Raw genomic sequence first — 56703 nt, 5'->3', positions numbered from 1 at the left:
TACATTCCCACGTGTTACTCACCCGTGCGCCACTCACCTTGCGGTGCGTTCGACTTGCATGTGTTAGGCCTGCCGCCAGCGTTCGTTCTGAGCCAGGATCAAACTCTCAGGTTTTATGCGACCAGCCGATCACCAAAGTGACCAACCAATCTCAAAGACGGGTATCGTACTAAACAACACCTTACCTAAGCATTCATCCGGCCATCCACTGTCACCAGTGGACAGCGTTCAGAGCATGCTTGCTTGCAAGATGCACATTCAACGATACCCGAAAAACGAGCCTGACTTCCGCTCATCCCCCGGACACGCCGCCTGCGCATCCCTTCTCTCAATCGATTTACTTGTCCAAGAACCCGGCCCAAAAGCCGACAAACCCTTCGCCCCGACCGGAAAACCAGTCGACACCGGCACCCACAAAAGCAGGAGGTTCATGCCACGCAGTCCAAAAGCCATCAGCTCAGAGACTGCAAATCCATCGTCGGCAGCGGCGCCGCCGTCGTTGGTGGAGCGCTTTCTAAACACCTCCAACCAACCCGTCAACCGTTTTTTTTCACCGTCCTGAACTTTTTTCTCCGCAGCGCCCAAGCGCTACAAAAAGTACAGAACCAATCCGGTCAACGGACCATCAAGCAAAATACCCACCAGAACCAAGTCTGGCGAACACCTCACCCAACAGCACGATAGATCATTCCACTTGTCCGAAGGCCGAAGCCTTCAAAGAACCATGGATGATACTGGCCAAAACCACCACCACCCAACCCCGCAACTGCCAAACCATCCGGCCCGTCGTCGTGGGAGGCGCTGTATAGGCGTACATAAAAACAGATGCAATAGGTTTTTTTGGCCAGTAGCGATTTTTCAACCACCCAACATCGGTAGGGCAATCGTGGTTTGTGGATAACGCGTGCGCGCACGCGTGAACGGGTCGGCAAGAAGCATGATCCCTGCGACTTCCCGGATCATGGCGAGATTATGAAAGCCAGTATTTTTTTTGCTGTAAACGCGTTCTTTTTGCTCGCATTCACGGCACCAGATGCGGATTATCGAGCCCGCACCCAGAAGCCGGAAGCACGGGACCAATGCAGTTACCACAAAAGTGGTGCGCAATGTTCCCGTTGACAGTGATTATCCGGCCACGTGCAGGAGGTTAGCGAGGCACGGCTGCACCGGCTCGTGCGACATGAATTGAACCTGAAAACGGTTCACACCAGGAAGGGGCATAAGGATGGAGGCTCATCCGTGCTGAGGCGTCTGGCAGTTGCGGCCATTGCATTGGCCGCTGTGGGTGGTGGGGGCATCGCCACTTACCTCAACAGTTCCTCCAAGCCGCTTCCTGTTGCTGCCGATCCGGGCGTAGCACCAGCAGCACCGCTGAACGATCTGGCCGCGGTTTCCATCGATTCCAGCCAGGGCATGGCCGTGCTGGATGATGGTTGGGGGGATAGTGAGCAGGCTGCTGATCCGGTGGAACGCCGCATGGTCAATCTGGGCCGGGGCGAGACGCTGATGCAGGTGCTGCTGGATGCCAATGTGCCCCAGCCTAATGCCCATGAAGCCATTACCGCCCTGCGGGCCGTTTACGACCCGCGCCGGATGAGGACAGGTCAGCCGATTGAAGTGCTGTTCGACCGGACTGAGGGGAATGGCAAATTTATCGGCTTCGCTTTTCAGCCGGCCGTTGAACGCTCCGTCGCGGTGAATTTCGACGGTGTGCGCTATCAGGCAGCCGAGACTGCCAAGAAGCTGCAACGCCGCGCCATCGCGGTGCGCACTAATATCGATTCATCGCTGTTCGAGTCCGGCCGCAAGGCCGGTGTGCCGATGAATGTGCTGACCAATCTGATTCGCAATTACTCCTATGATGTCGACTTCCAGCGCGACATTCAGCCGGGCGATGGGTTTGAGGTTCTGTACGAACAGTTGGTGACAGAAGATGGCGACGTGGCCAATGGCGCCGGCGAGATCATCTATGCTGCACTGACCCTGTCGGGGAAGAAGCGCGCCATCTATCGTTATGAAGATGGTGAGGGCATCGTCGAATATTTCAGCGCCAAGGGCGAATCGGTCCGCAAGGCGCTGCTGCGCACCCCGATTGACGGGGCACGCCTGTCTTCCGGCTTCGGGATGCGCAAGCACCCGGTGCTGGGTTTCACCAAGATGCATAAGGGCATCGATTTCGCCGCCCCCACCGGCACCCCGATCTATGCTGCCGGTGCCGGCACGGTGGATGAGGTGGGGCCCAAGGGCAGCTATGGCAATTACATCCGTATCCGCCATAACAAGGAAATCGCCACCGCCTATGCCCATATGTCCCGATTCGGCAATGGGATGCGCCGGGGTGCGCGGGTGGCCCAGGGCGAGGTGATCGGCTATGTCGGCACTACTGGCCGTTCCACCGGTGCCCATCTGCATTATGAGATTGTGAAGAATGGCCAGCAGGTGAACCCGCTGTCAGTGGAAATGCCGACCGGGCGTAATCTGGACGGCAAGGAACTGAACCGTTTCAAGGGTCTGGTCGCCAACATCGACAACCAGTTCGAGCAGGGGCTGACCCAGCCTGAAGGCATCGCCATGGTCTCCGCCCCGGCGTCGGCAGCGGTGAAGCCCAGGGCCCGGGGATGTGACAAGAAGCACGGCTGCTGATCAGCCGTGCTGACAAAAGCAGAAGGCCCTGGCCGGATCGCCCCGGCCAGGGCCTTCTGCTTTTCAGGAAGAACAGAGTGGGGGAGAGGCTTGCCCCCTCCCCCATCACGGCTTCAATGCAGCATCGGACGGCTGCCACCCCAAGCGGATTCTTCCGGCGGCGGCACGACGCCATGGACCGCCTGACCATTGATGGTCAGCCCATCGGCCACCGCATCAATGGCGATGTTCTCGCCATCCAGAATGCTGCCTTCCAGCAGCTTGGTGGCCAGCGGGTTCTGCAACTCCCGCTGGATCACCCGCTTCAGCGGCCGCGCGCCATAGACCGGATCATAGCCCTTATCAGCCAGCCATTGCAGGGCAGCCGGCGTCAGTTCCAGATGCAGGTCGCGGTCGGCCAGCATTTTCTTCAGCCGGCCCAACTGGATATCGACAATGCCGGTCATATTGTGGCGCGACAGCCGGTGGAACATCAGCACCTCATCCAGCCGGTTGAGGAATTCCGGCCGGAAGGAGGCGCGCACCACCTCCATCACCTGGGTGCGGGCCTGGTTGCTATCCTCCCCATCCGGCAGGTTGGCCAGGAATTCCGAACCAAGGTTGGAGGTCATGATGATCAGCGTGTTGCGGAAATCCACGGTGCGGCCCTGGCCATCGGTCAGGCGGCCATCATCCAGCACCTGCAGCAACACGTTGAACACGTCCGGATGGGCCTTTTCCACCTCATCAAACAAAACCACCTGATAGGGCCGGCGGCGCACCGCCTCCGTCAGCGCCCCGCCTTCGTCGTAACCGACATAGCCCGGCGGGGCACCGATCATGCGGGAAACGGCGTGCTTTTCCATATATTCGGACATGTCGAGCCGGACCATCGCCGTCTCGTCATCGAACAGGAATTCCGCCAAAGCCTTGGTCAGTTCCGTCTTGCCCACGCCGGTGGGGCCGAGGAAGAGGAAACTGCCAATGGGGCGGTTGGGATCCTGCAAGCCGGCGCGGGCCCGGCGGACGGCGTTGGAGACGGCGATCACCGCCTCCTCCTGACCGATCACCCGGCTGCGCAGCTTGTCTTCCATCCGCAACAGCTTTTCCCGTTCCCCCGTCAGCATCTTGTCGACGGGGATGCCGGTCCAGCGGCTGACCACGGCGGCGATATCCTGGTCGCGCACGGCCTCGTTCAGCATCCGGTGCTGGCTGGCCTCCTGCGCGGTCACCAGTTTCTTTTCCAGTTCCGGAATGATGCCATAGGTGATCTGGCCCGCCTTGGCCCAGTCACCAGCCCGCTGCGCCTGTTCCAGTTCCGCCCGCGCCCGGTCCAGATCCTCCTTCAGCTTCTGAGCGGAGGTCAGCGTTTCCTTCTCCGCCTGCCACTGCGCCGTCAACTCACCAGAGCGCTGCTCCAGATCGGCCAACTCCACCTCCAGCTTTTCCAGCCGGTCACGGGAGGCCTGATCGGTTTCGCGCTTCAACGCCTCCCGCTCGATCTTCAGCTGGATGATGCGGCGATCCAGTTCGTCAATCGCTTCCGGCTTGCTGTCCACGATCATGCGCAGGCGCGAGGCCGCCTCGTCGATCAGGTCGATGGCCTTGTCGGGCAGGAAACGGTCGGTGATATAGCGGTTGGACAAGGTGGCGGCGGAAACGATGGCGCTGTCGGTGATGCGCACGCCATGGTGCAGCTCATACTTCTCCTTCAGGCCGCGCAGGATGGAGATGGTGTCCTCCACCGTCGGTTCCGGCACGAAAACGGGCTGGAAACGGCGAGCCAGGGCGGCATCCTTCTCAATATATTTACGGTATTCATCCAGCGTGGTGGCGCCGACGCAATGCAACTCACCCCGCGCCAGGGCGGGCTTCAGCATGTTCGACGCGTCCATCGCGCCATCGGCCTTGCCGGCACCAACCAGCGTGTGCAGCTCATCGATGAAAACGATGATCTCCCCGGCGGCGGACTGGATTTCCGACAGCACGGCCTTCAACCGTTCCTCAAACTCACCCCGGAACTTGGCGCCGGCCACCAGGCTGCCCAGGTCAAGCGAGAGCAGCTTCTTGGATTTCAGCCCCTCCGGCACATCGCCATTGACGATGCGGAGCGCCAGCCCTTCGACAATGGCGGTCTTGCCCACGCCGGGTTCACCGATCAGCACGGGATTGTTCTTGGTGCGCCGGGCCAGCACCTGGATGGTGCGGCGGATTTCCTCATCCCGGCCGATCACCGGGTCCAGCTTACCGTCACGCGCGGCCTGGGTCAGGTCACGGGCATATTTCTTCAGCGCGTCATAGCCCTGTTCGGCGGACGCGGTATCGGCCGTGCGCCCCTTGCGCAGGGCGTTGATGGCCTCGTTCAGCTTTTGCGGCGGGGCACCGGCATCGGCCAGGATCTTGGCCGACGGCGTGCCCGTGGTCAGGGCGAGCGCCAGCAACACCCGCTCAGCGGTGACGAAACTGTCGCCGGCCTTCTTCGCCGCCTCGTTAGCGGTTTCGAACACGCGCGCCAGTTCGCGGGTCAGATAGACCTGGGCGCCACCGCCACCTTCCACCTTGGGCAGCTTGCGCAACTCCGCCTCCACGGCGGACAGCGCCTTGGCCGGGTCACCACCGCTATTGCGGATCAGGTTGGCGGCCAGCCCTTCACTGTCATCCAACAGCACCTTCAACAGATGCTCCGGCGTCAGTTGCTGGTTACCGTCGCGCAGCGCCATGTTCTGGGCTGCCTGGATGAAGCCTTGGGCGCGTTCAGTATAGTTCTTGAAGTCCATGATAGGCACTCATGCTCCCCATTGCTGCCGCATCGTCCCCGCTGGGCCCGATATTGGCGATGATCCACGTCAATGTGCGATCCGGGAGGGATCGCCTTGAATGTGGGCAGATCGGGTGGCCACCGCAAGACCCACCCGACGCCAGGGCGCGCAGAAATGCATGGTTTTTCACTTTCGGTAAAGAAGGTACGGCTTTTGCAAAGCTTTGCGGTGGGGCCGGACCAGGATAGGCTTGGGATGGACGGCCAGGGCCACGGCAAAAGAGGGCGGACCCATGGGTTTCAGCGCGACATTGGGCCAGACGCTTTATCGTTTTGATGATCTGGGCAGCCTGCTGGCCCGCGCCAGCCCGGCCCGGTCGGGCGACCGGCTGGCCGGTGTAGCCGCTGGCAGCGATGCGGAACGGGTGGCCGCCCGGCTGGCGCTGGCCGACCTGCCGCTGCGCACCTTCCTCACCACCGATCTGGTGCCCTATGAGGCGGATGAGGTGACACGGCTGATCATGGACAGCCATGATGGCGCCGCCTTCGCGCCTGTCGCCCATATGACGGTGGGGCAGTTCCGCGACTGGCTGTTATCCGATGCGGCGGATGGGGCTGCACTGGCGGCGCTCGCCCCCGGGCTGACGCCGGAGATGGTGGCCGCCACCTCCAAACTGATGCGCAATCAGGATCTGATCGCGGTGGCGCGCAAATGCCAGGTGGTCACGCGCTTTCGCACCAGTATCGGCCTGCCGGGCAGGCTGTCGGTGCGTTTGCAGCCCAACCACCCGACCGACGATCCCGCCGCCATTGCCGCGTCCATATTGGATGGGTTGATGTATGGCTGCGGCGATGCGGTGATCGGCATCAACCCCGCCACCGACAGCGTGGGCCGCACCACCGAATTACTGTCGATGATCGACGATCTGCGCCGCCGCTGGGATGTGCCGCTGCAATCCTGCGTGCTGGCGCATGTGACGACGCTGATCCAGGTGATGGAACGCGGCGGCCCCGCCGATCTGGTGTTCCAATCCATCGCCGGGTCGGAGGCGGCGAACCGTTCCTTCGGTGTCAATCTGGCCATTTTGAAGGAAGCGCATGAGGCGGCCCTGGCCCTGAAGCGCGGCACCATCGGCGATAATGTGATGTATTTCGAAACCGGCCAGGGCAGCGCCCTTTCCGCCGAGGCGCATCACGGGCTGGACCAGCAGACGATGGAGGTGCGGGCCTATGCGGTGGCGCGTGCCTTCCGCCCGCTGCTGGTCAATACGGTGGTGGGCTTCATCGGGCCGGAATATCTCTATGACGGCAAGCAGATCATCCGCGCCGGGCTGGAAGATCATTGCACGGCCAAGCTGCTGGGCCTGCCGATGGGGGTGGATGTCTGTTACACCAACCATGCCGAGGCCGATCAGGATGATATGGACAACCTGCTGACCCTGCTGGGGGTGGCCGGCTGTTCCTTTGTCATGGGCGTGCCGGGGGCGGATGACATCATGCTGTCCTATCAGAGCACGTCTTTCCATGATGCGCTCTATGTCCGCTCCACCCTGGGCCTGAAGCCGGCCCCGGAGTTTGAGGCATGGCTGGCAAAAATGGGCGTGATGGACAGCCGGGGCCGGATGCGCCCGGCGCTGGAGGGGACCGGGGCCGGGCGGCTGCTGGCCGGTAGTGCACCCCAGGCGGGAGAGGCGGCATGAGCAACGGTACTTTTGACAGCGCCTTCGATCCCTGGGCCAATCTGCGCCGCTTCACGCCCGCGCGTATCGCGCTGGGGCGCACGGGCGACGGGCTGCCCACCGACCGGCTGCTGGAATTCCAGGCCGCCCATGCGCTGGCCCGCGACGCCGTGCACCAAGCCTTTGATGCGGAGGGGGTGGCCGACCAATTGTGCAGTCTGGCCCATGTGATCGTGCGCAGCCAGGCGCGCGACCGCGCCACCTATCTGCAACGGCCCGATCTGGGGCGGAAACTGGATGCAGCAGATAAGGAAGCCCTGACGGCCATGAGCTGCCCGTCCAAGGGTAGCCATGATGGCTATGATGCGGTGATCGTGCTGGCCGATGGCCTGTCCGCCCGCGCCCTGCACGATCACGGTGCCGCCCTGCTGCGGGCGGTGATGGAACGGCTGGCGGGCTGGAATCTGGCCCCGGTGGTGATTGCCCGGCAGGCGCGCGTGGCACTGGGGGATGATGTGGCCGCCGCCCTGAATGCCAGGATGGTGCTGATGCTGATCGGGGAGCGGCCGGGGCTGACGGCGGCGGACAGTATCGGTGCCTATCTGACGTTCCAGCCCAAGCCGGGGGTGACACGCGATGCCGAACGCAACTGCGTCTCCAACATCCGGCCCGACGGGCTGCCGCTGCCGGTGGCCGCCGACACGATCGGTTTTTTGATGAGCGAGGCACGGCGGCTGAAACTGACCGGCATCGGCTTGAAGGAGGATCGGCCACCGGAACTGACGAATGGTTGAGACTAGATTCAACAAAAGCACCCCAGGAAACCCTCTCCTGAGTCGCTAAACCCCGTTAACATTGAATCAAGCCTCAACCCGGCGGGGCGCCTTTCACGGCGGCGGCGCGGACGCGGTGGCTGGGTTCGGCCCCTTTCGGCAGCCGGCGTTCCAGCGCCCAGATCAACGGCGCGCCCAGGAAATTGATGCAAAGTGCCAGCAACGCCACCTGATCCATATGCAGCAGCCGCCCATCCGGGGCGGTTTCCAGCAAGGCGGATGCGGTCAGCGCCGCCGCACCGCCGGCCACCTGGGTGACCGATTGCACCAGCGCCATGAAACCGGCCCGGTCGGCCGGGGCCGGCACCTTTGAAACGGCCGTGCTCTGCGCCACCATCCGCGCCGTGTTGAACAGCATGAAACACGGCACCAGCAGCAGCAGCGGCAGCGACAGCCAGAACCAGTCATAATAGATCAGGAAGATCAGCCCGCCCAGCGCCAGCGCCGTCACCAGCGTGACCGGGGCGGAGCCTTTGCGGTCCACCAGTGCGCCGGTGGCGCGCATCCCAAAGAAGCTGACCACCCCGCCCACCATATAGAGCAGACCCAGATGCTCACGCGGGAAGCCCAGATTATATTGGGCAAAGATCGCCAGATTGGTGATCAGCATGAAGCCCGGCACAATGGAGACAAAGGCCAGCGTAAAGGCCAGCCAGGGCAGCGTACCGGTGCCGATGCGCAGCAGCCGCAGCGGCGCATCGGCCAGTCGCACCGGCGCCCCCGTCAGATGCGCCCGCTGCGGCGGCATGATGAACAGCACGGTAGTGATGATCACCAGCCCCATCCCCGCCACCACCAGGAAGGGCGCGCGCCAGCCGAACAGATGCGACAGTTCCAGCGCCGCCGGAATGCCCAGCACGCTGGAGATGGAAAGCGCCCCCATCACCATGCCCACCGCCTTGCCCCGCCGTTCCGGCGGCACATTATCGGCGACGATGGCAACAGACAGGGCACCGGCCGGCCCGCCAAACAGCCCCGCCAGCGCACGCGCCGCCAGCAGGGTCCAGAGATCGACGGAAAAGGCCGCCGCCAGATTGCACAGCAGCAACCCCACCATGGCAATACCAATGGCCGGCCGCCGGTCAAACCGGTCCAGCACCATGGCCGCCAGCAGACCGGAAATGGCCGAGGCCCCGGTATAGGCGGCCAGTACCCAGCCGACCCGCGCCGGGTCAATTCCCAGGGGTGGCGCGAAATCCGGCCCCAGCGGCATCACCACCATGAAGGAAATGACGCTGACAAATTGCACCGCCGTCATCAGCCAGGCGATGCGCCTTTCATGCGCGAGCAGTTTCAGGGGGAAGCTCCCATGTCCGACCGCGGGTGCTTGATGGGCCCGCACCCGATTTTTCCGGCTCTTGTATAAGTAGTTTTCGCGCGCGTCCATCCCGCAGCCGGTTTTATGCCAGACTTTCCATCACGCGCCCATTTATCCGCCCAATGAAGGGGCGGGACGCCCAATTACTGGGCAGCTGGATAAACTGTCTCGCACCTGTTGTACGCTGATCCGCCATTTCCCGCCCTGGCCCGGATATTGCTGCGCTGCAATCCATTGCGCAGCCCCCGAACTGACCGGCCACCGGGAAGCCGGGCGGCGGCGGAACATGCAACGGACAGGGGGTAGCATGGGCAGCGCAACGGGGTTGAAAAAGGAACTGGGGGCACTGCATCTTTGGGGGATTGCGGTAGGTCTGGTGATTTCCGGCGAATATTTCGGCTGGAATTACGGGTGGAAGGAGGCCGGGACCATCGGTTTCCTCTGGGCGACATTGCTGGTCACCCTGATGTACGCCACCTTCATCTTCTCCTTCACCGAACTGACGACGGCCATCCCGCAGGCCGGCGGGCCATTCGCCTATAGCCGGCGGGCCTTCGGGCCGTTCGGCGGGCTGGTGGCGGGCTATGCCACGCTGGTGGAATTCGTCTTCGCCCCGCCGGCCATTGCCGCCGCCTTGGGCGCCTATGTGCATTTCATGTTCCCCGACATTTCGGTACTGACGGTGGGGATTGCCGCCTATGTGGTCTTTGTCGGGCTGAATATCGTCGGCGTGAAACAGGCGGCTCTGTTCGAGTTGATCGTCACCGTGCTGGCGGTGGTGGAACTGCTGGTCTTCATGGGCGTGGTGGCACCGGGTTTCAGTGTCAGCAACTTTGTCGCCAATAATGAGGAATTCGGCATCGCCGGCATCCTGGCCGCCATCCCCTTTGCCATCTGGTTCTACCTGGCCATCGAAGGGGTGGCGATGGCGGCGGAAGAGGCCAAGGAGCCGAAGAAAAGTATCCCCATCGCCTATATCACCGGCATCCTGACCCTGGTGGTGTTGGCCATCGGCGTGATGGTGTTGACGGGCGGTGTGGGCGACTGGCGTAATTTCTCCGGCGTGGATTACCCGCTGCCGGAAGCCATGGCCACCGTGGTGGGCAAGGATAGCGGCTGGACCCATATGCTGGTCTCCATCGGCCTGTTCGGCATCATTGCCAGCTTTCACGGCATCATCCTGGGCTATTCACGGCAGATTTTCGCCCTGGCGCGGGCGGGCTATCTGCCCCCGGTGCTGGCCACCATCCATCCCAAGTTCGGCACGCCGCATTGGGCGTTGGTCGCCGGGGCGGTGGTCGGCATCATCGCCCTGATCTCTGGCAAGACGGCGGAACTGATCACCCTAGCGGCCTTCGGGGCGCTGGTGCTCTACATCATCTCCATGGCCGCTTTGTTCAAGCTGCGCGCCACGGAACCGGCGATGGAGCGGCCTTTCAAGGCACCGCTCTACCCCGCCTTCCCGGCCATCGCCCTGGTGCTGTCGGTGTTTTTCCTGGTGGTGATGACCTGGTTCAACCCTGGCACCGCCCTGATCTTCGCCCTGATGTTCGCGCCCGCCTATGGCTATTTCCTGCTGACGGCGAAGAACCGGGCGGAACTGGACATCGCCATCCCGCCCAGCCTGGATGTGGCCCCAGCCGAAGGGCTGCTGGCACGCGGGGATACGGATATCTGATCCGGTCGTCCATTGCGCGCAGCTCTGCTGCTGCCGGCCCTGGGGTTCTGGGTTCTGATCCCCTGGGCCGGCAGCGTGGAGTCCAGATCGGGACCGGGCGGACGGGATACTGGCGGGGGAGTGAGGGCGGTTACAGATATGTCCCCGCCAGCGTTACCAGTTCGCCGCCCAGCCCCAGCTTGAAGCGGGCCACCCCCTTCATGCCGTCGCTGTTCAGCCCGCCCGTATCCAGCCAGCGCACCCCATCGGCCGCCAGCCGCCCCAGCGCCTCGCGCAGCAGCAGGTGCTGGGCACAGGCGGCGCGCCCTTCCTGCGTCCCCGCTCCCAGATAATAGGTGGCGGCATGGCCATGGCGGATGAACAGGGCGCCGGCCAGAATGCCGGAACCTCGCTTGGCCACACAGGCCAGCACATCGCGCGGACGGGGCTGGGCCGCCACCAGGGCCGCGGCCTGCCGGGCTGGTGGGGCCATCAGCCCGCGCTGGCGGCGATGGGCATCATGGTGGCGGATGATCCAGTCCAGATCGGCCCCACCATGGCTGATGGCGATGGAGAGCTTCTCCCCCCGCGCCTTTTTCAGGCTCTTGCGGAAGCTGCCACTCAGGCCGGCTTCAATATCCGGCACGGCCAGATCCACCCAGCTGGTGCTGTAGCCGGTGACCACCCGGCCCATGCCCGCCGCCCGGCACAGGGCATCGGCGGCCGGTCCGGCCGGCAGTTCCGGGGTGAACAGGGGAATACGCCCGGCCAGTGGGCGATAGCGGCGGCGCAGCAGGGCCAGCGCCCGGCCCAGCGCCGCCGGGTCAGCACCTTCAATCAGCAGGGGCCCCCGGAGCAGGTGACAAAGCCGCACCGGCCCTAATCTTTGTTCAATCACCTGCGCCAGCGCCACAGGCTCCCCATTCCGCCGCAGCAGAAAACGGCGCGGCACCCGCCCAAAGGCGGCCATCGACGCTCCAAAGGCGAAGCTCTGTTCCAGCGGGGGCCGGACTGTGCGGGCCAGGAGAGCGGACCATTCCCGCTCCCCCACCCCCTCTTCCAACACAAAATCCGCCTGATCTTGCTGATCTGTCACGGGGCCAAGCAGCCTGCCATTGCCGGGGAATGGCTGCAGCCTTATCCTCAACCGCCATGACAGACAAGCCATCATCAGAAACTGACCTGCCCCCCCTGCCGCGCCGCCAGTTGACGGCGCGGGGCTGGGCCTGTCTGCTGGGCTTTGTCGCCCTGCCCTTCCTGGCCCTCTGCCTGGGGCTGGATTATGTGCTGTATCTCTCCGCGCGCGCCGGGTTCGGGCCTTGCCTGTCGCTATTCTGCGTGGTGCTGGAATAGCGGCTGTACAGACAGGCCGACGCCAAAGCCAGACGCCACCGGGATCAGCTCAGCTTTACGGCCGTGCCGTTGATGGAGACCATCAACATGCCATTTTCCCGGCCCAGCACCTCATAATCCATATCCACGCCCACCACCGCATCGGCACCCAGGCGCTGGGCGGCATCGATCAGGTCAGCCATCGCATGTTCGCGCGCATCACGCAGCGCCGACTGATAGGCACCGGAACGGCCACCGACAATATCGGTAATGCCGGCGAAGAAATCCTTGAAGACATTGACACCCAAGATCGCCTCACCCGTTACCAGGCCCAGATATTGGCGGACCGGGTGGCCTTCGATCTGATCAGTGGTCACAACCAGCATGATATTTCCCCCAATACAACACGCCGGATCAGCGTTCCCTGCACATGGGAAGCGGCCTTTGTGGCCGCAAGGTATCAGGTAACGGAAATCATTCGGAAAACCCGCCCCTTCCGTAACGTCACCCCCTTCCCTGCGAGACAGAAGCTGCGTAGCGTTGAACTGTCACAAACGGGCGCACCCAAGCTGCCCGGCGCTGGGAGGATATATTGATGAATACCCGTCTGCTGGGCGGCACGGCTCTTGCCGCCCTTTTGTCGTGCTCCATGGCGGCCCCCGCACTGGCACAGTCGCTGGATTATTCCTCGCTGCTGGTCTTCGGCGACAGCCTCAGCGACACTGACAATCTGAAAAATCTCAGCCCGGCGTCGCGCCCGGGCGCGCCCTATGTCAATGGCCGCTTCAGCAATGGCCCCGTCTGGGCGGAAACCTATGCCGTCAATACCGGCACCACGCTGAACAGCCGCGCCTATGGCGGCGCACGCGCCACCCGCAACACCCCCATCGACCTGACGGCGCAGGTCTCGGCATATCTGGCGACCAACAGCACCATCCCGGCGGACCGGCTGGTCGGCATCTGGATCGGCGGCAATGATTACATCGCCGTGCTTACCCAACCGCAAGCCAACCCCACCGCCGCCGCCCAGGCGGCCGTCACGGCCACGGCCACGGCGGTCGCCACCCAGGCGGGGCGCCTGCAGGCAGCGGGAGCGAAAAACTTCGTGCTGATGAACCTGCCCCCGCTGGGCAGCATCCCGCTGACCAGCGGCCTGTCGGCCGCCGACAAGGCCTCAGCCAATACTGTTTCCGACCTGCACGCCGCCGCCATTTCCAGCGTGGCCGCCACTCTGCGGGCCCAGGGCGCCAACGCTGCCATTGTCGATGTCAACAGCCTGTTCCGCGACATGCTGGCCCGGCCGGCCGCCTATGGTTTTGCCAATACCACCATTCCCTGCTATGCGCCGGTCGGGGCAAATGGGGCGCTGGTGGCCACGGGCGCCTGCGCCACCAGTGCGGGGACTGCCGGAACCGTCTTCTTCGACGCCCTGCACCCGACCCAGGCGGCCCATGCCGTGGTGGCGCAGTTCGTTGAAGGCACCCTGTCCGCCAATTATGAGGCGCCGGCCGCCAATAATGTCGCCACCGAGCTGGCGCAGCGCCTGTTCGATCTGGCCAATCAGGGCGTCGGCTCCCGCATGGCAGGCGTCCGCACCGGCCAGGGCTCTGTCAATATGACCAGCGCCCAGGCCGGCACCGACGGCCGTTATGGGATTTATACGTTCGGTGCCTATCTGGATGGCGAACGTAAAGGCTCCACCGGGCGTTATGGCTATGATTATGACGGGTTCAATGTCGGCATCGGCGCCGATTATCAGGTCGATGATCATGTGGTAGCCGGCCTCGCCTTCTCCTATGGCAAAGCCGACCTGACCACGGATGAGGATCTGGCCCGCATCAATGGCAAGGCCTACAACATCACCACCTATGTCACGGCCGCTGCCGATGCGCTGTGGCTGGATGGCTATATGTCCTTCAGCTTTGACCGCTATGACCTGGATCGGGTGACCAAGTTCAGCCCCTATCCGGTGGCGGGCGGGGATACCAAGGGCACCACTTTCGGCGGTGGTGGCACCGTCGGCTATGCCCCCAATCTGGGCGGCTTCACCGCCGGCCCCTTCCTGGGGCTGCGCTATGCCAAGACCCGGATCGAAGGCTATGCCGAAAATGGCGGCGGCCCGCTGGCCCTGACCTGGGATGACTGGAATGCCGAAAGCCTGGTCAGCAGCCTGGGGGTGCAGGTGAGCGCGGCTGGCCATGCCATCGTGCCGCAACTGCGTGCCGCCTATGAACATGAATTCGCCAATGACGGGCGCCTGATCACCGGCCGCTTCGCCAACCGGGAGCTGGTGGCGGGTGAGGCCGGGGCCGGCAAGCGCGACCGGCTGGCCGTGGGCCTGCAGGCCGCCGGCATGGCGGCGGATAATGTGATGGTGTCGATTGGCTATGACGGGCGCGTGGAGGGGGGAAGGGCCACCGACCATGCCTTCACAGCGCGGGTGAAGGTTGGGTTCTAGAGCGGATCGCGGAAAAGCGGAATCGCTCTGGAGCGTGAATCCGCTCGCTGAACAGGAACTTATACCAACGGTCATAAATTCATGGCCGTTGGTGCGGCGTAGCCAAGCCAGCGGATGCTGGCACCGGCGATCGAGGGGACAGGTCAATACCAAGAGCCATGATCCATGGCTCTTGGTATCAAAGGAGATGAACGCCTGATTTGAAACCGCCCAGCCGGGCACGAATTTACACTACCCTTACGAAGGTGATCAAATTTACCACTCCCGTAATTCTAGACAAAAGGTGTAGGAATGTGGGATTGACAGCCCGTCATTCTTGAACTAACCGCAGCCGAAGTCTATCCTAGATGGAGGTATTCCTGATGTCTATTTCACGTTTTGTTACCATTTTACGTCAGCTGACTCAGCGCGGCGCTCTGCCATTGCTGGCAGCACTGGTCCTGGGGACCGCTGGTGCCGCCGCCGCTGATGTGGCGCTGCGGGCTGATGCCTGGTGCCCCTACAATTGCGAACCGGGTGCCCGGCCCGGCTATCTGGTGGAAATTGCCAAGGCAGCCCTGGAACCGGCCGGCCACAAGGTCACTTACGCCATGATGCCCTGGACCAATGTACTGGCGGCGGTCAAGGCCGGCGAGGTTACCGGTGCTTTGGGCGCGGTCAAGACCGAGGCGCCGGAACTGATCTATCCGAAATCCCCCCTGGGCCTGTCGCGGCCGACGCTGGTTATCCGCCGTGGCAAGGAACTGGCGGGGCTCAGCGACAAGAATCTGGACCCGTTGAAAAGCGTGCGCTTTGGTTCCATCACGGATTATTTCTACAGCGACGCGGTGAATGCCTTCATCGATGCCAACAAGACCCTGCCCAACATGGTGCGGGTGTCGGGCGACAATGTCACCGAGGATCTGGTGAACATGCTGATCGAAGGCAAGATCGACGCCATGGTCGAAGACAGCAACGTCATCGATTATCTGCTGGAATCAAAAGGTTACCGTAACCTTTTCAGCTATGTACCGCTGGGAGAACCCAGCGATGTGTCCATCGGCTTTTCGCCGAAAGATCCCAATGCCAAAGCCTATGTCGACCTGATCGACGCCAAGCTGGCAGAGATGCGCAAGAATGGCCAGCTGGCGCACTTGTTGACCCGCTATGGGATGCGTGACTGGGCGCACTGATTATACCAATCCGCCCAGGGTTTTACCCTGGGCGGATTGGAGGCCGGCGACTGCCGGCTCGCGGGCGCGTGCCCGCGCAAGCCAAGCGCACGGAAGTGCCCGCCCGGCGCCTGAGGGCGATTGGAATTATTCGCCTCTCCCCCGCCCCGACCGGAAGCACCGGCCGGGGCGAGGGGGGTGATCAGCCGTAGCGCTGTTCGGTCCAGGGATCGCCTTCATTATGATAGCCGCGTTCCTCCCAGAAACCGGGGCGGTCGTCGGCGACAAATTCAATCCGCTTGATCCATTTCGCGGATTTCCAGAAATAGAATTTCGGCACGATGGCGCGCACCGGCCCGCCATGTTCCACGCTCAGCGGCTTACCTTCCCAGCTATGGGCCAGCAACACATCGGCATCGTCGAACACCGAGAGGGCGACGTTGGTGGTATAGCCGTCATAGGAATGGAAGATCACATGCCGGACCGCAGCCAGCGGTCGCACGGTGGCCAGGATGTGCCGGGCCGACACGCCTTCCCACTGATTGTCATAGCGTGACCAGGCGGTAACGCAGTGAATGTCCGACACATCGGTGAAGGGCGGCTGGGTGCGAAAATCGGTCCAGCCCCAGGTCAGCGGATTTTCCACCAGCCCATCGATGGTCAGTTCCCATTGCTCCAGCGGCACCTCCGGCTGGATGCCCAGATCCAGCACCGGCCAGTTTTTCACCAGCCGCTGGCCCGGCGGCAGCCGGTCGCTGCGCGGGGCAGCGGTGCCAGTCATCAGGCGGCCTTCGGCAGCCCATTGCTGCTTGCTCTGCACCAGCTTGGCGTTCGGTACGCCGGCCGGTCCCTCTTCCTGTGCCATGTCTTAAGGTCCGTCTTCGCACGCGGTTGGATTGCTTGGTCTTTACCAGCGCCCTCTAACGCCGGGCGCTGCCCCCGGCAGCTCGGGCTTGCGCGGGCACCCGCCCGTGGGCAGCAGTCGCTGGCCCGCCACCTTTGGTACAAGATAGCGATGGAAGGTGGGAAGGGCGAGGGGGGTCGCAGGCAAACGCCCCATGCGTCGCCATCGATATAGGCCGAATGGCCACGCCTACATCGCACGGCAGGTTGGCAGCGCGGGACAGCCTGTCTAAGCTGGCGGCCAAATGATTGCCGCCAGCCGGCTTTCCCCTTGCCGCCCGACGGAGACGCCATTCCCATGTCCCGCCTTGCCTGCCTGCTTCTATTCAGCCTGTTCTGCCTGTTCACCGTTGCCGGCCCTGCTCCAGCACAAAATCCGGCCCCTGCCGCCGACCCGGCGGTGGATGCCAAACAGGTCGATACCCTGATCCAGACGCTGGAAGACCCGGCCAAACGCGATGGTCTGCTGGCCCAGTTGAAGGCCCTGCAGGCAGTAGAACAGCAGCGCCAGGGGACGGAAGCCCCGGCCAGCAGCCTGGGCAGCCGCTTCCTGTCCACCCTGTCCGACCGGGTGGAGGAGGTGAGCCAGCAGATCGCCGAGGCCGGGCGGGCGGTGATCGACGCCCCCCATGCGCTGCGCTGGCTGAACCAGCAGGTGGCCAACCCGGTAAAGCGGGATAATTGGTTGCGGCTGGCCCTGCATCTGGCGGCCATCATCGGTGCCGGCTATGCCGCCCGCTGGATTGCCATCTGGCTGCTGCGCCGCCCGCGCCATGCCCTGGGGGCCCGCAATGGCCATCATTGGTGGACCAAGCTGCCGCTGCTGACCATGCGGCTGCTGATCGACCTGCTGCCCATGGCCGCCTTCGCCCTGGCCGGGTTCGGCGTTTTGTCGGCCAGCGATGCGCCGCGTGCCGTGCGGCTGGCCTCGCTGACCATCCTCAATGCCAGCCTGATCGTGCAGGGCACCCTGGTCATCACCCGGTTCCTGCTATCCCCCAACACGATCAATCTGCGGCTGGTGCCGGTCAGTGACGAGACGGCGCATTATCTGCTGATCTGGGTGCGGCGCATCGTCATCGTCGGCGTCTACGGCTATTTCATCGCCCAGGCTGCCCTGGTGCTGGGTCTGCCGGCCAAGCCCTATGCCGCCGGGCTGAAGCTGGTGGGGCTGCTGGTGACAGTGATGCTGATCATCCTGATCCTGCAGAACCGCCAGTCGGTGGCCGCCTGGATGCGGGGCGACCATCTGCGCCCCGATCCGGACCATCCGGAGATCGATCCGGCTGATGCCGCGCTGCAGGCCGTGGTGGCCGGGGAAAGTGGGGGCAGCGACGCCGAACTGGGCGCCCCCGCCGGTCAGCCCGCGGAGGCAACCATCGTCAGCCACGCGGCCCAGCGCGGCCGGGCCGTGAAGGCGGTGCGCCGCCGGCTGGCCGATGTCTGGCATATCCTGGCCATGCTGTACCTGTCGGCCATCTATTTCATCTGGGTGCTGGAAATTGCCGGCGGCTTTGAATTTGTGCTGCGCGCCACGCTGGTGACCGGGGCCATCCTGGTTGGCTCCCGCCTGCTGGCGGAGGGGCTGGACCGGACCATGCGGCGTGGCTTCGCCATTTCGCCGGAGCTGCAGGCCCAGTTCCCCGGCCTGGAAAACCGCGCCAACCGCTATCTGCCCGTGCTGCATCGCTTGCTGAAGGGGCTGCTCTGGTTCTTCACCCTGGTGCTGCTTTTGCAGGCCTGGGGGGCCAATGCGCTGGGCTGGTTCGACACCAATTTCGGCCAGCGTATCACCGCCTCTGCCGTCACCATCTTCCTGGTGCTGACCCTGGCACTGATCGCCTGGGAAATGGTCAGCGGCGCCATCCACCGTTATCTGAATGCCACCGATGACAGCGGCACGGCCATCCAGCGGTCGGCCCGGATGCGCACCTTGCTGCCGCTGGCCCGCAACGCCCTGATGATCCTGATGATCACCATGGTGGGGCTGATCGTGCTGTCGGAACTGGGGGTGAACATCGCCCCGCTGCTGGCCGGCGCCGGTGTGGTGGGTCTGGCCATCGGCTTCGGTGCCCAGACCCTGGTGAAGGATGTCATCACCGGCCTGTTCATGCTGATCGAGGATACGTTGTCGGTGGGCGACGTGGTGAATGTCGGCGGCAAGGGCGGCGTGGTGGAGGCCATCACCATCCGCACCATCCGCCTGCGTGATTATGACGGGTCGGTCCATACCATCCCGTTCAGTTCCGTCACCACGGCCACCAACATGACCAAGGATTTCAGCTTCTATGTGCTGCTGGTAACCGTCGATTATAAGGAAGATACGGATCGCGTTATCGCCGTGCTGCGGGAGATCGCCGATCAGATGCGCAGCGAGCCGGCCTATGCGGCGGCCATGCTGGACACGATCGACATTGCCGGTGTGGATGCCTTCCAGGACAGCGCCGTGATGATCAAGGCCCGGCTGAAAACCCGGCCCATCCAGCAATGGGGCATTGGGCGCGAGTTCAACCGCCGCATGAAAAAACGCTTTGACGAGCTGGGAATCAGCATTCCCTTCCCGCAACGCACGCTGCATCTGGCCAACAATACCCCGCTGATCAGCAACGCACCGCGGGAAGCGGAGGGGTAGGGGAAAGCACCGCCCTACGCCTCCAGCAACCCTTCCGGGTCGTCGGCGTTGATCACAAGGCGGGCGGTCTCCAGGTCAAATCCTGCCCGTGCCAAGGCGGCGATATCCTTGTCACGCCGCGCGCGGGTGGCATCGGCATCCAGCCCGCGATCGGGGCGGAAGCCGCCCAGCCGGCGGCGGCGGGCATAGGCGATGGCCGCGGCCAGATCGGCCTCGCCCGTCTCTGCCCCCTCCAGCTCACCCATGGCGGCATCCACCTCGGCATCCTCCAGCCCCTTGGCACGCAGTTTCTGGCGGATGGCGCGGGTGGAGCCGCCACGGCGCTGCAGCCCCCGCGCCTTCATTTCCGCGTAAAGCCCGTCATTCAACAGGCCGCTGCGCAGATAGCGGGCGATCAGCGCCTCGATCCATTCGGCCCCCTGCGCCGGATCGGTGCCATGCGCCTGGGCCGACGCCATTACCCGGCGCAACAGCAGCCGGCGCAGGTTGGCGCTGGAACTGGCGAACCGTTCCAGATAATGCAGCGCTGCCCGGTCCAGATATTCCGGCGTCACCCGCTTCACCTTGCGCCCCGGTGCTGCCGGGGCGGTCCTGCCTTCTTCCATCATCGCCAAACTTTCCCGCGCGGTTTTGTCCACCGGTGTGACGGCCGTAATTGCCCCGCCCCCGGCATGGGGGTAGTGTGACCGCCAATCCAAAAAGGCGGCCCGCAGGCCGCCCTGGTTCCCCACGCCCAAAAGGCCCTTCCGCGCCATGACGCAGCCGAGCTTTCCCATGCCCCGCCAGATGGGCGCCGTCAACTGGATCGGCCTGTCCACGCTGATCCACAAGGAAATCCGTCGCTTCCTGAAGGTCTGGGTGCAGACCATCGCCGCCCCGGTGGTGACGACGCTGTTATTCTATGCCGTGTTCGCCCTGGCGCTGGGCGGGGTGGTGCGCAAGGTGGGCGATGTGCCCTTCCTGGAATTCCTGGCACCCGGCCTGATCATGATGGCCATTGCCCAGAATGCCTTTGCCAATTCCTCCTCCTCCGTGCTGGTGGCCAAGGTACAGGGCAATATCGTCGATGTGCTGATGCCGCCCATCTCTGCCCTGGAACTGACCTTGGCCTATATTATCGGCGGGGTGGTGCGGGGCGCGCTGGTGGGCTTTGTCACGGCGCTGACCATCGCGCTGTTCGTGCCGGTCAGCGTGGCACACCCGTTCTATATCCTGTTCCACGGCGTGGCGGCGGCCAGCCTGCTGGCGCTGCTGGGGCTGATCGGCGGCATCTGGGCGGAAAAGTTCGACCATATGGCGGCGGTGACGAATTTCATCGTCACGCCGCTGTCATTCCTGTCCGGTACCTTCTATTCGGTGGACAGCCTGCCGCCGACCTTCCATTTCATCGCCCATCTGAACCCGTTCTTCTATTTCATCGATGGGTTCCGCTATGGCTTCATCGGCCAGACCGACGGCACGCTGGGAACCGGCATTCTGGTGATGCTGGGCATCAATCTGGCCCTGGGCTTCATCGCCTGGCGGATGATTGCCCGTGGTTACAAGCTGAAAGCCTGATCGCCTGACCCCATCCGGAAACCTGACGGAGACGAGCCCGATGTCGCTGGACAGCATTGCCAGCCGGCCGGCTGGTGCCTTCAACGCCGCCATCAACCGCATGGTGCCGGCCTTCCATACCCGCGCCTTCCTGACCCTGCTGGGCAAGGAGATGCGGCGGGTGTGGAAGATGGCAGCGATGATCATCGTCGCCCCGGCCCTGATGGCGGTGATCTATTTCGTCTGTTTCCTGTTCGGGCTGGGGCCGCAGCGCGGTACGCCGGAAGGCGATGCCGTGCTGTCCTTTCTGGTGCCCGGTCTGGTGATGCTGTCCATCCTGATGCGCGCGGCGGAAAATACCGGCTTCTCCCTGCTTTATGGCAAGATCGAAGGCCATGTGCTGGACCAGCTGATGGCCCCGATCGGCGCGCGGGAGGTGGTGCCCGCCTATGCCATCACCGGCATGTCGGCGGGGTTGGTCAGCGGGCTGTTCGTCTGGTTCGGATCGCTGCTGATCTGGCCGCAGCCGGTGGCCCATCCGGGGCTGGCCGTGCTGTTTGCCGCCTTGGCCGGGCTGCTGATGGCGGCCTGCGGGCTGTTGACGGGGCTGGCTTCCACCAAATGGGACCATATGGCGGCTTACTTTACCTTCCTGTTCACGCCGCTTTCCTTTCTGTCGGGCGTGTTCGCCCCGGTGGCGGGGATGCCGCCCTTCTTCGCCCATCTGGTGCAGTCCAACCCGATCTTCTATGCCATGGATGGGTTCCGCTACGCCATGATGGGGGCCAGCCATCAGGATCCCGCCCTCTCGGCACTGGTGGTCACGGGCGTGACGGCGTTACTCTACGCCCTGGCCGGGCGGCTTTATGCTATCGGCTGGCATATGAAGAATTGACCCGTCTGTAACAGGCCGCCGCGCTTGTAAACGGGGTGCAGAAAATTGTAACGCCGGTGCAAACGCGGCGGACAGGGGCGGCGGCGGGCCGCATAGTCGAAGGGAAGACAGCGAACCAATGACACGCAGGATACGTCCCATGGATGGCTCCCCCTCCACCATTGCCCGCCCGCGCCTGACCCCCGGCATTCCTGCCGGCGGCATTGCCGCCGTGCTTGTCGCCCTTGGCATTATCGGCTGGGGCCTGGCCGCCGGCGACAGCCGTAATGAGGATGGGGGAGACCACAAAAGCTTCAAGATCACCATCAATGATGATGGCCCGGAAGCGCCGGTGCCACCGGTTCCCCCCACAGCGCCAGCGGCCCCCGCCGCACCCATGCCGCATTTCGATCAGCGCGCCGTTGAGCGGGCCATGGAACGGGCACAGCGGGAAATTGACCGCAACGCCACCCAGCTGGAAGCCTTGCACGCCGCCCGCCAGGGCTTGGCCGCCGCGCGTGAAAGTATGCGCAGCGCCAGCGGCAATATCCCGGATGCCGTGGACAAGGGGCTGCGGGCCGCCGAAGCCCGCATCGATGCCAAGATCGCCGCCGCCACCGTCGGCAGCAGCCAGGACGGGGTATCCAAGGCCAGTTTTGATGCGCCCCAGGGGATTTCCCTGATCAATCTGACCGGTGATGTGACGATCGCCATCTCCAACCGCAACGACAAGATCAGCCTGGACGTAGAAGATGGCGCCCAGGGTGTGCGCACGACCCTGAAGGATGGGCTGCTGACCATCAGCCAGGGCAATGGCACGCCGGGCAGCATCCATCTCACCCTGCCAGAATCCGCTGCCATCAGCGTGATGGACCATGTGGGTGATATCAGCATCGATGGCCGGACCAACGCACCGGTGAAGCTGCGGATGCGGCGGGGGGATGTTTCCGCCGACCGCGTCGGTCCCGCCGACATCACCCTGCTGGAAACCGGGTCAGTTTCCATTGACCGGGTGGATGGGCCGCTGAAGGCCGCCATCCAGGGGTCCGGCTCCCTTGCCATCGGCCGGGCGGAAACACTGGCACTGGAGGTTAATGGCCATGGCGAAGTGTCGGTGGACCGGGTGAATGATGCCACCAAGATCAGCATTCCCGGCTATGCCGACGTGAATATCAACCGGGTCAATGGCCCGGTGAAGGTGGATTTCTCCGGTGCCGGCAAGCTGGGGATTACCGAAGGCCGGGCGGAACCGCTGGATGTCAATCTCAGCGGTGCGGGCGAAGTGCGGTTCGACGGTACCGCCGTCAACCCGCGCATCAATGCCAGCGGCTCCGGTTCTGTGCATATCGCCCGCAAGGAAGGCAATACCCAGTTCAACAGCAGTGGCAGCGGCAGCATCCATGTCGGGGAATGAGCCTTCCCGGCCATGACTAAAAAGCCGCCACCCAGCCCGCCCCGCTCGTCCAGTCCCGCCACCGAAATTGGTGGCGGGGCTTTTGACGACCGGTTGAAAGCAGCGGAGCTGGAACGGTTGCGCCGGCAGGCCACCGACAGCCGGCTGCGCGAAAAGCTGCAGGAGGCCGCCAAGGCGCGCGGCGATGATCCCTATCAGCTGCTGGCCCAGGCCATCCGCCAGATGCTACGCGGGGAATGATACCAATCTCCCTTGATCGTGACCGATCCGGGGAGATTTCGCGTTCCCTGATGCCGCCCCGGCTATCGCGCCAGCGTCATCCGTGCCAGTTCCACCCGATCACGGCCGCCCTGCTTGGCGGCATAAAGCGCCTGATCGGCCCGGTCCAGCAACTGGTCCAGGCTTTCCACCTCCCCGCACCATTCGGCCACGCCGATGCTGGCGGTCAGCGGGATGGAGACATTTTCATGCGGGATGGGCGTGGCGCCAATGGCCTGGCGCACGCGTTCGGCCACGCGTTCGGCCATATCCAGCTCGGTTTCAGGCAGCAGAACCACCAGTTCTTCCCCGCCATAGCGGGCAATGCAATCATTGCTGCGCAGCACACTGGCGGCCCGTTCCACCGCCTGGCGGATTACCGTATCGCCGGCGGCATGGCCGTGATTGTCATTCACCAGCTTGAACCGGTCCAGATCGATCAGCAGCAGGGAAAGCTGGCGGTGATAACGCCCGGCCCGCTCACATTCCTGCAAGGCATGTTCCATGAAGCAGCGGCGGTTCATGATGCCCGTCAGGCTGTCGATGCTGGCCAGCCGTTCCAGCTTGGCATTCGCCTCCATCAGCTCATGCGTGCGTTCAGCCACACGGCTTTCCAGCGTCTGGGTCATGCTGCGCAGATCGGCATTCACCTGGCGCAGTTTTTCATACAGCACGATATTGGCCAGACCCGCCGCCACCTTGGCCGCCAGCACGCTCAGCAGGTCACAATCCAGCGGACCCAGCGGACGGCTGGAATCCAGCAAGGTCAGGAACAGGCTGCCATCGGGGCTGGGCAGATAAAGCCAGGCACGCTGCCCCTCCGCCCCCGTCTGGCGGGAGGCCTCCAAGGCGGCAAGCGCCTGATGCAGCAGCGCGCCCGACAGGGGTCGCACCTCTCCGGCCCAGGCACCGCTGGCCGCCACGGGACGGTAACGCGGCCTATCAGCTTGATCACCGCCATCGGGCTCCACCGCGCAGATCAACCCATCAATCCCAGCCCCCAGGATAAGACCGGTTTGTTCCAGTACCGTATGGGCATAGGCTTCCAGCCCCATGTCTGGACGCAGCCGGTCATCAAGGGCGATCATCCGGCGTAGGCTATGCCGGTTGGTTTCGATGGCAACGATATCGTCAAAGGCACGCAGGGCCGCGATAACGGTCGTGAACAGCTTCTGCGCCGTCAGCTCCGTCTTGGCCTTGTAATCATTGACATCGTAATCGACGATCACCCGCTCTTCCGGCGCCTGGCCGGGCTGGCCGGTGCGCAGGATCAACCGGACGGTGTGATTGCCCAGATCATCGCGGATGGCCCGTACCAACCGCAACCCGGCATCGTCGGTTTCCATCACCACATCCAGCAGCACCAGCGCCATGTCTGGTTGCGCTTTCAGGATGGTCAGCGCCTGGGCGGCAGAAAAGGCAGAAATCAGTTCCAGCGGTCGGTTGCGGAAATTGACCTTGCGCAGGGCATAGCGGGTGACGCTATGCACCTCTTCGTCATCATCGACGATCAGCACCCGCCAGGGGGCCAGCACGGCTGAAACCGGGGAAGCGGCGGCAGGGGTTGGCGCGCGCAGCGACCCATCTTCCGCGAACAGGAAATCATCCTCAACCCCGTCCACCGATAATCCCCCAACCGGTTGGTGCCTGCGCGTCCATTCCAGCCCTTGCATCCAGCAGGTTGTTCCCCCGCCGTTCCAGAAGCGCTGTTGCCGCGACGATTGTATGCAATCTGTAATCCGGAGGGAGTATAGCCGAATTTTCCTGAAATGCTTGTTCTTATTATCGCCATGCAGCATGGGGCGGGAAGCGAAAGGGAAGGAAATTTTCTTGCTTTGGCAAGGCACTGGCGGGATGCCGGTGACGCGCATATCCTGTCCCCCTTCATCCACCCAAGGGGATCAGCATGTCAGGTTCGACGCGTGGCAATAAAGGCAAACCGGCGGTTCTCGCCCTGTTTGCCGTGCTGGTGGCGGGTGTCGCCACGGCCTATATCCTGACCCCGAACAAGCAGGCTGAGATGTCCGCCGATCACAATCCCCCGGCCACCGCGCTGTCGCCGCTGAAGCAAGGTAATTTCCCCGCCCCCCCCGTTGCCAAACAGGTTCCGGTGGAACATGTCCGCCATGGTGACACCTATATCGACCCGTATGACTGGCTGCGTGACCGCTCCTATCCCAAGGTCGACGACCCGGCGGTGCTGGATTACCTGAAGGCAGAAAACAACTATACCGAGCAGGTGATGGGCAAGGAGGAGGATGGCTTGCGTGCCAAGCTGTTCGCCGAATTAAAGGGTCGGGTCAAGGAAGACGACACGGGTGTGCCTTATCGCCAGGGCGATTACATCTATCAGGGTCGCTATTCTGCTGGCCAGGACCATCCGGTCTTTGTCCGCCGCCCGCAGGAGGCGGCGGAAGGCAGCGAGACGGTCATCCTGGATGTCAATCAACTGGCGGCGGGCAAGGGCTTCTTCGACCTGGGTGGGTTTGAACCCAGCCCCGACGGGCGCTACCTCGCCTATAGCTATGATGATAGCGGGTCGGAGGATTTCGCCCTGGTGGTCAAGGATCTGACGACGGGGGAACTGATCGGCCAGCCCATCCCCGGCACGTCCGGTTCCATCGTCTGGGCGGCGGACAACAAGACCCTGTTCTATGTGCTGCGCGATGAGAATCAGCGGCCGAAAAAGGTGCTGCGCCACACGCTGGGTGCCGCCAATGACACGGATGTTGAGGTTTATGAGGAAAAAGACCCGTCCTGGTGGGTGGGTATTTCCGCCAGCCAGTCCGGCCGTTTCATTGAAATCGGCAGCGGCACGCTGGTGGCCAGCGAAACCATGCTGATCCCAGCCGATCAGCCCGATGCCAAGCCCAAGGTCGTGATCCCCCGCCGGGACAACCACCTGTATAGCGTGGCCGACCAAGGCGATACGCTGTGGATTCTGACAAATGACAAGCACCTGAATTTCCGGCTGGTGAAGGCGCCGCTGACCGACTGGTCGGAAAAGAACTGGCAGGAGGTGATGCCCGCCTCTGACCGGCAATATCTGACCGGCCTGCTGGCGCTGAAGGATTGGCTGGTGGTGTTCGGCCGCCAGGATGGCAACCAGCAGGTCTGGGTGCGCGATGCCAAGGGCGACACCCATACGATCGCCTTCCCCGATGCCGCCTTCGCCGTGGCGGCGGCGAATAACGAGGTTTATGACACCGGCACGATTCGCCTGCGCTATAATTCGCTGGTCACGCCACCCACCACCTATGATTACGACCTGACCGCCCGCAGCCTGACCACCCGCAAGGTGCAGGAAATCCCCAGCGGCTATGATCCCACGCTCTATACGTCGGAAAGCCTGATGGCGCCGGCGCGGGATGGCACGCTGATCCCCGTCTCCATCGTCTACCGCAAGGATTTCAAGAAGGACGGCAAGGCGCCGCTGCATCTCTATGGCTATGGTTCCTATTCCATCGCCATTGACCCCAGCTTCTCCAGCGCCCGCATCGGCCTGCTGGATCGTGGCTTCGCCTATGCCATCGCCCATATTCGCGGGGGCGAGGAAATGGGCCGCCCCTGGCACGATGCCGGCCGGGTGCTGAACAAGCCCAACACCTTCCATGATTTCATCGATGTGGCGCAGTTCCTGGTGAACCAGGGCTATAGCAGCCCCGGCCATATCTCCATTGAGGGCGGTTCGGCTGGCGGTACCTTGATGGGGGCGGTGCTGAACATGGCGTCCGATGGCATGTTCGCCGGGGCGGTGGCGCATGTACCGTTCGTCGATGTGCTGAACACCCTGTTCGACGATACGCTGCCACTGACCGCCAGCGATTACCCGGAATGGGGCAATCCCAATGACGAGGCTGTCTATAAGGTCATGAAGACCTACAGCCCCTATGACAATGTGGCCAAACGGCCCTATCCGCCGCTGCTGATCACGGCGGGGCTGAATGATTACCGCGTCACCTATTGGGAACCGGCCAAATGGGCGGCCCGGCTGCGGGTGATGAAGACGGATGATAATGTGGTGCTGCTGAAGACGGAGATGACCGCCGGCCATGGCGGTTCCAAGGGTCGCTTCGACAAGCTGAAGGAGGTGGCCTTGTCCCAGGCCTTCATCCTGCGCAGCCACGGCATCAGCCAGTGATGGTGGAGGGCAGCATCATTGCCCGCTACCCCGCCGACACGCAAAAGGCCGATGGTCTGCGCGCGGCGGCGGGGTTGGTCCTGTCTGGCGGGCCGTTCCTGGTGGTCACCCCGCACCCGGTCATTGCGGTGCCGCTGGGTGCGGTGGCCTTCCTGTTCCTGGTCTTCGCCCTGCGCACCCTGGCCCGGCAGGTGGAAACCATCCGGGTGGATGCGGCGGGCCTGCAGGTTACCGGCCTGTGGCAGCGGCGCATTGACTGGGCGGTGCTGGACAAGGTCAGCCTGAAATATTACGCAACCAAACGTGACCGGTCCGGTGGCTGGATGCGTCTGGTGCTGGCCGGGGGTGGCCGGCGATTGGCGCTGGAAAGCCAGCTGGAAGGTTTCGATGCCATCGCCGCCCGGGTGGCCGAGGCGGTACTGGCGCGCGGGCTGGCGGTGGACAAGCCGACCCGGGAAAATTTCCTGTCGCTGGGCCATTACCTGCCGGGCGATGATTGACGGGGCTGCGGGGCGGGGTGGTGCCCGCCCCGCAGCGCCTGCAAGGCACCCTGACCGGCTGCGCCTTTGACAGAAGGCGCTTTCTGCCCCATCTATCGGCACATCATGGGTATCGAAAATCACAGCGACAAGTTCGCCGCCGCCCCCCGCGCGGACGGGCTGACCAATCTTGTTGGGCTTTCCCGCGAAGAGCTGGAGGCAACGCTGGTTGCCGCCGGTTTCGAAAAGTTCCGCGCGCGGCAGGTCTGGCACTGGATCTACCATCGCGGCACCACCGATTTCGCGCAGATGTCGACGCTGGCCAAGCCGGCGCGGGAAAAGCTGGCGGCGCATTTCGTCGTCGACCGGCCCATCCCGATGAAGGCCCTGCTGTCGGAAGATGGTACGCGCAAGTGGCTCTGCCGCTTTCATGACGGGCAGGAGGTGGAGGCCGTCCACATCCCGGAGGAAGATCGCGGCACGCTGTGCGTCTCCTCCCAGGTCGGCTGCACGCTGACCTGCCGTTTCTGCCATACGGGCACCCAGCGCCTGGTGCGCAACCTGACGGCGGATGAAATTGTCGGTCAGGTGATGCTGGCCCGCGACGATCTGGGCGAATGGCCGAGCCCGCCGGATGGCCGGATGCTCTCCAACATCGTCATGATGGGCATGGGGGAGCCGCTCTATAATTACGACAATGTCGCCAAGGCCTTGAAGATCATCATGGATGGGGAAGGTATCTCCATCTCCAAGCGGCGCATCACCCTGTCTACGTCGGGTGTGGTGCCGATGATGAAGCGGGCGGGCGCGGAATTGGGCGTCAACCTCGCCGTTTCCCTGCACGCGGTGAATGATGAGCTGCGCGACCGTATCGTGCCCATCAACCGCAAATACCCGATCAAGGAATTGATGGAAGCGGTGCGGACATATCCGGGCCTGAACAATGCCCGGCGCTGCACCTGGGAATATGTGATGCTGAAGGGCGTGAATGACAGCATGGCGGACGCGCGCGAGCTGGTGCGCCTGATCCGCGGCATTCCCTCCAAGATCAACCTGATCCCCTTCAACCCCTGGCCCGGCTCGCCGTTTGAACGCAGCGATTGGGACCAGATTGAGAAGTTCAGCGATTATCTGAACGAGGCCGGCTATGCCAGCCCGATCCGCCGCCCGCGTGGCGACGATATCCTGGCCGCCTGCGGTCAGTTGAAGAGCGAGAGCCAGAGGGCGAGCGCCTCCCAGCGTTCCGCCCAGTTGGAGCAGCACAAGATCCTGGCGGCCGAATATGCCGCCCAGATCGCCGCCAAGGAAGCGGCCCTGGCGCTGTGATGGGGTTGAGGAGAGCTTCCCCAACCCTCCATACCCGGCTGGAAAACCCTGATTTCATTCAATAACCTGTCATTCGCCACCGTTATTCCCGCCTGCGCGGGAATGACGGTTATTTTATTGTCAGGGCGTTGTAATTCCGAAGGCCTCTCAAGCCTCGTTGGCGGCCCCGTCGAAGGGGGAGAGCTGTTCGGGGAACAGGTCGGCCAGGGCGGCGGCATCCGGCCGGCAGATGCCCCGTTCCGTCACCAGCCGGCTGACAATATCGGCGGTCAATAAAGCCAGATCGGGGGCGGCAATGGCGCTGGGCCGGGCCGCCCGCCAATGGATGGCACCGGCGGTCAGGCAGGCGATGACCGGCACACCGGCAGCGCTGGCGGCCTGCGCCAGTGCCGCCTGATCCGGCCGTACCGCCAGATCGCCGGCGGGCGTGGCCCGCTCCACTGCCAGCCACACAGCACTGACCGGCCCCGCCGCCAGCCGGGCCAAGGCGGTGGCCTGATCCAGTTGCCGATGGGCAATACCCGCCTCTGCCAGTTCCCAGGCGGTCAGCGGGCTGGTGGTCAGGGCCAGGGGTGGGGGCAGGGGTGGGGGCAGGGGGGGCGTTATGCCCTGCCAGATCCGGCCGCCGCTGATCTGCCAAAGATCATATTGTTCCTGCGCCAGGAACAAGGCGGCCGTGGCAGCACCCCAGCCCATGGCCGACAGCCAGCCCGACTGGGCGGCCAGCATCAGGGGGGTAGAAACCCCTTCCTCGTCCGCGCTCCGCAGCAGCGGCAGGGCGTGGCGGCCGATGGAAAGATGGTTCTCCTGATCCTCCTGCGCGATGGCGTCGGCCTCTGCCATGGCATTGTCGGCCCGTTCCGACGGCGGGCTGATATCCAGCGCGTCGCGCACCCGGTCCAGCGCCCCGCGCAGCAGGGGGCAGCGGTGATCCAGTACCGCCAGCGTATAGAAAGCCGCCATCACGGCCGCCATGTCGGGGTCGCGCCGTGCCGCCAAGGCCAGCCCATAGGCGGCGGCCACGGCGCGGCGGGCGGGCCCCTGCACGCTGCCTTCCCGGATGGCCGCCAGAATATCCGCCACCGAGGCAGCCGCGCGCAGCGCCAGCCTTTGGGGCAGGGCCCGCTGATCGATCAGGACCAGGGATCGATCATCCGCCCCGCGCCAGATGGAGCGGTGGCGGATGAAGGATGAGAGCTGTTGATCGGCCGACATGGCGTTCCTGCGCCGATGGACATTATCTTCAGCATTAACGCCCATCAGGCGATGGTCAAGTGACGCTTATCTGCAAGTCGAGCAGAAAATGCCACCCCTTCAACGCAAGGTTTTAAACCGTTCCGTCGCCTGCACTAAAGCCGTGCGAATGCCCGGTTCCATGGCGCTGTGCCCAGCATCTGGCACGATGATGTAATCTGCCTCCGGCCAGGCGCGGTGCAGCGCATCAGCCGTATTGATCGGGCAGACCACATCATAGCGGCCCTGGATGATCACCGCCGGAATATGGCGGATGCGATCGACATCGCGCAGCAGCTTGTCTTCCGGGGTCAGCATGTTGTTGCGGAAATAATGCGCCTCGATCCGGGCCAGCCCCAGCGCGTGGCTATCCTCGCCCGAGGCAGAAATCAGTTCCGGGCTGGGCAGCAGGGTGGAACAGGCCCCCTCATACATGCTCCAGACGCGGGCGGCCTGCATCCGCACTGACGGGTTGTCGTGGGTCAGCCGCTTCCAATAGGCGCCCAGCAGGTCGTCCCTTTCTGCCGCCGGGATATAGCTGACGAAATTATGCCAGGCTTCGGGGAAGAACTGGCGCATCCCATAAAGGAACCAGTCGATCTCCGTCTGGCGCATCAGGAAGATGCCGCGCAGGATCAGCCCGATCACCCGGTCGGGATGGGCCTGGGCATAGGCAATGGAAAGCGTGGAACCCCAGGAGCCGCCAAAGACCAGCCAGCGCTGGATGCCCAGCATCTCCCGCAGCTGTTCCAGGTCGGCCACCAGATGCGGGATATCATTATCCTGCAATTCCCCCAGCGGGGTGGAGCGGCCGGCGCCGCGCTGGTCCAGAATGATGATGCGGTAATGGGTGGGATCAAAGAAACGGCGATGGGTGGGCGATGCCCCCGCACCCGGCCCGCCATGCAGGAACAGCACCGGCACCCCTTCCGGGTTGCCGGATTGCTCCCAGTACAGCGTGTGGAGATCGTCCACCTTCAGGCGGCCGGTCTGAAAGGGTTCCAGCGGGAAGAAAAGATCGCCACGCGGCATGGTGGTATGGATCCGCTTGCTTGGGTTGTTTTGTGACAGTCTAGGGCAAGCAAGGGGCCAATGGCAAACCATCCGACAACAGGGAACCGGTCGGGCGGCCCCGCCCTGGCATAGACGGTTCGCGTTCCATGCAGAGACTGCTGGCTTGACGCAAATCATCCGATAACGGATGTTTTGCGTCAACGCATGGATAGAGGATCATTCCCATGAGCATCCCCCTGTTTCTGGCCCGGTTATGGGGCTGGTTGCGCCCTGTGACCCGGCCCGACGATCTGCCCGCCGTCATCCTGCGGGAGTTCGATGGTGAGGGCCGGCATTTCACCGAACGGTTGGCCCTGGGCCGCCATCGTCAGCCTTTTTTGTTTCGTATGCATCCGATATCGGAACTGACGGAGTACAGGGACAGATTGTTCCTTGCAACCTTCCCGCAGATCGGCGATAGAGTCCGGTGAACCCTTCCCGCCACCCCCCAGCATAAGGAGCCTATAAGATGGACATGAATTCTCACTTTACCGGTACCGGGGACGCTGTGCGTTGCCGAACCGGCGCGCGACTGGTCGCCCAAAAAATCTCCCTCAACCAACAAACGATCTTTCGAACATTCGAGGGCTGTGATGAGCTTCTTCTTCTCTGTGGCCAAGGGGCCGAAATTATTCATTGAACTGGCCCATTGGGCTGATCATGGCGCCCCCGGCGGACGCCGTTACGACCTCCGCCGCGAGAATGGCGAGCTGTTGATCTGGCTCGGCCGCCTGCATTTGATTTACACGCCGGCCCGTTGGCGGCCGCCGGCACGGGGACCAACAATACATGGCCGTAAACCACCCACAGACTGCCGGTTGGCATCCTGACGCGCTGGACCCGCTGGTCCGCGTCTTGGAGGCGTTGCGCGTGCTGGATCCGGATCTGCCGATCCAGTATGCGCTGTCCTTTCTGACCATCGCGCAGAATGAGGGTCTGTCGATCCGCGATCTGTCCGAACGGCTGGGCATTGCCCAGTCTTCAGCCTCCCGCAACGTGGCCGCCTTGTCGAAATGGCACAGTTTCGGCAAGGAGGGTCACGATCTGGTGCAGGCGGAGGAAGACCCGCGTGAACGCCGCCGCAAGATCATCACCCTGACCGACAAGGGCCGCGCCCTGGCGACCCACCTGTCCGACCTGATCCAACCGGAAGACAGCCCACCGATCCGCCGGATGGCTTGAGGCTTGGGTCAACTTTATGGGGCTGCTGGGATGGCCCCTATCGGCCTTTTCCTGAGTGTCTGTCCGGAAAGTTTTCGTTCTTTCTCAACACGTTAATGTTCTGATCCCGTCACCCCGGCGAAGGCCGGGGTCCAGCTCGTAGAGCAAAGCGCTTGTGATTCTGGACCCCGGCCTTCGCCGGGGTGACGGTAGCGCTTAAAGATAAGACGTGTAAGACGTTGAGATAACGTGAAACTTTCCGGACGGGTACTAAACTCTTTTTAAGGCCGCATGACAGTCAGGAACGCGGCCTCCCTACAAAATATTTGCCTCTATCCTCAATCCTGCGGCCCATAGGCGGCCATGAAAACCCGCACGGCGGCCTGGGCGCGGATGCGCATCTGATCCGGGGTCATCTGCGCATCCTGTCCCAACAGGGTGCGCAGCTGCAGCTGGCCATTGACCAGCCCGAAAAACTGCTCGGCCGCCAGCGCCGGATCGGCAATCCGCAGGGTGCCCGCCTCGCTCTGCCGGCGCAGGTAATCGGCCATGCGCCGCAGGGTCAGCAGCGGGCCGTTTTCATAGAAATGCGGACCGGCATCGGGGGATTGGGTCTGGGTGCTGGCGGAAATGATCACCCGCACCAGACAGGGATAATGCGGCCGGGTCAGCAGGTCCAGAAAGCGCATTCCCTGGGCTTCCAGCACGGCGGCAGGGCTGGCATTGGCGCCCATGCTGGTGATGGGTTCAACCAGCGCGTCGCTGCGCCGACGTACCATGGCTTCGAACAAGGCATCCTTGTTCTTGAAATGCTTGTAGATCGTCTGTTTGGAGACACCGGCCACCACGGCAATCCGGTCCATGCTGGCGCCATGGCCTTCCTGGATGAACACGGATTCCGCTGCCTGCAAAATAGCCTCCCGCTTGGCCGGGTCCATGGGCCGGCCGGCCCGGCGGGGGCCGGCACAGCATTCCGCTTCCATCACCATGTCAGTGCGCCCCAGTATCCGACGCCCCGCGCAGCACGGGCCGTTTGACAAAGGGCAGGGTCAGCAGGGCAAGTGTGAACAGCAAGGCCATCACCAGGAACAGGTCGGAAAAGGTCATCACATGAGCCTGTTTCTGCACGATACCGGATAAAACCGCCAGCGTGCCGGCATCGCTGCCGGTGCTGACCGTCAGGCGGTTGCCCACCTGTTCCATCCAGCCCTGCACCACGGGCCGGGTCGGGTCCACCCAATCGTAAAGCACACGGGTGTGCAGGGCCAGCCGTTCGGTGATGACGGTATTGATGCCGGCAAGCCCGAAGGCCCCACCCAGATTGCGCATCAGGTTGAACAGGCCCGAGGCGTTTTTCACCGCCTGCGGCGGCAGGGTGCCCAGCGCCAGGGTGGTGATGGGGATGATGCAGAACATCAGCCCCGCCCCGCGCAGCATCTGCGGCAGCAGCAATTCGTTGAACTGCCAGTCCGCCGTCACCGGCACGGAGATATAGAAGCTGACGGCCAGCAGGAAGAAGCCCAGGGCCAGCAGCTTGCGCACATCCATTTTTGCCGACAGCTTGCCGACAATGGGGGAGGACAGGAACTGGCACAGGCCGGTGATAACCATGGTGGCGCCAATCTGCTGGGCATTCAGCCCGCGGATCTGCCCCAGATAAAGCGGCAGCATATAGACCGAGCCATAAAGCCCGATGCCAATGATGAAGCCATATAGGCTGCCAATAGCGAAATTGCGGTCGCGCAGGGCCGACAGATCGACGATGGGCCGGCGATATGTGAGCATCCGCCAGAAAAACAGCACGCCCGCCACCCCAGCCAGGATGGAGAAGCGGACAATCTCCTCATCCTCGAACCATTGGTTGCGCGCCCCTTCCTCGATCACATATTCCAGGCTGCCCAGAAAGGTTGCCAGCAGCACGATGCCGATCAGGTCAATGCCGCTCAACAGGCTGCGGTCGCCCTTGTCGATATCGATGCAGTTCCATACCACGGCGCTGACCACCAGGCCCGGCAGCAGGTTGATCAGGAACAGCCAGTGCCAGCTGAACTGTTCGGTCAGATAGCCGCCCAGGGTGGGGCCGATGGTGGGGCCCAGCGTGGCGACCAGCCCCACCACCACCGTTACCACCGCCCGCCGCGCCGGGGGAAAGGCGGTGAAGCTGGTGGCAAAGACGGTGGGAATCATGGCGCCACCGATGAAGCCCTGCAGGGTGCGCCACAGCACCAGCTCGTCGATGCTGCCGGACTGGGCGCAGAGAAAGCTCATCAACGTGAAGCCCAGGGCAGAGGCGGTGAACAGCACGCGGGTGGATAGCAACCGCGACAGAAAGCCCGAAAGCGGGATCATCACTACTTCGGCAATCAGATAGCTGGTCTGGACCCAGACAATCTCATCGGTACTGGCGGCCACACCGGACTGGATCTGCGACAGGGAGGAGGCGACGATCTGGATATCGAGGATCGCCATGAACATGCCGAACACCATGGCGACGAAGCCGATCACGGTCCGCCGGCTGATGGCGGCATCCGGGGGGGAGGCAGCGGCGGCCCCCCCTGTCACAGTCATGTCCGTCATGGTTCAGCGCTCCGCCACCTGGCCGCCGGCGGGGATGTCCGGCCCGTCGATGCCGATCAGATCCTTGCCGCCAGCGCGGGTATCCACCGCCACTTCCACCGACAAGCCGGGGCGCAGCCGGCCCGCCATCGGGCCATTCTTGGGCAGGGAAATCCGCACCGGTACCCGCTGCACGATCTTGGTGAAATTGCCGGTGGCATTTTCCGGCGGCAGCAGGCTGAACTGCGCGCCCGATGCCGGGGACAGGCTGGCGATGCGGCCGGTCACCGTCAGATCATGATAGGCATCCAGCTTGATGGTCACCGGCTGGCCAATGCGCAGCCGGTCGATCTGGGTTTCCTTGAAATTCGCGGTGACATAGGCCTCACTCACCGGCACCAGGGCCATCAACTGGGTGCCGGCATTGACATATTGGCCGACGCGCGCGTTGTTGCGGCCGATGACACCGGCCTTTGGCGCGCGCAGCACCGTCTTTTCCAGCTCACTTTCCGCCAGCACCAGGGTGGCCTCCGCCTGGGCCAGATTGGCCTCTGCCTGCACCCGTTCGGTGCGCAGCACGGCGATCTGGTCGCGCTCGGCCGCCAGGGCGGCCTGGGCGCGCTTCACCGCCGCACCGGCCTTGGCAGCATCGGCCTGGCTGGTGGAAAGCTGCTGCTTGCTGGCGAAATCACGCGTGGCCAGGGCGGTATAGCGGCTGGCATCGGCCCCGGCCCGCCGCTGTTCGGCCTGGGTGGAGGCCAGGCTGGCCGTCGCCTGGGCGATCAGCGAATCTTCCAGCACCAACCGGCTGTCGATATTGGTGATGGCCGCCGCCGCCGCATCGCGCTGGGCGCGGGCCTGATCCAGCCGGGCGCGGAAATCCCGGTCATCCAGGCGCAGGATGACATCGCCTTCCTTCACCTTCTGGTTTTCCACCACCGCCACCTGATCGATATGGCCGGCGACACGGGTGGAGAGCGTGATGATCTCCGCCTCCACATAGGCGTTGTCGGTGCCCTCGATGAAGCGCCCCTCGCTCCACCAGTGCCAGCCGGCATAGCCCGCCCCCAGCAACAGCGGCACCGCCAGGATCAGCCCCAGTTTCTTGTTCATGATCGGTCCCCCGGACGAATTATGGAACTGGACGGTCCAGTTTTGTTTTGAGGGTGCCGTGAGACCGACCACCCGTCAAATGAATAAATGGACTCATCAGTTTGATAATAGCGTGGGCAGCCATGCCGGCGGGACATGCTGACCGGAAGGTCATGGGATCGCCCTATCCGGGTCGGGGGGTTCTTTGCTAGACAAGCAAGGGCATGGGCGAACGGCAAAAGTCAGGGCGGCAGCGGATGTGGCGGCAAGATCAGGGTAGTATGACGGGGCAGCGATTGCCGGATCGCCGCCGCTTACTGCGCGGCCTGCTGGCCGGTGGTCTTTGCCTTGCCCTGGTGGATACGGCCCCGGCACAGGCATCGGAAGCAGTTGACCCGAAAATCCGCTTCATCAAGTTTCCGCCCATCCTGCTGCCCGGCAAGGATCGGTTGGCCTATCTGCGGCTACGCTTCACGCTAGTGGTGCGCGAAGGCGAAAAGATGCAGCAGGAAGCCGATCTGGTGAATGCCTATAAGCCCCGGATCATCGGGCTGGTCACCGAACGGCTGCCGCAAGACAATGTGGTGGACCGTGATTCCGGGCCGGAACAGGTGAACCATCTGAAGGAATGGCTGCGCGACCTGGCCAACACCATTGTTGGCCAGCCGGTGGTGGAAGAGGCGCTGATTGTCTCTATCCTGACCGGTTAAACGGTGGCGGTGGAGCCCATCTGCGCATAGGGGCTTGCACCGGGTGGTTAATTGCATTTCAATGGGTGGAATATCCCATTGATTGTGGCTCGCTTGCGCCCGTTTTCCATCCTTGTCCTGCTCTGCTGTCTGCTGTCCGCCGGCTGTGGCGGAGGCGGTATGATTTTGCCACGCGGCACGGGCGGCGCGCCCGTGCCGCTGGCGCTGGATAATGTGACGGTGGATGTGCCGCGTGGCAGCAGCATTGGTGGCTATGGTTTCGGCCTGCTCTGCCGCCCGCCTTATAATGACATTGCCTGGAGCCAGCGCCCCGCCTGGGACGGCCAGTTGGCCTTGGCGGTGCGCGATGGCATGGCGGCGGGCGGGGCCCCATTGGCGGATGACAGGCGTCACGGCCCCCTGCGTTCAACCCAGCCCTGGCAACTGTCCGCCCGCATCAGCCAGATCAATTTTGACCTCTGCCGCGCCAACGATCTCTGGTTTGGTAAACCGATCGGGGAGACGGGCACAGCAACGGTGACGGTGGAATGGACCCTGCAGCGGGCGGGGGCGCCCCCCCAGCGGCTGACCAGCCACGGCCGGGGCGGCACCGATATCCCGGCAGCGGGTGACAGCAAACTGTTGATCTTGACCAACGCCCTGACCGATGCGGCGCTGCGGCTGGCCACCCACCCGGATTTCCGCACGGTGCTTTCAGGCCCGTCGGCGGTAGAAGAAACAGCGCAAGCGACGGCACAAGCCCAAGCCATACCCGGCTTTCCGGCCCCCGAAACGACGGAGAGGGAGACGCAGACACCGGCAGACACCACCCCCATTCCTGCCGCTATTGGCGATCCATTGCTGATGGTTTCGGCAGCCCCCCGCCAGCGCCCGGCCTTGGTGCTGGGGCCGGATGGGCTGGCGCTGATGCCGCTGGAGATGGAGCCCGACTGGCTGGCCGCCGGTGCCGCCCCCATCTTGCCCGTACGGACGGTGACCGATAATGCTGGCGGGCAGGCCATACCCCTGGCTTGGGACCGATTGGCGGCGGTTGTTCTGCTGCGGGTGGAAATGGCACCCCATCCGCTGCCCGGCATGGCACCGGTCCGACCACGCAGCCCGCCGGTGGGAAGTCTGCTGCATCCGCCGGGCAAGCCTGAGCACACGGCGATGATTGCCGCCCGGCGTGAAGAAGGGCCGTTGCCGGTGCTGTTGCTGGATTTGCCGGAAGGGCTGGCCCCGCCGCCTTTCCTGCTGGATGGTTCCGGCCGGCTGGCGGCGGTGATCGCTGGCCAAGCCTTGCAAGGCGATCTTCAGCCCTATCACCCTGCCGGCCCTTTATTGACACGGCTGCTGCTGAAATTGCCAACGGCCGGTCAACTCCCCTGAGGGCAATACGCTCAGCAGGCGGCGACCCGCCGAAAGATACCGCCATCAAGCGAAAAGCCGGTGGACGCTCACCATCATGCCGCAATTGCGCTATAGGATGGGCCATCCGCCGATTGTTCCTTGAGAGAAGATGAGCGCCCTTTCCCTTGAAGCCGGCCCGCTGTCCGGCCTTGCCACCCGCCTCAAGGAACTGACAGGCTGGCGGCGCTATGGGCTGGCGGCACTGGCTGGCGCGCTGGCCACGGCCAGCCTGCCGCCCTTTCATGTGCTGCCGCTGCTGCTGGTATCGTTTCCGCTGCTGCTCTGGCTGTTGCAGGGGGCGGGGACGGCAAAGCGCACCTTCTGGGTGGGCTGGTTCTTCGCCTTCGGCCATCATGTGCCGGGGCTTTACTGGATTTCCGTGGCGCTGTTTGTCGATATCGGCCGCTTCTGGTTCATGCTGCCGCCGGCCGTGCTGGGCCTGCCCGCGCTGCTGGCCGTGTTTGTCGGGCTTGGCTGTCTGCTGCATCGCGGGCTGGTCGGGCGGTTCGGGCTGGGGCCGGTGGCTTCCCTGCTGGTCTTTGCGCTCTGCTGGGCCGCGATGGAATGGCTGCGCGGCCATGTCTTCACCGGCTTTCCCTGGAACCTGATCGGCTATGGCTGGTGGCCGGTGAAGCCGGTGCTGCAGGCGGTTTCCGTCACCGGCATCTATGGTTTGTCGCTGCTGACCGTGCTGCTGGCCACGCTGCCGGCCCTGGCCGTGGGGGCCAACTGGCGTCGCCCGGCCGCCGCCGGTTTGGCTGGGCTGGTGCTGCTGTCCGGCTGGGGTGGCTGGCGCATGGCGGGGCAGGGGCTGGAGACGGTTCCCGGAGTCACCCTGCGCGTAGTGCAGCCGAACATCCCGCAGACCCTGAAATGGGATCCCAATGCCAAGCTGAACAATGTCCGCCAGACCATCAACCTATCCGCCGCCGATGGGTGGGAGAAGGTCAGCCATATCATCTGGCCGGAAACCGCCATCCCCTATTTCCTGCAGGCCCCCGCCGATGGCAATGACAGCGCGGTGCTGGCCCAGACGGTGGGGCGCATCGCGCCGGCCGGCGGCCTGTTGATCACCGGGGCACCGCGGGTAGGTAAGGGGGCCGATGGGGCGGAGCATTATTATAACAGCCTGTTCGCCCTGGATGCCGGCGGGGCGATCACCGCCACCTTCGACAAGTTCCATCTGGTGCCGTTCGGTGAATATCTGCCGCTGCGTGATTTCCTGCCTGCAGGCATCAATGCCGTGGCGGCGTCGGCCAGCGATTTCAGCCCCGGTCCCGGACCCCAGACCCTGACCCTGCCGGGCTTGCCATCGTTCAGCCCGCTAATCTGTTACGAGGTGATCTTCCCCGGCCATGTCGCCCGCACCGGCGAGAGCCGGCCGCACTGGCTGCTGAACCTGACCAACGATGCCTGGTATGGAAATTCCACAGGCCCCTATCAGCATTTCACCATCAGCGCCGTGCGGGCGGTGGAGGAGGGGGTGCCGATGGTACGCGCCGCCAATACCGGCATTTCCGGCGTGGTCGACGCCTATGGCCGCGTCACCGCCCGGCTGGGCCTGGGGGAGACTGGGCACTTGGATGCCGCTCTCCCCGTGGCCGCCCCCGTGACACCCTATGCCCGTTTCGGGGATGGGATGCTGGCCTTGTTGATGGCGCTGGTGGCCGGGCTGGCGGTGCTGACGCGGCGGGTGAGGTGAGCATCTTCGGCTTTAAGCGTGAAGTAGCGCCGTGAGCAAGGGGTGTTGGGGGAGGATCAGAGGGTTCACCACCGTTACACCTCCCCAGGTGAAGCCGTTCTGCAGGTCTTCCGACAGGAGCAAGCGGCACCCGCCTTGTGAGGCGGCAGCAAGAATGACAGCATCCCAAATGCTGAAGCCATGATCGGCAGCGAGGTCGGCCGCTGCCATCACAATATCAAATGATGTGGGAATGGTCTGAAAACTGTCTGACCAGCCAAGCAAAGCCTCGCGGGCCTGCATCTTGGACCGGCCCCCCTTGCGGACCAGAACGTTGAACAATTCGCCCAGAACCTGGGCGGGAATCAGAGCCGATTCTTCCGGTAATTGGCGCAGTAGCGTCAGAACGGCTTCACGTCGCACCGTATCATTCACCCCCTCCGCATAGGCGAGGATGTTTGTATCGAGCGCGATTTTCATTTCTCATCCTCGTAAAGCTCATCGCGTGTCCAATGTCCAGCATGGACAACGGGCTGAGCCTCCAGGCGAGAGAACAAGGCTGCGCGCGCGCCGGCTGCAACCTTTGTCATCTCGTCCGCCGGGATGATACGAGCAACCGGTTTACCGTGCGATGTCACCACATAGGACTGCCCCTCCCGTACCCCGCGCAGGATGTGGGAGAATTTGCGGTTGGCATCCGCTGCCGAAATAGCCTCTTCCATGGCCAACCCCGTTGGTAGTGATATTAACTACTTTACGGGAAGCTGAGTTCACGGGCAAGCAGGCCCGTACCTATTCCTGCGAACCCGGCAGCTTGCCCGGCTCCTCATAGGCGATGACGACCGCCAGCTTCCACCCGGCAACGGCATCACGCCGCAGCACATAGGAGGTGGAAAAGCGCATGATCTCCGCCCGGTCTTCACTGCGCAGCAGCCATAGCACCTCGGCCCGCGCCAGATCAGGGCCGCAGGGCCAGGCCCAAACGGCTGCAGGCACCGGCCAAGCCAGCCCGATGCCGTGATAGGTGGTGAACATCGCCTCCACATAATGCCTGACCGCCGCATCATCGGCATGGGTCAACGGATGGGCCGCCGTCAGCACCGTCAGTGGCCGATCAAACAGGGCGGTCAGGGCCGCTGCGTCATAGGCCGCGAAGGCGGTACTGTAGCGATCAAAGAAAGCCGCAACCTCGGCCCCGGTCCGATTTTCGCTGTCCATGGGTGCATCCCCCTAAATTATTGATTTTATTTCTTTACGAAAAAGGGGCACCGAAGCGCCCCTTTGGAACTCACCGCCGCAGGATACGGTTCAGCACCCCATCCAACTGATCCAGATTGCGGTAATGGATCTGCAACGTGCCCTTCGGCCCATTGGCGGACAGCGTCACCTTCAGCCCCAGCGCGTGGGACATTTCGCGTTCCAGCGCCACCGTGTCCGGTGCTTTTTCCTTTGGCGCAGGGGCAGCACTGGCCGGCTGTTCGGCCATGCGCTTCACCAGCGCTTCCGTCTGGCGCACATTCAGGCCCTGCTTGATCACCTCCTGCGCCAGGGCCAGCGGGTCGGCCGCCGTCAACAGGGCGCGGGCATGGCCCATGGACAGGCTGCCATCCTGCACCAACGCCTTTACCGCGTCGGGCAGGGCCAGCAAGCGCAGCATGTTGGCCACGTGCGACCGGCTTTTGCCAACGGCGCGGGCCAGGTCTTCCTGCGTATGTTCAAACTCATCCATCAACCGCTTGAAGCCTTCGGCCTCTTCCAGCGGGGTCAGGTCGGCGCGCTGGATATTTTCGATCAGCGCGATTTCCAGCGCTTCACGGTCCGTCAGCGTGCGGACCAGCACCGGCACTTCATGCAGCCCGGCAAGCTGGGCCGCCCGCCAGCGGCGTTCACCGGCGATGATCTCGTATGATTGCGCGCCCGGTGCCGCTGCCGGGTCTTTCCGCACCAGAAGCGGCTGCAGGATGCCACGCTCCCGCACGCTTTCGACCAAAGCGGCCAGATCATCCTCGTCGAACTTACGGCGCGGCTGATATTTGCCGGGGTGAACATGGTCGATGGGCAGTAGCCGGGTCAGGCGAACCCGATCCACCTGCTGTTCCTCCTCACCACCCGTTGCCTCACCGAACAGGGCGGAAAGGCCGCGTCCCAGGCCGGTCCGCTGCTGATGCTTTTTCGGTTCATCCATAAGCCAACTGCCGCTTCCGCTCGCGCTTCAACATCTCGCCCGCCAGATGGATATAGGCCTGTGCGCCGGCTGACTTGTGGTCATACAGCAGCACCGGCTTACCATGGCTGGGCGCCTCGGATACCCGCACATTGCGGGGGATCACCGTTTCGTACACCTTCTCCCCGAAGAAGCCGCGCACATCGGCGGCCACCATATCGGAGAGATTGTTGCGACGATCAAACATGGTCAACACCACGCCATTGATTTCCAGCGTGGGGTTGAAAGCGCGCTTCACCCGCTCAATGGTGCGGATCAGATGCGACAGCCCTTCCAGGGCATAGAATTCACATTGCAGCGGCACCAGCACGGCATCCGCCGCCGCCAGCGCGTTCAGGGTCAACAGGCCCAGGGCAGGGGGGCAATCGATCAGGATATAGTCGAAGCCGCCGGTGGATTTTTCCAGGCTGTCCTTCAGGCGGAACTCCCGGCGTTCCACGCCGACCAATTCCACCTCTGCGCCTGACAGATCGACATTGGCCGTCACCACCCACAGGCCGGGAACCGTGGTGGTCACCGCCACCTCTTCCACCGTCAGGTCGGCAAACAGCAGATCGTAAATGCCAAATTCGCGGTTGGACTGGGGAATGCCCAGGCCGGTGGAGGCATTGCCCTGCGGATCATTATCGATGATCAGCACACGCTTGCCCACCGCCGCCAGGGCGGTAGCCAGGTTGATGGTGGTGGTGGTTTTCCCCACGCCGCCCTTCTGATTGGCAAGCGCGATGATATGGGCACGGGTGGCCGGAATGGGCAGGGACATGCTCGACACTCTCGTTCAACCTCGGTTTGGCGCGCGTGACGCGGATCAGCGCGGAGAAATGTCGGACAGGCGAAGCAAAGTGCCCGCCGCGTCAGTCTGGCTGGGGAAACGCTCAATCTGCATATTCCAGGAATCCCGCACGGCGGTCAATTCATCCTCAGCGGTCTTGCCCTTTGGGAACAGGCAAACACCATCCTTTTTTAACAAGCGGTGCGCCCAAGGCAACAGCATGGTCAGTTCCGCCAGCGCGCGGGCGGAAACCACATCCGCCGGCGGCACCTCCGCTACCTCGATCCGCATGGCATGGACGGTGGCCGGTGCCCCCGTCAGCCGGGCGGTTTCCCGCAGAAAGGCTGCCTTGCGCACATCCGATTCCACCAGATGCACCGAGGGCACCCCCATGATGGCCAGCACCAGACCGGGGAAGCCGGCCCCCGATCCCAGATCGACCTGAACCTGGGTTCCTGCAGGAACCAGCTCAAATAACTGGGCGGAGTCGGCCAGATGCCGACTCCAAATATCATCCAGGGTGCTCTTGGCGACCAGATTGATGGCCGGGTTCCACTTGCGCAGTTGAGCCTCATAGACCTGCAGCTTTTCCAGTGTTTCACGTGAAACACTGAAACGGGCCTGGAACTGCGCCGGGGTCATCAGCATCCTCTAAGGCAATGGAACGGGGGCCAGCGATAGCGAAGCCAGCCCCCCGCCGTCAAGCGATCAAGCGATCAAGCGATCAAGCGATCAAGCGATCAAGCGATCAAGCGATCAAGCGGCTGTATGCCGCTTCCTCACATGGCGCAACAGGGCGGTCAGCGCTGCAGGCGTCATGCCGGGAATACGGGCAGCAGCCCCCAGGGTAGCCGGCTTGGCATTGCGCAGTTTCTGCCGGATTTCGGCAGAGAGGGAGGCGATGCTGTCCGGGTCCAGATCCGTCGGCAGTTCCAACGCCTCATCCTTGCGGAAGGCGCGGATATCGGCTTCCTGACGGTCCAGATATCCGGCGTACTTGCCGTCGATTTCCACCTGTTCGGCAATGTCTGGCGACAGACTGTTCAGTTCCGGCCAGACCTGGCAGAGACGGGGGAAATCAATCTCAGGATAGCGCAACAAGTCCAGCGCCGTCCGGCGGACGCCATCCTTGTTAATATGCAGCCCGTGCTTTTCCAGCTCGTTCGGGGTGGCCGACAGGCCGGTGACCAGGGCGCGCGCCTCAGCCAGCGCCTGCTTCTTGCCCGCCCAATGGGCGGCACGCTCGGCGCCGATGACGCTGATGGACAGGCCCCGGTCGGTCAGCCGCTGGTCGGCATTATCCGCGCGCAGCAACAGGCGATACTCCGCCCGGCTGGTGAACATGCGGTAGGGCTCGTTGGTGCCGCGCGTGATCAGGTCGTCGATCAGCACCCCGATATAGGCTTCCGCCCGGTCCAGCACGAAGGGGGCAGAACCAGCGACGGCCAAGGCGGCATTGATGCCAGCGATCAACCCCTGGGCCGCCGCTTCCTCATACCCGGTCGTACCATTGATCTGCCCAGCCAGGAACAGGCGGGGCAGGCGGCGTGTCTCCAGCGTGCGGGTCAGCTCGCGGGGATCGATATAATCATACTCGATGGCATAGCCGGGCCGGATCATCCGCACCTGTTCCAGGCCGGGGATGTGCTTCAGGATTTCCAGCTGCACATCACGCGGCAGGCTGGTGGAGATGCCGTTGGGGTAAACCGTGTCATCATCCAGTCCCTCCGGTTCCAGGAAAATCTGGTGCCGGTCCTTGTCGGCGAAGCGGACAATCTTGTCTTCCACGCTGGGGCAATAGCGCGGGCCAATGCCTTCGATCTGGCCGGAATACATCGGCGCCCGGTGGATATTCTCCCGGATGATGCGATGCACCGCCTCCGTCGTATAGGTGATGGCGCAATCGATCTGCGGTGTGGTGATGGCACGGGTAAGGGTGGAGAAGGGCGGCGGCGGCATGTCACCCGGCTGTGCCTCCAGCCCGGCCCAGTCAATGGTCTTGCCGTCCAGCCGGGGCGGCGTGCCGGTCTTCAACCGGCCCAGGGTAAAGCCCACCCGTTCCAGCGTGTCGGACAGGCCCAGGGCCGGGGCTTCGCCCACACGGCCAGCGGGAATTTTCTCTTCACCAATATGGATCAGGCCGCGCAGGAAGGTGCCGGTGGTCAGCACCACGGCACCGGCGCGGATGGTTTCGCCCGTCGCCGTCACCACACCGGCGCAATGGCCGGCGGCGTCGATCACCAGATCTTCCACCGCTGCTGCGATGATGGTCAGGTTTTCCTGCGCCGCCAATGCTGCCTGCATGGCGTTGCGGTAAAGCTTGCGGTCAGCCTGGGCGCGGGGGCCGCGCACGGCGGGGCCCTTTGACCGGTTCAGGATGCGGAACTGGATGCCGCCCTGGTCGGTGACGCGACCCATCACCCCATCCAGCGCGTCGATCTCCCGCACAAGATGGCCCTTACCCAGGCCACCGATGGCCGGGTTGCACGACATCTCGCCAATGGTCTCGATCTTGTGGGTCATCAGCGCGGTGCGGGCACCCGCACGCGCCGCCGCAGCGGCAGCCTCGCATCCCGCATGGCCGCCGCCAACCACGATCACATCATAGTTCTGCATGGGGCGGAAAATACGGCGAAATGGTTCGGCTGTCAAAGCGGCGGGTGCGCATGGGTCATAGCGCGCCGCCGCTGGGGTGGGGCTATTTCCCAATACAGAAATCCCGGAAGATCACATCCAGCAATTCTTCCACATCCACCCGCCCGGTGATGCGACCCAGGGCGCGGGCGGCGAGGCGGACATCTTCGGCGGCCAGTTCGGGCAGGGGGGCGGAGAGCGCCCGCTGCAGGTTCTCCCGGCATTCCTCCAGTGCTGCCCGGTGACGGGCGCGGGTCAGCGCCGGGGCACCGGACGGGGCGTAGCGGCGGGAGACTTCATCGGTCAATGCCTGCAGCAGCGCCGGCACCCCGTCGCCGGTGCGGGCGGAGACCTGCAGCACCGGCTGGGCGGAAAGCGGCGGCGTGGCACCCGGTTGGTCGGCCTTGTTCATTACCAACAGCGCATCCGCATCGGCCAAGGCCAGCGTCGCCGGGTCGGGATCGGACAGGCCATCGAAGACCAGCAGCTTCAGGTCCGCCTTGGCCGCCCGGTCCAGTGCCCGGCGGATGCCTTCGCTTTCCACCTGATCGGCGGCATCGCGCAGGCCCGCCGTGTCGGCCAGCAGCACCGGATAACCGCCCAAATCCAACTGCACCTCAATCACATCGCGCGTCGTGCCGGCCTGGTTGGAGACGATGGCCACATCGCGCCGCGCAATCGCGTTCATCAGGCTGGATTTACCGGCATTGGGCGCCCCCAGAATAGCGATGGAAATGCCATCGCGCAGCCGCTCCCCCCGGCCCTGATCGGCCAGATGGGCAGATAGCTCCTCCACCAATGTCAGCACCACCGGGCGCACCGCATCGGACAGGCCGCCGGGCAAATCCTCCTCGGGGAAGTCAATATCGGCTTCCAGATGGGCCAGCGCACGGGTCAGCCGGTGACGCCAGCCCTCGTAAAGCTGGCCCAAGGCGCCTTCCATCTGGCGCAGGGCCTGGCGGCGCTGCGCGGCGGTTTCGGCGTCCACCAGATCGGCGATGGCCTCGGCCTCGGTCAAATCCAGCTTGCCATTCTCAAAGGCCCGGCGGCTGAACTCCCCCGGTTCAGCCACCCGCAGACCCAAGCGGGTGAGCGCGCTGGTGGCCGCCGTCAACACCGCCCGCCCGCCATGCAGATGCAGCTCCGCCACATCCTCACCCGTAAAACTGGCCGGGCCGGGGAACCAGAGCAACAGGGCCTTGTCGAACAGCTCCCCGGTCCCCGGGTCGGTCAGGCCCGCCAGCCGGACCATGCGCGGGCGGGGCAGGGTGCCGGCCAGCGCCTGCAGGGTGGGGCCTGCAGCGGGGCCGGAAATCCGGATCACCTGTACCCCGGCACGGCCGGCGGCAGAGGCCAGGGCAAAAATAGTATCGGCCTGCATCAGCGGTGTTTCACGTGGAACATGGAGGGGATCGGTGGGAAGGCTCAGCCCTGACGGGCGGCAATATCTTCGGGCTTCTTGTCTTGCGGCTGCAGCATCAACCGTTCCACCCGCGCCCCTTCCACCAGATGGGTCTGCAGGATCTCATCAATGTCCGCCTTGTCGCGGAATGTGTACCAGACCCCTTCCGGATAGATCACCAGACACGGCCCCAACTCGCAGCGGTCCAGACAGCCGGCATTGTTGATACGCACCTGCTTGCCCAGACCCAGGCCGGTGGCCTTCTTCTTCATATAGTCGCGCAGTTCGTCGGCACCCTTCTCGCGGCAGCAGCCACGGGGGTGGCCCGGCTCCCGCTCATTGGTGCAGCAGAACACATGGGCGCGGAAATACAGGGCGGGATCGTCGGTCACCTTTTGCCATCCTTCGGCCCGGTGCCCATGGCGTTGGACATCTGCGACCACATCAATTTCTGGAGCTGTTCAAAGCCCTGCAGCCCCATGGGCAGCCAGGTCTTGAACATGGTTTCCGGGTCCATGGCGGCGATATTGGCGGAAAGCTGATCCTGCATCTGCCGCATCAGCGCCTGTTGCATGGGCTGCACATCGGGCAGACCCATGAAGGTCCGCGCCTCCTCCGGTGTGCAGTCGATATCGATCGTCACCTTCATCCCGCACCTTCCGCCCTGTTGCCGGCGCGACGATGTGCGCCGGCCATGTTCCCGTTTCGACTGGATTTTTCCCGCACCCTGGGTTCAACACAAGGATAAACTAAATGAGAGTCATGGGCCTGACGCGTTTGTCTGGCAGAATGGCCTGAAAAGAGCAAAGGCGTGGCAGCGCCCAGGAGAGAACAATGTCCACACAGACCAGCAGCACCAGCGGCAACCGGCTGCGGGAAGAAACCAGCCCCTATCTTCTGCAGCATAAGGACAACCCTGTCCACTGGCTGGCCTGGGGGCCAGAGGCGCTGGCCAAGGCCAAGGCGGAGGGGAAACCCATCCTGCTGTCGGTCGGCTATGCCGCCTGTCATTGGTGTCATGTGATGGCGCATGAGAGTTTTGAGAATCCCGCCATTGCCGAGCTGATGAACCAGCTGTTCATCAATATCAAGGTGGACCGGGAGGAGCGACCGGACATTGACCAGATCTATCAGCAGGCCTTGGCGCTGCTGGGGCAGCAGGGCGGCTGGCCGCTGACCATGTTCCTGACCCCCGATGGGCAGCCCTTCTGGGGCGGCACCTATTTCCCGCCGGAGGCCCGCTGGGGCCGTGCCGGTTTCCCCGATGTGCTGCGCGGGGTGGCGGCAACCTATGCCAGGGAACCGGACAAGGTTCAGCGCAATGTCGCAGCATTGCGCGATGCCATGTTGCGGCTGGCCCAGGGCCGGCCGGGCAGCGATGTCGGGCCCGATGCGCTGGTGCAGGTGGCGGGGCAGTTGGTGCGGGAAATCGACCCGCGCTGGGGCGGCATTGGGGAGGCCCCGAAATTCCCCCAACCCTCCATCTTCGAACTGCTTTGGCGGGCCTATCGGTTGAGCGGCAAGCCGGAATTCAGCGCCGCCGTCACCCATACGCTGTCCTGCATGGCGCAGGGCGGCATCTATGATCATCTGGGTGGCGGCTTCGCCCGCTATTCCACGGATGAGATGTGGCTGGTGCCGCATTTCGAAAAGATGCTCTATGACAATGCCCAGCTGGTGGAGCTGATGGCCCTGGTCTGGGCGGAGACGCGCAACCCCCTGCTGGCCACAAGGATCGAAGAAACCATCGGCTGGGTATTGCGGGAGATGGTGGCCGAAGGCGGCGGTTTCGCCGCCACCCTGGATGCCGACAGCGAGGGGGAGGAAGGTCGCTTTTATGTCTGGACCCGGTCGGAAATCCAACGCCTGCTGCCGGCCGATGATCTCGACCTGTTTTGCCAGACCTATGGCGTGACGGCAGAGGGCAATTGGGAAGGTCATAATATCCTGACCCGCATGGGGCAGGCGGGGCTGGCCGATCCGGCGACGGAAGAAAGGTTGGCCCGCTGCCGCGCCATTCTGCTGCAGGCCCGTGCCGACCGGGTGCGGCCCGGCTGGGATGACAAGGTGCTGGCCGACTGGAACGGGCTGATGATCGCCGCCATGGCCAAGGCGGCGGTTCTGTTTGAGCGGGCCGACTGGCTGGGGGCGGCCCGCACCGCCTTCGCCTTTGTCAGCAAACAGATGACCCGGCCCGATGGGCGGCTGTACCATAGCTGGCGAGAAGGCCGCGCCCGGCATGATGGCACGCTGGAAGACCATGCCAACATGGCCCGCGGGGCCACGGCGCTCTATGAGGCCACCGGGGAACGCCGTTTCCTGGATCAGGCGGAGCGTTGGGTCAACCTGATCGAGAAGCATTTCCATGATGAGGCCGATGGCGGCTATTTCGTTACCGCCGACGATGCCACCGGGCTGATCATGCGGCCGCGCCATGCCCATGATAATGCCGTGCCTGCAGGTAATGGCACCCTGGTCGGGCTGTTCAGCCGCCTCTGGTCCATCACCGGCAAGGATGAATATCGCCAGCAGGCCGACGCCCTGATCACCGCCTTTGCCGGGGAGGTGGGACGCAACTTTTTCCCGCTGGCAACCTATCTGAATGGCATTGACCTGCACCGTAACGGCATCCAATTGGTGCTGATCGGGCAACCAGGGGAGGCAGGGAGGCAGGCCCTGCAGCAGGCGGCCAACAGCCTGTCATTGCCCAACCTGATCAGTCTGCATTTTTCACCGGGTGAAGAAATTCCCCCCGGACATCCAGCCACTGGAAAGGCTATGGTTAACAATCTGGCGACGGCTTACGTATGTCGTCAGCAAAGCTGTTCGTTACCCGTGACGGGGCCCGAAGAACTGCGTCGCCTGCTTGGGGCGTAAATAGTCGGGGCCCTTATGTCAGTGCTTTCATCCGACGCTTTTTCACCACCTCCTTGTGAAGGATTTTTCCCATGACCGAGGTCACGATCCAGGCCAATGATGGCGGCAGCTTCAATGCCTATCTTGCCGCCCCTGCCGGGGGCAAGGGCGCAGCGATCATCGTTATTCAGGAAATTTTCGGCGTGAACGCCAACCTGCGCACCATTTGCGACAAGTACGCAGCGCAGGGTTATTTCGCCATTGCCCCCGACCTTTTCTGGCGACAGGAGCCCGGCGTTTCCATCACCGACCAGACGGAAGAGGAATGGCAGAAGGCCTTCGCCCTGTATCAAGGTTTCAATGAAACAAAGGGCGTGGAAGATCTGGAAGCCACGCTGGAATTCATCCGCGCCCATCCCGGTGTCAGCGGCAAGGTGGGTTCCGTCGGCTTCTGCTTGGGCGGCAAGCTGGCCTTTCTGATGGCCACGCGAACGGATGCCGACGCCAATGTGAGTTATTATGGGGTGGGGATCGAGGGTAGCTTGGGCGAAGCTTCCGCCATCGTGCATCCGCTGCTGATGCATATTGCGGAGAAGGATGGTTTCGTGCCGCCGGAGGCGCAGGCCAAGATCCGCGAGACACTGGCCAGCAACGCGCTGGTGGAAATCCACACCTATGAAGGCCAGGACCATGCCTTCACCCGTATCGGTGGCAAACATTATGATGAGCGGGCCGCCACCATCGCCCATGGCCGCACGGCGGAATTCTTCGCCAAGCATCTGGCGTGATGATGAACGACACGCCCTGTGATGATCATCGCAGAGGCTGAGTGTTCCCGCTTGCATGATCAGGGCCGGCCATTGTGCCGGCCCTTTTCTTTTCCGCAGGAGTGAAGTGATGACCCATGCCATCCGCGTGCATAGCCATGGTGGGCCGGAGATGCTGCGCTGGGAGCCCGTGACCGTCGGCAAGCCTGCAGCGGGGGAGGTGCTGATCCAGCACAAGGCGGTGGGGTTGAACTTCATCGACGTCTATTTCCGCACCGGGCTCTATGCCGCCCCCTTACCCTTCACCCCGGGCATGGAAGGGGCGGGCCGGGTGCTGGCGGTGGGGCCGGGGGTGGATTATCTGGCGCCGGGTGACAGGGTCGGCTATGGCAATTCCCCCCTTGGCGCCTATGCCGAACAAAGGCTGATCCCGGCAGAGCGCTTGATCAAGCTGCCCGACTGGCTGGATGACCAGACGGCCGCCGCCATGCTGCTGCAGGGGCTGACGGCGCAATATCTGTTACGCCAGACCTATGTGGTGAAGTCGGGCGACACGATCCTGATCCATGCCGCCGCCGGCGGGGTGGGGCTGCTGGTCTGCCAATGGGCCAATGCCTTGGGCGCCACGGTGATTGGCACAGTGGGTTCAGCAGAGAAGGCAGCCTTGGCGCAGGCCCATGGTTGTCACCACACCATCCTCTATCGGCAGGAGGATGTGGTGGCACGGGTGCGGGAGCTGATGGGCGGGCAGGGCGTCGATGTGGTCTATGACAGCATCGGCAAGGATATGTTTGACCGCAGCCTGGATTGCCTGAAACGGCGCGGCCTGATGGTCAGTTTCGGCAATGCCAGCGGGGCGGTGTCCCCCGTGGATATCAGCATCCTGAACAAAAAGGGCGGGCTGTTCCTGACCCGCCCGTCACTTGGCCATTATGCCGCGACCAGGGCGGAGATGCTGGCCATGGCTGACGACCTGTTCGCCCTGGTGAAAGACGGCACGGTGAAGGTCAACATCAATCAGCGTTTCGCCCTGCAGGACGCGGGCGAGGCGCATCGGGCGCTGGAAAGCCGAGCAACGACGGGGGCAACGGTGATGGTGGTGTGACTTACACCCCATTTCCGAAATAAGAACAGAGAAGGTGTTTCACGTGAAACACCTCACTCGGCCAGCCAAAGCGGTGCCTTGAAGCCCTTGATGAAAGCCTCATGCGCCGCCAGCTCTTCCGGCGTCGGCGCATGAGGGCGGGGGGGACGCGCCACGCGGTTGATCACCACCGGCCCGCTCTCCGTTGCCTGCACCGAAGGGCCTCCCGCCAAGACCAGATCAGGCTGACGGCCACCCATCAGCTCCAGATAAACCTCTGCCAGCAACTGGGCGTCGAGCAGGGCGCCGTGCAGGGTGCGGTTGGAATTGTCGATCTCAAACCGACGACACAGCGCATCCAGGCTGGCCGGTGCGCCGGGGAAGCGTCGGCGGGCGATCTTCACCGTATCGATCACCGGATTGGTCAGCTTAGGCATCCCCAGCCGCGCCAGCTCCGCATTCAGGAAACCCATATCGAAACTGGCATTATGGATCACCAGCCTGCTGTCGCCGATGAAATCCAGGAACTCGCCCACCAGTTCGGCAAAGACCGGCTTGTCAGACAGGAAGGCGGCGGAAAGGCCGTGAACCGCCTCCGCCTCTGCAGGCATGTCGCGTTCGGGGTTGATATATTTGTGCAGCACCTTGCCGGTGGCGACATGATTGAACGTCTCCACACAGCCCAGCTCCACCAGCCGGTCGCCATTCAGCGCATCAAGGCCGGTGGTTTCGGTATCCAGAATGATCTCACGCATGGGGCTTTTTCCAGCAGCTGAGGAAAGGGGAGATGTGATCATGGGGCTGGCGACGCGGGGGCCAGACCCGGCCAGTTGGCTGCAGACGCAGGGTCTTAACGATATGGGCCAGATGGCGGAAAGTGACAGCACGGCCCAGGCCGGTCGGCACCGTATAATCCGCCAGTCGCCGTTTCAGCGCATCCGGCATCTGCCGGGCCAGGATGCGATCCAGCTTCACCACATCCATGCCGGGCCTTGCCAGCACCCGCGACCGCTGCAGGAAGCGGGGGGCGGAGACGACCAGCACCTGATCCACCCGCGCCCGGCCGCCGGTTTCATAAAGCAGCGGAATATCCATCACCACCAGCTTCATACCCCGCTGCGCCTGCAGGCGCAGGAAATCGCGCGATGCCTTCTGCACCAGCGGATGCACAACGGCTTCCAGCCGCCGCAGGGCGGCTTGGTTGCCCAGCACGGCGGCGGACAGGGCCACCCGGTCAACCGAGCCATCCCGCACCGCCTGCGGAAACAGTGCCTGGATGGGGGCGACAGCTGCACCGCCACGGGCATAAAGCCGATGCACCGTAGCATCGGCGTCATGCACCGGACAGCCCAGGCGACGCAGCATCGCGGCCGCCGTGGATTTTCCCATGCCGATGGAACCGGTCAGGCCCAGAACGATCATGCAAGCCCCAGCACATGCCGGCGCAAATCATCCGTCACCTGCGGATCGGTACCAAACCAAGCGTGAAAGCCGGGCCGGGCCTGATGCAGCAACATGCCCAAACCATCGACAACGGCATTGCCGCGATCCATGGCTGCCTGCAGCAGGGGGGTGATCAGCGGGGTATAGACAATATCCGTCACCAGGGCGGTATCCGGCAGGGAAGACAGGTCAATCTGCAGCGGCGGCTGCCCCTGCATCCCCTGGGTGGTGGTATTGACCAGCAGGGCCGCCCCCTGCAGGGCTTCCGCCCGGTCTTGCCAATCCAGCACCTGCAGACGCGGATCAGCCAGATCGCTGGCCAGTTCTTCTGCCCGCGCGCGGGTACGGTTCAACAGGCGGATGCCAGGGGCGCCGGCATCCAGCAGGGCCACGGCCACGGCACGGGCGGCACCGCCAGCCCCCAGCACGACACTGGCCCCGGAACCGACCTGCCACCCTGCAGGCGCGCCGGCCTGCAGGCTCTGCCAGAAACCATACCCATCGGTATTGCGGCCCTCCAGTGACCCGTCGGGCAGGACCAGCACCGTATTCACTGCCCCAATACGCCGGGCGCTGTCATCCAGCCGATCCACCAGCCGGAACGCCGCCTCCTTATGCGGCACGGTGACATTGCAGCCGCGAAAGCCCAGGGCGGGCAGGGCGCGGAGAGCCTGTTCAATCCGGTCCAGTGGTACCGCCAGTGGCACATAGGCACCATCAATGCCATACTGGTTCAGCCAATATCCATGCAGCAACGGGCTGCGGGAATGGCCGACTGGCCAGCCCATCACACCTGCCAGCAACGCCTTGCCGGTCACCATCATCAAAGTCCCTTTGTTAAACCGGCAGCAGACGCCGCACGCGCAGGAAATCCAGCAGGGGCAGCAAGGGCAGCCCCTGGATGGTGAAATGATCACCCTTTACCCTGCTGAACAATTGGGCGCCCAACCCTTCCAGCATATAGGCACCGGCACAGCCAAGCACCGCGTCACCCGCCAGATCCAGATAGCGTTCAATGAAGCCATCCGACAAAGGCCGCATGGTTAGTTCCGCCTGATCTATATGGTGCCAGACGCGGGCGCCATTATGAAAAACCACGACGGCGGAATAGAGCCGGTGGGTACGGGCCGACAGGGCGCGCAGATGCTTGAATGCATCGGCGCGATCAATCGGCTTGTCATACCAGACACCATCGCATTCCAGCATCTGGTCGGCGCCGATGACATAGGGACCGGTATATTTGCGGGCCAGCTTGGCCGCCTTCAGGTCGGCGAGAGCCTCGGCCACCTCCGGCGGGCGCATCCCGGCGGCCTTGCCGGAATGTTTCATCTCTTCCTCATCCACCCGCGCAGCCTCGGCATGGACCTCCAGCCCGGCCGCCTCCAGCATCCGGCGGCGCGACGGGCTGGCGGAAGCCAGGATCACCGGTTCGGCTGACAGAAAGGCCGACATCAGGCTTCCTCCTCAGTCTTGCCTGCAGGGGCGGAGGGGGCGGCGGCCACGGCGACCCCGTGCGGCATCAATTGCGGACGGCGGCGGGACAGGATCATCATCACCTCTGCCGCCGTCTCCTCAATCGAACGGCGGGTGACGTCGATCACCGGCCAGCCCTTGCGGGTATAGAGCCGGCGCGCCTCCATCAATTCTTCCCGCACCTTTTCCGGATCGACATAGGAGGTGTCGTCACCCTGGTTCAACAGGCGCAACCGGTTGCGGCGGATGGCCACCAGCCGCTCGGCATCCTTAGTCAAACCGACAATCAGCGGCCGGCTCAACAGATCCAGTTCCGGCGGCAGGGGGCAGCCGGGCACATAGGGGATATTGGCCGCCTTGATGCCGCGATTGGCCAGATAGACGCAGGTGGGCGTTTTCGACGTACGGCTGACCCCCACCAGAATGACGTCGGCATCATGCAGACCCCAGGCGCTCTGCCCGTCATCATGGTTAAGGGCGAAATCCATCGCATCGATACGGTCGAAATATTGCGCGGTCAGCGCGTGCTGGCGGCCGGGCTTGCTCTGGCTTTCCAGCCCCAGATAGGCTGCCAGCGCATTGATCAGCGGGTCCAGCACGGGGATACAGGGAATCCCCAGTTCCCGGCAGGTTTCCTGCAGGCGGCGGCGCAGCTTGTCATTCACCAGGGTGAACATGACCATGCCGGGATTCTCCCGGATGCCATCGACCACCATGTCCAGCTGCCGCTCGGTCCGCACCAGATTCCAGAAATGTTCGACCGGTTCGGCCTGTTCAAACTGGCTGGTGCAGGCGCGGGCAACGGAGTTGATCGTTTCCCCCGTCGCATCGGAAACCAGATGCAGGTGGAAGCTGCGCACATCCCCCGCCGGTTTGGTCGGGGTGGCGGGCAGGGGGCGGATGGGCGGCGGCGGGGTTGTCGGCATCTGCAGGGGACCATCCTGGGGACAAAGGGGAGTGCATATGTGAACAAGTCGGCAAAATGCGCCAAGCCCTCGATTCAATCAAGGTAAGCCCGGATTCCATGAGTCCGCTTGCTGGACGGGGGATGAGTTTCGCAGACCCATGGGTGAATCAAGGACGAATCGGGCCTGACAGCACTTTTATCCCCAGAATCCGCAACCTCTGCGAAACAAGGATTTCCCTGGAAAATGAACCAATCGTGCGCACGCTTTTCCACAGAACTTTTCCACATCCGAAATGGGCCTTCCAGGCTGTGGACAAAGATGCGGACAAATGGGAATTACCGTTATTCACAGGCCCTACTTCTTACCTCCATCCTAACTAAAAAAATAAAGAGTTATAGGGAAGGGATGGGATAAGGTCGGGCGGAGACCCCGAGATTGGGAACCCGATGTCGGGCAAAACCCGGCGTAATCGTGTGCAGCCGAGAAGACGAGATGACGCTCAAGCCGATGCTGGCCGCCCTGGCCGGACAGACCCAGACCCCGCCGCCCTTCTGGCTGATGCGTCAGGCAGGGCGTTACCTGCCGGAATATCGCCAGGTCCGGGCGCAGGCCGGTGGATTTCTCGATCTGTGCCTGAACCCGGAACTGGCCTGCGAAGTAACGCTGCAGCCGTTGCGCCGCTATGGCATGGATGCCGCGATCCTGTTCTCCGACATTCTGATCATCCCCTGGGCCCTGGGACAGGGGCTACGCTTCGCCGAAGGGGAAGGCCCGGTGCTGGACGCCATCCGCGACGCAAGCGGTCTGGCGGCGCTTAAACCGGAGGGAATGCACGACAGGGCAGCCCCCATCTATGAAACCGTGTCACGCATTCGGGCTGCCCTGGATGACCGG

51 protein-coding genes and 1 rRNA gene (1 of these 52 running past the window's edge) are annotated in these 56703 nt (G+C 63.6%); 24 read left to right on the top strand and 28 right to left on the bottom strand.

Going from position 1 to position 56703, the window contains the following annotated elements; all coding sequences use genetic code 11:
* Positions 1-114: ribosomal RNA gene (locus GE253_RS17185) — 16S ribosomal RNA — on the bottom strand; the annotation flags it as partial.
* 1125 nt (positions 115-1239) lie between these two features.
* On the opposite strand from GE253_RS17185, the gene GE253_RS17180 reads away from it, so the two are divergent.
* Positions 1240-2643, top strand: coding sequence for a M23 family metallopeptidase (locus tag GE253_RS17180; protein WP_348770887.1), 1404 nt, complete (start codon positions 1240-1242; stop codon positions 2641-2643).
* A gap of 113 nt (positions 2644-2756) precedes the next feature.
* Here the strand turns inward: GE253_RS17180 and clpB are convergent, their stop codons facing one another.
* On the bottom strand, positions 2757-5399 hold the full coding sequence (clpB, locus tag GE253_RS17175; protein WP_153205366.1) for an ATP-dependent chaperone ClpB: 2643 nt from the start codon (positions 5397-5399) through the stop codon (positions 2757-2759).
* 274 nt (positions 5400-5673) lie between these two features.
* Between clpB and GE253_RS17170 the strand changes: the two genes are divergently transcribed.
* A complete protein-coding gene (locus tag GE253_RS17170) occupies positions 5674-7080 on the top strand; it encodes an ethanolamine ammonia-lyase subunit EutB (protein ID WP_153205365.1) in 1407 nt (468 codons plus the stop codon).
* Complete coding sequence (gene eutC / locus GE253_RS17165) at positions 7077-7853, top strand: ethanolamine ammonia-lyase subunit EutC (protein WP_153205364.1); 777 nt, start codon at positions 7077-7079, stop codon at positions 7851-7853. Before GE253_RS17170 ends, eutC begins: the two co-directional genes overlap by 4 nt.
* A 73-nt stretch (positions 7854-7926) precedes the next feature.
* Here the strand turns inward: eutC and GE253_RS17160 are convergent, their stop codons facing one another.
* Positions 7927-9234: an MFS transporter gene (locus GE253_RS17160; protein WP_173012690.1), complete on the bottom strand. Its 1308-nt coding sequence runs from the start codon at positions 9232-9234 to the stop codon at positions 7927-7929.
* A 283-nt stretch (positions 9235-9517) separates the two neighbouring features.
* Between GE253_RS17160 and eat the strand changes: the two genes are divergently transcribed.
* Positions 9518-10888: an ethanolamine permease gene (gene eat, locus GE253_RS17155; protein WP_153205362.1), complete on the top strand. Its 1371-nt coding sequence runs from the start codon at positions 9518-9520 to the stop codon at positions 10886-10888.
* 130 nt (positions 10889-11018) lie between these two features.
* Here eat and GE253_RS26695 read toward each other — a convergent pair whose 3' ends face one another.
* Positions 11019-11963, bottom strand: coding sequence for a GNAT family N-acetyltransferase (locus GE253_RS26695; protein WP_173012689.1), 945 nt, complete (start codon positions 11961-11963; stop codon positions 11019-11021).
* A 56-nt stretch (positions 11964-12019) separates the two neighbouring features.
* On the opposite strand from GE253_RS26695, the gene GE253_RS17145 reads away from it, so the two are divergent.
* Positions 12020-12220, top strand: coding sequence for a hypothetical protein (locus GE253_RS17145; protein ID WP_153205360.1), 201 nt, complete (start codon positions 12020-12022; stop codon positions 12218-12220).
* A 44-nt stretch (positions 12221-12264) separates the two neighbouring features.
* On the opposite strand, the gene GE253_RS17140 is transcribed toward GE253_RS17145, so the two are convergent.
* Positions 12265-12585, bottom strand: a complete 321-nt coding sequence (locus GE253_RS17140; RefSeq protein WP_153205359.1) for a heavy metal-binding domain-containing protein — start codon at positions 12583-12585, stop codon at positions 12265-12267.
* Between the two features lie 209 nt (positions 12586-12794).
* Between GE253_RS17140 and GE253_RS17135 the strand changes: the two genes are divergently transcribed.
* Positions 12795-14657 (top strand): autotransporter domain-containing protein, encoded by a 1863-nt coding sequence (locus GE253_RS17135; RefSeq protein WP_153205358.1) that lies wholly within the window; start codon positions 12795-12797, stop codon positions 14655-14657.
* Positions 14658-15019: 362 nt separating this feature from the next.
* Positions 15020-15829 carry a transporter substrate-binding domain-containing protein gene (locus GE253_RS17130; protein ID WP_173012688.1) on the top strand — a complete coding sequence of 270 codons (810 nt, stop codon included), beginning with the start codon at positions 15020-15022 and terminating at the stop codon, positions 15827-15829.
* 181 nt (positions 15830-16010) lie between these two features.
* Here the strand turns inward: GE253_RS17130 and GE253_RS17125 are convergent, their stop codons facing one another.
* The gene (locus GE253_RS17125; RefSeq protein ID WP_153205356.1) at positions 16011-16673 is read right to left on the bottom strand and encodes a sulfite oxidase-like oxidoreductase; all 663 of its coding nucleotides are present in this window, start codon (positions 16671-16673) and stop codon (positions 16011-16013) included.
* A 336-nt stretch (positions 16674-17009) separates the two neighbouring features.
* On the opposite strand from GE253_RS17125, the gene GE253_RS17120 reads away from it, so the two are divergent.
* Entirely contained in the window at positions 17010-19343 is a 2334-nt protein-coding gene (locus GE253_RS17120) for a mechanosensitive ion channel domain-containing protein (RefSeq protein WP_153205355.1), read from the top strand.
* A gap of 14 nt (positions 19344-19357) precedes the next feature.
* Here the strand turns inward: GE253_RS17120 and GE253_RS17115 are convergent, their stop codons facing one another.
* A complete protein-coding gene (locus GE253_RS17115; protein ID WP_247878711.1) occupies positions 19358-19951 on the bottom strand; it encodes a RecX family transcriptional regulator in 594 nt (197 codons plus the stop codon).
* Between the two features lie 145 nt (positions 19952-20096).
* Here GE253_RS17115 and GE253_RS17110 point away from each other — a divergent pair, with 145 nt between their 5' ends.
* From GE253_RS17110 to GE253_RS17095, 4 genes are all read left to right on the top strand, one after another.
* The gene (locus GE253_RS17110) at positions 20097-20900 is read left to right on the top strand and encodes an ABC transporter permease (protein ID WP_153205354.1); all 804 of its coding nucleotides are present in this window, start codon (positions 20097-20099) and stop codon (positions 20898-20900) included.
* A 40-nt stretch (positions 20901-20940) separates the two neighbouring features.
* Entirely contained in the window at positions 20941-21774 is an 834-nt protein-coding gene (locus GE253_RS17105; RefSeq protein WP_153205353.1) for an ABC transporter permease, read from the top strand.
* Between the two features lie 139 nt (positions 21775-21913).
* Positions 21914-23167, top strand: a complete 1254-nt coding sequence (locus tag GE253_RS17100; protein WP_153205352.1) for a DUF2807 domain-containing protein — start codon at positions 21914-21916, stop codon at positions 23165-23167.
* A gap of 12 nt (positions 23168-23179) precedes the next feature.
* Positions 23180-23407, top strand: a complete 228-nt coding sequence (locus GE253_RS17095) for a hypothetical protein (RefSeq protein ID WP_153205351.1) — start codon at positions 23180-23182, stop codon at positions 23405-23407.
* A 62-nt stretch (positions 23408-23469) separates the two neighbouring features.
* Here the strand turns inward: GE253_RS17095 and GE253_RS17090 are convergent, their stop codons facing one another.
* Positions 23470-25047, bottom strand: a complete 1578-nt coding sequence (locus GE253_RS17090; protein WP_348770886.1) for a diguanylate cyclase — start codon at positions 25045-25047, stop codon at positions 23470-23472.
* 284 nt (positions 25048-25331) lie between these two features.
* Between GE253_RS17090 and GE253_RS17085 the strand changes: the two genes are divergently transcribed.
* The 3 genes from GE253_RS17085 to rlmN all read left to right on the top strand — a co-directional run bounded on the left by GE253_RS17085 (position 25332) and on the right by rlmN (position 29371).
* Positions 25332-27566 carry a S9 family peptidase gene (locus GE253_RS17085; RefSeq protein WP_247878710.1) on the top strand — a complete coding sequence of 745 codons (2235 nt, stop codon included), beginning with the start codon at positions 25332-25334 and terminating at the stop codon, positions 27564-27566.
* Positions 27566-28066 (top strand): hypothetical protein, encoded by a 501-nt coding sequence (locus GE253_RS17080; RefSeq protein WP_153205349.1) that lies wholly within the window; start codon positions 27566-27568, stop codon positions 28064-28066. The genes GE253_RS17085 and GE253_RS17080 overlap by 1 nt, the downstream gene beginning before the upstream one ends.
* A gap of 105 nt (positions 28067-28171) precedes the next feature.
* A complete protein-coding gene (gene rlmN, locus GE253_RS17075; RefSeq protein WP_089288740.1) occupies positions 28172-29371 on the top strand; it encodes a 23S rRNA (adenine(2503)-C(2))-methyltransferase RlmN in 1200 nt (399 codons plus the stop codon).
* Positions 29372-29518: 147 nt separating this feature from the next.
* On the opposite strand, the gene GE253_RS17070 is transcribed toward rlmN, so the two are convergent.
* Entirely contained in the window at positions 29519-30586 is a 1068-nt protein-coding gene (locus tag GE253_RS17070) for a hypothetical protein (protein ID WP_153205348.1), read from the bottom strand.
* Positions 30587-30685: 99 nt separating this feature from the next.
* Positions 30686-31636, bottom strand: coding sequence for a prolyl aminopeptidase (gene pip, locus GE253_RS17065; RefSeq protein ID WP_153205347.1), 951 nt, complete (start codon positions 31634-31636; stop codon positions 30686-30688).
* A gap of 206 nt (positions 31637-31842) precedes the next feature.
* Between pip and GE253_RS17060 the strand changes: the two genes are divergently transcribed.
* Both GE253_RS17060 and GE253_RS17055 read left to right on the top strand, forming a co-directional pair.
* Positions 31843-32088, top strand: coding sequence for a hypothetical protein (locus GE253_RS17060; protein WP_153205346.1), 246 nt, complete (start codon positions 31843-31845; stop codon positions 32086-32088).
* 358 nt (positions 32089-32446) lie between these two features.
* Positions 32447-32839, top strand: a complete 393-nt coding sequence (locus GE253_RS17055; protein WP_153205345.1) for a MarR family transcriptional regulator — start codon at positions 32447-32449, stop codon at positions 32837-32839.
* A gap of 317 nt (positions 32840-33156) precedes the next feature.
* On the opposite strand, the gene GE253_RS17050 is transcribed toward GE253_RS17055, so the two are convergent.
* Genes GE253_RS17050 through GE253_RS17040 form a run of 3 tightly spaced genes read right to left on the bottom strand, consistent with a single transcriptional unit; the run spans position 33157 to position 36487 of the window.
* Complete coding sequence (locus tag GE253_RS17050; protein ID WP_153205344.1) at positions 33157-33807, bottom strand: TetR/AcrR family transcriptional regulator; 651 nt, start codon at positions 33805-33807, stop codon at positions 33157-33159.
* A 1-nt stretch (position 33808) separates the two neighbouring features.
* Positions 33809-35395 (bottom strand): DHA2 family efflux MFS transporter permease subunit, encoded by a 1587-nt coding sequence (locus GE253_RS17045; protein ID WP_153205343.1) that lies wholly within the window; start codon positions 35393-35395, stop codon positions 33809-33811.
* Between the two features lie 3 nt (positions 35396-35398).
* On the bottom strand, positions 35399-36487 hold the full coding sequence (locus GE253_RS17040; protein ID WP_153205342.1) for an HlyD family secretion protein: 1089 nt from the start codon (positions 36485-36487) through the stop codon (positions 35399-35401).
* A gap of 260 nt (positions 36488-36747) precedes the next feature.
* Here GE253_RS17040 and GE253_RS17035 point away from each other — a divergent pair, with 260 nt between their 5' ends.
* From GE253_RS17035 to lnt, 3 genes are all read left to right on the top strand, one after another.
* Complete coding sequence (locus tag GE253_RS17035) at positions 36748-37176, top strand: hypothetical protein (RefSeq protein WP_153205341.1); 429 nt, start codon at positions 36748-36750, stop codon at positions 37174-37176.
* A 159-nt stretch (positions 37177-37335) separates the two neighbouring features.
* The gene (locus tag GE253_RS17030) at positions 37336-38544 is read left to right on the top strand and encodes a hypothetical protein (protein ID WP_153205340.1); all 1209 of its coding nucleotides are present in this window, start codon (positions 37336-37338) and stop codon (positions 38542-38544) included.
* A gap of 130 nt (positions 38545-38674) precedes the next feature.
* Entirely contained in the window at positions 38675-40267 is a 1593-nt protein-coding gene (gene lnt, locus GE253_RS17025; RefSeq protein ID WP_153205339.1) for an apolipoprotein N-acyltransferase, read from the top strand.
* A 12-nt stretch (positions 40268-40279) separates the two neighbouring features.
* Here lnt and GE253_RS17020 read toward each other — a convergent pair whose 3' ends face one another.
* The 10 genes from GE253_RS17020 to GE253_RS16975 all read right to left on the bottom strand — a co-directional run bounded on the left by GE253_RS17020 (position 40280) and on the right by GE253_RS16975 (position 47927).
* Complete coding sequence (locus tag GE253_RS17020) at positions 40280-40726, bottom strand: PIN domain-containing protein (RefSeq protein ID WP_153205338.1); 447 nt, start codon at positions 40724-40726, stop codon at positions 40280-40282.
* Entirely contained in the window at positions 40723-40968 is a 246-nt protein-coding gene (locus GE253_RS17015) for a type II toxin-antitoxin system prevent-host-death family antitoxin (RefSeq protein ID WP_153205337.1), read from the bottom strand. The genes GE253_RS17020 and GE253_RS17015 overlap by 4 nt, the downstream gene beginning before the upstream one ends.
* Before the next feature lie 70 nt (positions 40969-41038).
* On the bottom strand, positions 41039-41464 hold the full coding sequence (locus tag GE253_RS17010; RefSeq protein WP_153205336.1) for a nuclear transport factor 2 family protein: 426 nt from the start codon (positions 41462-41464) through the stop codon (positions 41039-41041).
* 70 nt (positions 41465-41534) lie between these two features.
* On the bottom strand, positions 41535-42431 hold the full coding sequence (locus GE253_RS17005) for a ParB/RepB/Spo0J family partition protein (protein ID WP_153205335.1): 897 nt from the start codon (positions 42429-42431) through the stop codon (positions 41535-41537).
* Entirely contained in the window at positions 42424-43233 is an 810-nt protein-coding gene (locus GE253_RS17000) for a ParA family protein (protein ID WP_089288747.1), read from the bottom strand. Before GE253_RS17000 ends, GE253_RS17005 begins: the two co-directional genes overlap by 8 nt.
* Positions 43234-43278: 45 nt before the next feature.
* Positions 43279-43884, bottom strand: a complete 606-nt coding sequence (gene rsmG, locus GE253_RS16995) for a 16S rRNA (guanine(527)-N(7))-methyltransferase RsmG (protein WP_153205334.1) — start codon at positions 43882-43884, stop codon at positions 43279-43281.
* A gap of 114 nt (positions 43885-43998) precedes the next feature.
* The gene (mnmG, locus tag GE253_RS16990) at positions 43999-45858 is read right to left on the bottom strand and encodes a tRNA uridine-5-carboxymethylaminomethyl(34) synthesis enzyme MnmG (protein ID WP_153205333.1); all 1860 of its coding nucleotides are present in this window, start codon (positions 45856-45858) and stop codon (positions 43999-44001) included.
* Positions 45859-45940: 82 nt separating this feature from the next.
* Positions 45941-47257 (bottom strand): tRNA uridine-5-carboxymethylaminomethyl(34) synthesis GTPase MnmE, encoded by a 1317-nt coding sequence (mnmE, locus tag GE253_RS16985; RefSeq protein ID WP_153205332.1) that lies wholly within the window; start codon positions 47255-47257, stop codon positions 45941-45943.
* Between the two features lie 44 nt (positions 47258-47301).
* The gene (locus GE253_RS16980; protein WP_348770885.1) at positions 47302-47670 is read right to left on the bottom strand and encodes a (2Fe-2S) ferredoxin domain-containing protein; all 369 of its coding nucleotides are present in this window, start codon (positions 47668-47670) and stop codon (positions 47302-47304) included.
* A complete protein-coding gene (locus tag GE253_RS16975) occupies positions 47667-47927 on the bottom strand; it encodes a DUF6489 family protein (RefSeq protein WP_153205331.1) in 261 nt (86 codons plus the stop codon). The genes GE253_RS16980 and GE253_RS16975 overlap by 4 nt, the downstream gene beginning before the upstream one ends.
* 185 nt (positions 47928-48112) lie before the next feature.
* On the opposite strand from GE253_RS16975, the gene GE253_RS16970 reads away from it, so the two are divergent.
* From GE253_RS16970 to GE253_RS16960, 3 genes are all read left to right on the top strand, one after another.
* Positions 48113-50155, top strand: coding sequence for a thioredoxin domain-containing protein (locus GE253_RS16970; RefSeq protein ID WP_153205330.1), 2043 nt, complete (start codon positions 48113-48115; stop codon positions 50153-50155).
* 71 nt (positions 50156-50226) lie between these two features.
* On the top strand, positions 50227-50922 hold the full coding sequence (locus GE253_RS16965) for a dienelactone hydrolase family protein (RefSeq protein WP_153205329.1): 696 nt from the start codon (positions 50227-50229) through the stop codon (positions 50920-50922).
* Between the two features lie 109 nt (positions 50923-51031).
* Positions 51032-52006: a quinone oxidoreductase gene (locus GE253_RS16960; RefSeq protein WP_153205328.1), complete on the top strand. Its 975-nt coding sequence runs from the start codon at positions 51032-51034 to the stop codon at positions 52004-52006.
* Between the two features lie 53 nt (positions 52007-52059).
* Here GE253_RS16960 and dnaQ read toward each other — a convergent pair whose 3' ends face one another.
* Genes dnaQ through GE253_RS16935 form a run of 5 tightly spaced genes read right to left on the bottom strand, consistent with a single transcriptional unit; the run spans position 52060 to position 55761 of the window.
* A complete protein-coding gene (gene dnaQ / locus GE253_RS16955) occupies positions 52060-52740 on the bottom strand; it encodes a DNA polymerase III subunit epsilon (RefSeq protein WP_153205327.1) in 681 nt (226 codons plus the stop codon).
* Positions 52733-53407, bottom strand: a complete 675-nt coding sequence (gene coaE, locus GE253_RS16950; protein ID WP_153205326.1) for a dephospho-CoA kinase — start codon at positions 53405-53407, stop codon at positions 52733-52735. The genes dnaQ and coaE overlap by 8 nt, the downstream gene beginning before the upstream one ends.
* Positions 53404-54252 carry a shikimate dehydrogenase gene (locus GE253_RS16945; RefSeq protein ID WP_153205325.1) on the bottom strand — a complete coding sequence of 283 codons (849 nt, stop codon included), beginning with the start codon at positions 54250-54252 and terminating at the stop codon, positions 53404-53406. The genes coaE and GE253_RS16945 overlap by 4 nt, the downstream gene beginning before the upstream one ends.
* A gap of 13 nt (positions 54253-54265) precedes the next feature.
* A complete protein-coding gene (locus GE253_RS16940; RefSeq protein WP_153205324.1) occupies positions 54266-54880 on the bottom strand; it encodes a nucleoside triphosphate pyrophosphatase in 615 nt (204 codons plus the stop codon).
* Positions 54880-55761, bottom strand: coding sequence for a pyruvate, water dikinase regulatory protein (locus GE253_RS16935; RefSeq protein ID WP_089288863.1), 882 nt, complete (start codon positions 55759-55761; stop codon positions 54880-54882). The genes GE253_RS16940 and GE253_RS16935 overlap by 1 nt, the downstream gene beginning before the upstream one ends.
* Before the next feature lie 540 nt (positions 55762-56301).
* Between GE253_RS16935 and hemE the strand changes: the two genes are divergently transcribed.
* Positions 56302-56703, top strand: partial view of a uroporphyrinogen decarboxylase gene (gene hemE, locus GE253_RS16930; RefSeq protein WP_153205322.1) — the 5' end (the start) only. It continues 645 nt past the right edge of the window; 402 of the gene's 1047 nt are visible here — the first part of the coding sequence; its start codon is at positions 56302-56304; its stop codon lies off the right edge, out of view.

The organism is Niveispirillum sp. SYP-B3756 (assembly GCF_009495745.1).
Taxonomy (GTDB): Bacteria; Pseudomonadota; Alphaproteobacteria; order Azospirillales; family Azospirillaceae; genus Niveispirillum.
Note: the sequence above shows the minus strand (reverse complement) of the source record. Positions and strands in the feature narration are given on the sequence as shown.

What these genes read in the sequence shown, in the direction of transcription:
- clpB (WP_153205366.1), bottom strand. Translation starts at nt 5,399, where the DNA reads ATGGACTTCAAGAACTATACTGAACGCGCCCAAGGCTTCATCCAGGCA.
- GE253_RS17170 (WP_153205365.1), top strand. Translation starts at nt 5,674, where the DNA reads ATGGGTTTCAGCGCGACATTGGGCCAGACGCTTTATCGTTTTGATGAT.
- eutC (WP_153205364.1), top strand. Translation starts at nt 7,077, where the DNA reads ATGAGCAACGGTACTTTTGACAGCGCCTTCGATCCCTGGGCCAATCTG.
- eat (WP_153205362.1), top strand. Translation starts at nt 9,518, where the DNA reads ATGGGCAGCGCAACGGGGTTGAAAAAGGAACTGGGGGCACTGCATCTT.
- GE253_RS17145 (WP_153205360.1), top strand. Translation starts at nt 12,020, where the DNA reads ATGACAGACAAGCCATCATCAGAAACTGACCTGCCCCCCCTGCCGCGC.
- GE253_RS17140 (WP_153205359.1), bottom strand. Translation starts at nt 12,585, where the DNA reads ATGCTGGTTGTGACCACTGATCAGATCGAAGGCCACCCGGTCCGCCAA.
- GE253_RS17135 (WP_153205358.1), top strand. Translation starts at nt 12,795, where the DNA reads ATGAATACCCGTCTGCTGGGCGGCACGGCTCTTGCCGCCCTTTTGTCG.
- GE253_RS17130 (WP_173012688.1), top strand. Translation starts at nt 15,020, where the DNA reads ATGTCTATTTCACGTTTTGTTACCATTTTACGTCAGCTGACTCAGCGC.
- GE253_RS17125 (WP_153205356.1), bottom strand. Translation starts at nt 16,673, where the DNA reads ATGGCACAGGAAGAGGGACCGGCCGGCGTACCGAACGCCAAGCTGGTG.
- GE253_RS17120 (WP_153205355.1), top strand. Translation starts at nt 17,010, where the DNA reads ATGTCCCGCCTTGCCTGCCTGCTTCTATTCAGCCTGTTCTGCCTGTTC.
- GE253_RS17115 (WP_247878711.1), bottom strand. Translation starts at nt 19,951, where the DNA reads ATGATGGAAGAAGGCAGGACCGCCCCGGCAGCACCGGGGCGCAAGGTG.
- GE253_RS17110 (WP_153205354.1), top strand. Translation starts at nt 20,097, where the DNA reads ATGACGCAGCCGAGCTTTCCCATGCCCCGCCAGATGGGCGCCGTCAAC.
- GE253_RS17105 (WP_153205353.1), top strand. Translation starts at nt 20,941, where the DNA reads ATGTCGCTGGACAGCATTGCCAGCCGGCCGGCTGGTGCCTTCAACGCC.
- GE253_RS17100 (WP_153205352.1), top strand. Translation starts at nt 21,914, where the DNA reads ATGGATGGCTCCCCCTCCACCATTGCCCGCCCGCGCCTGACCCCCGGC.
- GE253_RS17095 (WP_153205351.1), top strand. Translation starts at nt 23,180, where the DNA reads ATGACTAAAAAGCCGCCACCCAGCCCGCCCCGCTCGTCCAGTCCCGCC.
- GE253_RS17085 (WP_247878710.1), top strand. Translation starts at nt 25,332, where the DNA reads ATGTCAGGTTCGACGCGTGGCAATAAAGGCAAACCGGCGGTTCTCGCC.
- GE253_RS17080 (WP_153205349.1), top strand. Translation starts at nt 27,566, where the DNA reads ATGGTGGAGGGCAGCATCATTGCCCGCTACCCCGCCGACACGCAAAAG.
- rlmN (WP_089288740.1), top strand. Translation starts at nt 28,172, where the DNA reads ATGGGTATCGAAAATCACAGCGACAAGTTCGCCGCCGCCCCCCGCGCG.
- GE253_RS17070 (WP_153205348.1), bottom strand. Translation starts at nt 30,586, where the DNA reads ATGTCGGCCGATCAACAGCTCTCATCCTTCATCCGCCACCGCTCCATC.
- pip (WP_153205347.1), bottom strand. Translation starts at nt 31,636, where the DNA reads ATGCCGCGTGGCGATCTTTTCTTCCCGCTGGAACCCTTTCAGACCGGC.
- GE253_RS17060 (WP_153205346.1), top strand. Translation starts at nt 31,843, where the DNA reads ATGAGCATCCCCCTGTTTCTGGCCCGGTTATGGGGCTGGTTGCGCCCT.
- GE253_RS17055 (WP_153205345.1), top strand. Translation starts at nt 32,447, where the DNA reads ATGGCCGTAAACCACCCACAGACTGCCGGTTGGCATCCTGACGCGCTG.
- GE253_RS17050 (WP_153205344.1), bottom strand. Translation starts at nt 33,807, where the DNA reads ATGGTGATGGAAGCGGAATGCTGTGCCGGCCCCCGCCGGGCCGGCCGG.
- GE253_RS17045 (WP_153205343.1), bottom strand. Translation starts at nt 35,395, where the DNA reads ATGACGGACATGACTGTGACAGGGGGGGCCGCCGCTGCCTCCCCCCCG.
- GE253_RS17040 (WP_153205342.1), bottom strand. Translation starts at nt 36,487, where the DNA reads ATGAACAAGAAACTGGGGCTGATCCTGGCGGTGCCGCTGTTGCTGGGG.
- GE253_RS17035 (WP_153205341.1), top strand. Translation starts at nt 36,748, where the DNA reads ATGACGGGGCAGCGATTGCCGGATCGCCGCCGCTTACTGCGCGGCCTG.
- GE253_RS17030 (WP_153205340.1), top strand. Translation starts at nt 37,336, where the DNA reads ATGATTTTGCCACGCGGCACGGGCGGCGCGCCCGTGCCGCTGGCGCTG.
- lnt (WP_153205339.1), top strand. Translation starts at nt 38,675, where the DNA reads ATGAGCGCCCTTTCCCTTGAAGCCGGCCCGCTGTCCGGCCTTGCCACC.
- GE253_RS17020 (WP_153205338.1), bottom strand. Translation starts at nt 40,726, where the DNA reads ATGAAAATCGCGCTCGATACAAACATCCTCGCCTATGCGGAGGGGGTG.
- GE253_RS17015 (WP_153205337.1), bottom strand. Translation starts at nt 40,968, where the DNA reads ATGGAAGAGGCTATTTCGGCAGCGGATGCCAACCGCAAATTCTCCCAC.
- GE253_RS17010 (WP_153205336.1), bottom strand. Translation starts at nt 41,464, where the DNA reads ATGGACAGCGAAAATCGGACCGGGGCCGAGGTTGCGGCTTTCTTTGAT.
- GE253_RS17005 (WP_153205335.1), bottom strand. Translation starts at nt 42,431, where the DNA reads ATGGATGAACCGAAAAAGCATCAGCAGCGGACCGGCCTGGGACGCGGC.
- GE253_RS17000 (WP_089288747.1), bottom strand. Translation starts at nt 43,233, where the DNA reads ATGTCCCTGCCCATTCCGGCCACCCGTGCCCATATCATCGCGCTTGCC.
- rsmG (WP_153205334.1), bottom strand. Translation starts at nt 43,884, where the DNA reads ATGACCCCGGCGCAGTTCCAGGCCCGTTTCAGTGTTTCACGTGAAACA.
- mnmG (WP_153205333.1), bottom strand. Translation starts at nt 45,858, where the DNA reads ATGCAGAACTATGATGTGATCGTGGTTGGCGGCGGCCATGCGGGATGC.
- mnmE (WP_153205332.1), bottom strand. Translation starts at nt 47,257, where the DNA reads ATGCAGGCCGATACTATTTTTGCCCTGGCCTCTGCCGCCGGCCGTGCC.
- GE253_RS16975 (WP_153205331.1), bottom strand. Translation starts at nt 47,927, where the DNA reads ATGAAGGTGACGATCGATATCGACTGCACACCGGAGGAGGCGCGGACC.
- GE253_RS16970 (WP_153205330.1), top strand. Translation starts at nt 48,113, where the DNA reads ATGTCCACACAGACCAGCAGCACCAGCGGCAACCGGCTGCGGGAAGAA.
- GE253_RS16965 (WP_153205329.1), top strand. Translation starts at nt 50,227, where the DNA reads ATGACCGAGGTCACGATCCAGGCCAATGATGGCGGCAGCTTCAATGCC.
- GE253_RS16960 (WP_153205328.1), top strand. Translation starts at nt 51,032, where the DNA reads ATGACCCATGCCATCCGCGTGCATAGCCATGGTGGGCCGGAGATGCTG.
- dnaQ (WP_153205327.1), bottom strand. Translation starts at nt 52,740, where the DNA reads ATGCGTGAGATCATTCTGGATACCGAAACCACCGGCCTTGATGCGCTG.
- coaE (WP_153205326.1), bottom strand. Translation starts at nt 53,407, where the DNA reads ATGATCGTTCTGGGCCTGACCGGTTCCATCGGCATGGGAAAATCCACG.
- GE253_RS16945 (WP_153205325.1), bottom strand. Translation starts at nt 54,252, where the DNA reads ATGATGGTGACCGGCAAGGCGTTGCTGGCAGGTGTGATGGGCTGGCCA.
- GE253_RS16940 (WP_153205324.1), bottom strand. Translation starts at nt 54,880, where the DNA reads ATGTCGGCCTTTCTGTCAGCCGAACCGGTGATCCTGGCTTCCGCCAGC.